At 72.3% G+C, this 57,671-nt stretch carries 46 protein-coding genes and 1 pseudogene (2 of these 47 cut by a window edge); 29 read left to right on the top strand and 18 right to left on the bottom strand.

Going from position 1 to position 57,671, the window contains the following annotated elements; translation table 11 throughout:
- The 3 genes from ACZ7JA_RS05610 to ACZ7JA_RS05600 all read left to right on the top strand — a co-directional run.
- Window positions 1-617, top strand: partial view of a PrsW family intramembrane metalloprotease gene (locus ACZ7JA_RS05610; RefSeq protein ID WP_450751581.1) — the 3' portion only. 331 nt of this gene lie to the left of the window's left edge; 617 of the gene's 948 nt are visible here — the last part of the coding sequence; the start codon falls outside the window, past its left edge; its stop codon occupies window positions 615-617.
- 75 nt (window positions 618-692) lie between these two features.
- Window positions 693-932, top strand: a complete 240-nt coding sequence (locus tag ACZ7JA_RS05605) for a heavy-metal-associated domain-containing protein (protein WP_351658962.1) — start codon at window positions 693-695, stop codon at window positions 930-932.
- Window positions 933-1,017: 85 nt separating this feature from the next.
- Window positions 1,018-3,318, top strand: a complete 2,301-nt coding sequence (locus ACZ7JA_RS05600) for a heavy metal translocating P-type ATPase (protein ID WP_351658959.1) — start codon at window positions 1,018-1,020, stop codon at window positions 3,316-3,318.
- Window positions 3,319-3,947: 629 nt separating this feature from the next.
- Here ACZ7JA_RS05600 and ACZ7JA_RS05595 read toward each other — a convergent pair.
- From ACZ7JA_RS05595 to ACZ7JA_RS05585, 3 genes are all read right to left on the bottom strand, one after another.
- On the bottom strand, window positions 3,948-5,237 hold the full coding sequence (locus ACZ7JA_RS05595) for a citrate synthase (protein ID WP_351658956.1): 1,290 nt from the start codon (window positions 5,235-5,237) through the stop codon (window positions 3,948-3,950).
- A 229-nt stretch (window positions 5,238-5,466) separates the two neighbouring features.
- Window positions 5,467-7,731 carry an SF1B family DNA helicase RecD2 gene (gene recD2 / locus ACZ7JA_RS05590; protein ID WP_450744954.1) on the bottom strand — a complete coding sequence of 755 codons (2,265 nt, stop codon included), beginning with the start codon at window positions 7,729-7,731 and terminating at the stop codon, window positions 5,467-5,469.
- A gap of 190 nt (window positions 7,732-7,921) precedes the next feature.
- Window positions 7,922-8,497: a TetR/AcrR family transcriptional regulator gene (locus ACZ7JA_RS05585; RefSeq protein ID WP_389299225.1), complete on the bottom strand. Its 576-nt coding sequence runs from the start codon at window positions 8,495-8,497 to the stop codon at window positions 7,922-7,924.
- Between the two features lie 114 nt (window positions 8,498-8,611).
- Between ACZ7JA_RS05585 and ACZ7JA_RS05580 the strand changes: the two genes are divergently transcribed.
- From ACZ7JA_RS05580 to rbsD, 6 genes are all read left to right on the top strand, one after another.
- Complete coding sequence (locus ACZ7JA_RS05580) at window positions 8,612-9,178, top strand: hypothetical protein (protein WP_470807293.1); 567 nt, start codon at window positions 8,612-8,614, stop codon at window positions 9,176-9,178.
- A gap of 181 nt (window positions 9,179-9,359) precedes the next feature.
- A complete protein-coding gene (locus ACZ7JA_RS05575; RefSeq protein ID WP_351658944.1) occupies window positions 9,360-10,388 on the top strand; it encodes a LacI family DNA-binding transcriptional regulator in 1,029 nt (342 codons plus the stop codon).
- Entirely contained in the window at window positions 10,385-11,905 is a 1,521-nt protein-coding gene (locus tag ACZ7JA_RS05570) for a sugar ABC transporter ATP-binding protein (protein ID WP_470807291.1), read from the top strand. Before ACZ7JA_RS05575 ends, ACZ7JA_RS05570 begins: the two co-directional genes overlap by 4 nt.
- Window positions 11,895-13,844: an ABC transporter permease/substrate-binding protein gene (locus ACZ7JA_RS05565; RefSeq protein WP_470807289.1), complete on the top strand. Its 1,950-nt coding sequence runs from the start codon at window positions 11,895-11,897 to the stop codon at window positions 13,842-13,844. Before ACZ7JA_RS05570 ends, ACZ7JA_RS05565 begins: the two co-directional genes overlap by 11 nt.
- Before the next feature lie 68 nt (window positions 13,845-13,912).
- Window positions 13,913-14,836 carry a ribokinase gene (locus ACZ7JA_RS05560; protein ID WP_470807288.1) on the top strand — a complete coding sequence of 308 codons (924 nt, stop codon included), beginning with the start codon at window positions 13,913-13,915 and terminating at the stop codon, window positions 14,834-14,836.
- Window positions 14,833-15,222 carry a D-ribose pyranase gene (gene rbsD / locus ACZ7JA_RS05555; RefSeq protein ID WP_351658933.1) on the top strand — a complete coding sequence of 130 codons (390 nt, stop codon included), beginning with the start codon at window positions 14,833-14,835 and terminating at the stop codon, window positions 15,220-15,222. The genes ACZ7JA_RS05560 and rbsD overlap by 4 nt, the downstream gene beginning before the upstream one ends.
- Before the next feature lie 187 nt (window positions 15,223-15,409).
- On the opposite strand, the gene ACZ7JA_RS05550 is transcribed toward rbsD, so the two are convergent.
- The 3 genes from ACZ7JA_RS05550 to ACZ7JA_RS05540 are packed head-to-tail and all read right to left on the bottom strand — an operon-like array spanning window position 15,410 to window position 18,557.
- Window positions 15,410-16,210, bottom strand: a complete 801-nt coding sequence (locus tag ACZ7JA_RS05550; RefSeq protein ID WP_470807708.1) for a sugar phosphate isomerase/epimerase family protein — start codon at window positions 16,208-16,210, stop codon at window positions 15,410-15,412.
- A gap of 47 nt (window positions 16,211-16,257) precedes the next feature.
- A complete protein-coding gene (locus tag ACZ7JA_RS05545; protein ID WP_470807286.1) occupies window positions 16,258-17,409 on the bottom strand; it encodes a dihydrodipicolinate synthase family protein in 1,152 nt (383 codons plus the stop codon).
- Window positions 17,406-18,557: a Gfo/Idh/MocA family protein gene (locus tag ACZ7JA_RS05540; protein ID WP_403678921.1), complete on the bottom strand. Its 1,152-nt coding sequence runs from the start codon at window positions 18,555-18,557 to the stop codon at window positions 17,406-17,408. The genes ACZ7JA_RS05545 and ACZ7JA_RS05540 overlap by 4 nt, the downstream gene beginning before the upstream one ends.
- 277 nt (window positions 18,558-18,834) lie before the next feature.
- Here ACZ7JA_RS05540 and ACZ7JA_RS05535 point away from each other — a divergent pair, with 277 nt between their 5' ends.
- The 4 genes and pseudogenes from ACZ7JA_RS05535 (at window position 18,835) to ACZ7JA_RS05520 (ending at window position 23,161) form a co-directional block, all read left to right on the top strand.
- The gene (locus ACZ7JA_RS05535) at window positions 18,835-19,884 is read left to right on the top strand and encodes a LacI family DNA-binding transcriptional regulator (RefSeq protein ID WP_351658924.1); all 1,050 of its coding nucleotides are present in this window, start codon (window positions 18,835-18,837) and stop codon (window positions 19,882-19,884) included.
- Between the two features lie 303 nt (window positions 19,885-20,187).
- Window positions 20,188-20,676: pseudogene (locus tag ACZ7JA_RS05530) on the top strand (GNAT family N-acetyltransferase); the annotation flags it as partial.
- A gap of 16 nt (window positions 20,677-20,692) precedes the next feature.
- The gene (locus ACZ7JA_RS05525) at window positions 20,693-21,493 is read left to right on the top strand and encodes a sugar phosphate isomerase/epimerase family protein (RefSeq protein ID WP_351658921.1); all 801 of its coding nucleotides are present in this window, start codon (window positions 20,693-20,695) and stop codon (window positions 21,491-21,493) included.
- Window positions 21,494-21,913: 420 nt separating this feature from the next.
- On the top strand, window positions 21,914-23,161 hold the full coding sequence (locus ACZ7JA_RS05520; RefSeq protein WP_470807283.1) for an MFS transporter: 1,248 nt from the start codon (window positions 21,914-21,916) through the stop codon (window positions 23,159-23,161).
- An 87-nt stretch (window positions 23,162-23,248) separates the two neighbouring features.
- Here the strand turns inward: ACZ7JA_RS05520 and ACZ7JA_RS05515 are convergent, their stop codons facing one another.
- Window positions 23,249-25,084 carry a glycoside hydrolase family 3 protein gene (locus ACZ7JA_RS05515; protein WP_389299203.1) on the bottom strand — a complete coding sequence of 612 codons (1,836 nt, stop codon included), beginning with the start codon at window positions 25,082-25,084 and terminating at the stop codon, window positions 23,249-23,251.
- 388 nt (window positions 25,085-25,472) lie between these two features.
- Here ACZ7JA_RS05515 and ACZ7JA_RS05510 point away from each other — a divergent pair, with 388 nt between their 5' ends.
- Entirely contained in the window at window positions 25,473-26,117 is a 645-nt protein-coding gene (locus tag ACZ7JA_RS05510) for a dihydrofolate reductase family protein (RefSeq protein ID WP_450744963.1), read from the top strand.
- A 77-nt stretch (window positions 26,118-26,194) separates the two neighbouring features.
- Here the strand turns inward: ACZ7JA_RS05510 and ACZ7JA_RS05505 are convergent, their stop codons facing one another.
- The 4 genes from ACZ7JA_RS05505 to ACZ7JA_RS05490 form a co-directional block, all read right to left on the bottom strand.
- The gene (locus ACZ7JA_RS05505) at window positions 26,195-27,616 is read right to left on the bottom strand and encodes a S28 family serine protease (RefSeq protein WP_389299198.1); all 1,422 of its coding nucleotides are present in this window, start codon (window positions 27,614-27,616) and stop codon (window positions 26,195-26,197) included.
- A gap of 151 nt (window positions 27,617-27,767) precedes the next feature.
- Entirely contained in the window at window positions 27,768-28,160 is a 393-nt protein-coding gene (locus ACZ7JA_RS05500; protein WP_351665073.1) for a hypothetical protein, read from the bottom strand.
- Window positions 28,161-28,286: 126 nt separating this feature from the next.
- Window positions 28,287-32,018 (bottom strand): ABC transporter ATP-binding protein, encoded by a 3,732-nt coding sequence (locus ACZ7JA_RS05495; RefSeq protein WP_470807280.1) that lies wholly within the window; start codon window positions 32,016-32,018, stop codon window positions 28,287-28,289.
- 123 nt (window positions 32,019-32,141) lie between these two features.
- Complete coding sequence (locus ACZ7JA_RS05490; protein WP_351665077.1) at window positions 32,142-33,065, bottom strand: serine hydrolase; 924 nt, start codon at window positions 33,063-33,065, stop codon at window positions 32,142-32,144.
- A 72-nt stretch (window positions 33,066-33,137) separates the two neighbouring features.
- Between ACZ7JA_RS05490 and ACZ7JA_RS05485 the strand changes: the two genes are divergently transcribed.
- The gene (locus ACZ7JA_RS05485) at window positions 33,138-33,515 is read left to right on the top strand and encodes a hypothetical protein (protein ID WP_351665079.1); all 378 of its coding nucleotides are present in this window, start codon (window positions 33,138-33,140) and stop codon (window positions 33,513-33,515) included.
- Window positions 33,516-33,666: 151 nt separating this feature from the next.
- Window positions 33,667-34,470, top strand: coding sequence for an endonuclease I family protein (locus ACZ7JA_RS05480; protein WP_351665081.1), 804 nt, complete (start codon window positions 33,667-33,669; stop codon window positions 34,468-34,470).
- Window positions 34,471-34,540: 70 nt separating this feature from the next.
- On the opposite strand, the gene ACZ7JA_RS05475 is transcribed toward ACZ7JA_RS05480, so the two are convergent.
- From ACZ7JA_RS05475 to ACZ7JA_RS05465, 3 genes are read right to left on the bottom strand one after another with little or no spacing between them, the layout of a single operon-like run.
- On the bottom strand, window positions 34,541-36,226 hold the full coding sequence (locus ACZ7JA_RS05475; RefSeq protein WP_404030071.1) for a thiamine pyrophosphate-binding protein: 1,686 nt from the start codon (window positions 36,224-36,226) through the stop codon (window positions 34,541-34,543).
- A gap of 5 nt (window positions 36,227-36,231) precedes the next feature.
- The gene (gene speB, locus ACZ7JA_RS05470) at window positions 36,232-37,203 is read right to left on the bottom strand and encodes an agmatinase (protein ID WP_143639230.1); all 972 of its coding nucleotides are present in this window, start codon (window positions 37,201-37,203) and stop codon (window positions 36,232-36,234) included.
- A 56-nt stretch (window positions 37,204-37,259) separates the two neighbouring features.
- Window positions 37,260-38,720 (bottom strand): sodium:solute symporter family protein, encoded by a 1,461-nt coding sequence (locus tag ACZ7JA_RS05465; protein ID WP_351665086.1) that lies wholly within the window; start codon window positions 38,718-38,720, stop codon window positions 37,260-37,262.
- A gap of 192 nt (window positions 38,721-38,912) precedes the next feature.
- Between ACZ7JA_RS05465 and ACZ7JA_RS05460 the strand changes: the two genes are divergently transcribed.
- Window positions 38,913-40,703 (top strand): PucR family transcriptional regulator ligand-binding domain-containing protein, encoded by a 1,791-nt coding sequence (locus tag ACZ7JA_RS05460; RefSeq protein ID WP_470807276.1) that lies wholly within the window; start codon window positions 38,913-38,915, stop codon window positions 40,701-40,703.
- A gap of 103 nt (window positions 40,704-40,806) precedes the next feature.
- Window positions 40,807-41,595, top strand: a complete 789-nt coding sequence (locus ACZ7JA_RS05455) for a phosphatase (RefSeq protein WP_351665090.1) — start codon at window positions 40,807-40,809, stop codon at window positions 41,593-41,595.
- A gap of 70 nt (window positions 41,596-41,665) precedes the next feature.
- Here ACZ7JA_RS05455 and ACZ7JA_RS05450 read toward each other — a convergent pair whose 3' ends face one another.
- The gene (locus ACZ7JA_RS05450) at window positions 41,666-41,992 is read right to left on the bottom strand and encodes a hypothetical protein (protein ID WP_450746805.1); all 327 of its coding nucleotides are present in this window, start codon (window positions 41,990-41,992) and stop codon (window positions 41,666-41,668) included.
- 636 nt (window positions 41,993-42,628) lie between these two features.
- Here ACZ7JA_RS05450 and ACZ7JA_RS05445 point away from each other — a divergent pair.
- Window positions 42,629-42,862 (top strand): hypothetical protein, encoded by a 234-nt coding sequence (locus tag ACZ7JA_RS05445; protein ID WP_470807274.1) that lies wholly within the window; start codon window positions 42,629-42,631, stop codon window positions 42,860-42,862.
- A gap of 68 nt (window positions 42,863-42,930) precedes the next feature.
- Here the strand turns inward: ACZ7JA_RS05445 and tesB are convergent, their stop codons facing one another.
- The 3 genes from tesB to ACZ7JA_RS05430 all read right to left on the bottom strand — a co-directional run bounded on the left by tesB (window position 42,931) and on the right by ACZ7JA_RS05430 (window position 45,730).
- On the bottom strand, window positions 42,931-43,797 hold the full coding sequence (tesB, locus tag ACZ7JA_RS05440) for an acyl-CoA thioesterase II (RefSeq protein WP_351665095.1): 867 nt from the start codon (window positions 43,795-43,797) through the stop codon (window positions 42,931-42,933).
- Window positions 43,798-43,831: 34 nt separating this feature from the next.
- A complete protein-coding gene (locus ACZ7JA_RS05435) occupies window positions 43,832-44,989 on the bottom strand; it encodes an acyl-CoA dehydrogenase family protein (protein WP_351665097.1) in 1,158 nt (385 codons plus the stop codon).
- Between the two features lie 135 nt (window positions 44,990-45,124).
- The gene (locus ACZ7JA_RS05430) at window positions 45,125-45,730 is read right to left on the bottom strand and encodes an SACE_7040 family transcriptional regulator (protein ID WP_351665099.1); all 606 of its coding nucleotides are present in this window, start codon (window positions 45,728-45,730) and stop codon (window positions 45,125-45,127) included.
- Window positions 45,731-45,825: 95 nt separating this feature from the next.
- Between ACZ7JA_RS05430 and ACZ7JA_RS05425 the strand changes: the two genes are divergently transcribed.
- The 10 genes from ACZ7JA_RS05425 to ACZ7JA_RS05380 form a co-directional block, all read left to right on the top strand.
- Window positions 45,826-47,442 carry a carboxyl transferase domain-containing protein gene (locus tag ACZ7JA_RS05425; protein ID WP_389299167.1) on the top strand — a complete coding sequence of 539 codons (1,617 nt, stop codon included), beginning with the start codon at window positions 45,826-45,828 and terminating at the stop codon, window positions 47,440-47,442.
- Window positions 47,443-47,453: 11 nt separating this feature from the next.
- Window positions 47,454-49,379: an acetyl-CoA carboxylase biotin carboxylase subunit gene (locus ACZ7JA_RS05420; protein ID WP_389299164.1), complete on the top strand. Its 1,926-nt coding sequence runs from the start codon at window positions 47,454-47,456 to the stop codon at window positions 49,377-49,379.
- Window positions 49,380-50,321, top strand: coding sequence for a hydroxymethylglutaryl-CoA lyase (locus ACZ7JA_RS05415; protein WP_351665105.1), 942 nt, complete (start codon window positions 49,380-49,382; stop codon window positions 50,319-50,321). It begins immediately after the preceding gene.
- A 5-nt stretch (window positions 50,322-50,326) separates the two neighbouring features.
- A complete protein-coding gene (locus tag ACZ7JA_RS05410; RefSeq protein WP_351665107.1) occupies window positions 50,327-51,487 on the top strand; it encodes an acyl-CoA dehydrogenase family protein in 1,161 nt (386 codons plus the stop codon).
- Window positions 51,488-51,670: 183 nt separating this feature from the next.
- A complete protein-coding gene (locus tag ACZ7JA_RS05405; RefSeq protein ID WP_470807271.1) occupies window positions 51,671-52,717 on the top strand; it encodes an ABC transporter substrate-binding protein in 1,047 nt (348 codons plus the stop codon).
- Between the two features lie 41 nt (window positions 52,718-52,758).
- Entirely contained in the window at window positions 52,759-53,580 is an 822-nt protein-coding gene (locus ACZ7JA_RS05400) for a siderophore-interacting protein (protein WP_470807270.1), read from the top strand.
- Window positions 53,581-53,708: 128 nt separating this feature from the next.
- Window positions 53,709-55,151 carry a lysine decarboxylase DesA gene (desA, locus tag ACZ7JA_RS05395; RefSeq protein WP_470807269.1) on the top strand — a complete coding sequence of 481 codons (1,443 nt, stop codon included), beginning with the start codon at window positions 53,709-53,711 and terminating at the stop codon, window positions 55,149-55,151.
- Window positions 55,135-56,421, top strand: coding sequence for a lysine N(6)-hydroxylase/L-ornithine N(5)-oxygenase family protein (locus ACZ7JA_RS05390; protein ID WP_470807268.1), 1,287 nt, complete (start codon window positions 55,135-55,137; stop codon window positions 56,419-56,421). Before desA ends, ACZ7JA_RS05390 begins: the two co-directional genes overlap by 17 nt.
- On the top strand, window positions 56,418-56,957 hold the full coding sequence (locus ACZ7JA_RS05385) for a GNAT family N-acetyltransferase (RefSeq protein ID WP_389299151.1): 540 nt from the start codon (window positions 56,418-56,420) through the stop codon (window positions 56,955-56,957). The genes ACZ7JA_RS05390 and ACZ7JA_RS05385 overlap by 4 nt, the downstream gene beginning before the upstream one ends.
- On the top strand, window positions 56,954-57,671 hold the start of the coding sequence (locus ACZ7JA_RS05380; protein ID WP_470807266.1) for an IucA/IucC family protein. It continues 1,052 nt past the right edge of the window; 718 of the gene's 1,770 nt are visible here — the first part of the coding sequence; it begins with the start codon at window positions 56,954-56,956; its stop codon lies beyond the right edge, outside the window. The genes ACZ7JA_RS05385 and ACZ7JA_RS05380 overlap by 4 nt, the downstream gene beginning before the upstream one ends.

Genomic DNA, 57,671 nt, shown 5'->3' with positions numbered 1-57,671 from the left:
CGCACCTGCTCCACCCCTCCCTCGGGCGGTTCACCGGTGTCGCCCTGGCGGAGGAGGCGGCGAAGCTCGGCGCCCTGGTGTTCGCGCTGCGCCGCCAGCCGGGCCTTCGCGGCGCGCGGGCCGGGCTGGTGCTCGGCGCGGCCGTCGGACTCGGCTTCGCCGCGGTGGAGAGCTGCGCCTACGCCTTCGACGCGCTGCTCCTCTCCGACGCCGCCGATCTGCGGGTGGTGCTGGAGACGGAGTTCCCGCGCGAGCTGCTCGCCCCGCTCGGGCACGGGCTGTGGACGGCGATCGCGGGGGCCGCGCTGCTGTCCCAGCGCCGTCCGAACGGGCACTTCCGCCTCGCCGCGCCGGTGGTGGGCACCTGGCTCGGCGTCTGCGTGCTGCACGCTGCGTGGGACGCCACGCGCGGGGTCGCCGGCCGGCTGGTGACGCGGGTGTACGGCGTCCAGGGCGCCCCGGGACCGTTCGGGCAGCCGTACCTGCCGCGGACCGGCGCCGGACAGGAGCACCTGTTCACGTTGCTCTCGGCGGGAGGCCTGGTACTCGTGGCCCTGCTCGGCCTCGCCTGGGTGTGGTCACTGACCCCGGCGGACGCTTGGAGAAATACCCCCTAGGGGTATAGTGTGGTGAACGTGGGGATCCCATCGTGAGCCCCACTGGCCCCACCTGCCTCGACGAGGAGTAACGACATGACCGCCCAGACCGACACTTCGGGCTCCGTCACCACCGTCTACAAGGTGACCGGCATGAGCTGCGGCCACTGCGAGGGATCCGTCTCCGGCGAGATCTCCGGGATCCCCGGCGTCAGCTCGGTGAAGGCCGTCGCGTCCACCGGCGAGGTGACCGTCGTCTCCGCGGCCCCGCTCGACGACGAGGCCGTCCGCGCCGCCGTGGACGAGGCCGGGTTCGAGCTCGCCGGCCGGGCCTGAGAAAAACCCTCCCTTCCCCGACCGGGCCGTTCCGACCAGCTGATACTGGATCCGTACGGCCCGGTCCGATGTCTGGAGTCCGGACATGACCAGCACCACCGCCGCCAAGCCGGCGAGCGCGATAGGCGACACCTCCGAGGTCGAGCTGCTCATCGGCGGGATGACCTGCGCCTCCTGCGCCGCACGGGTGGAGAAGAAGCTCAACCGCATCGACGGCGTGAGCGCCACCGTGAACTTCGCGACCGAGAAGGCCAAGGTCAGCTACGCCGGGAGCGTCCAGGTCGCCGACCTGATCGCGACCGTGGTGAAGACCGGCTACACCGCCGAGGAGCCGCCGCCCCCGGAGCCCGAACCCCCGGCCGCCGGGACCGCCGGGGCCGCCGCCCAGGACCCGGAACTCGGCGCCCTGCGCCACCGCCTGCTGGTCTCCGTACTGCTCGCCGCCCCGGTCGTGCTGCTCGCGATGGTCCCCGCCCTGCAGTTCGACAACTGGCAGTGGCTCTCTCTCACCCTCGCCGCGCCCGTCGTCGTCTGGGGCGGCGCGCCCTTCCACCGGGCCGCCTGGACCAACCTCCGGCACGGCGCCGCGACCATGGACACGCTCGTCTCCGTCGGCACCCTGGCCGCCTTCGGGTGGTCCCTGTGGGCCCTGTTCTTCGGCGACGCGGGCATGCCCGGCATGCACGACGAGTTCCGGTTCACCGTCTCGCGCATGGACGGCGCCTCCACCATCTACCTCGAGGTCGCCTCCGGAGTCGTGGCGCTGATCCTGCTCGGCCGCTACCTGGAGGCCCGCTCCAAGCGGCGCGCCGGGGCCGCCCTGAAGGCGCTGATGGAGCTGGGCGCCAAGGACGTGGCGGTGCTGCGCGAGGGCCGCGAGGTGCGGGTCCCGGTGGCCTCGCTGGCCGTCGGCGACCGGTTCGTCGTCCGGCCCGGAGAGAAGATCGCCACCGACGGCACGGTCGCCGAGGGCGTCTCCGCGGTGGACGCGTCCATGCTGACCGGCGAGTCCGTGCCGGTGGACGTCGGACCCGGCGACCTGGTCACCGGCGCGACCGTGAACGCGGGCGGCCGGCTGGTCGTCGAGGCGACCCGGGTCGGCGCCGACACCCAGCTCGCCCGGATGGCGAAGCTGGTGGAAGACGCGCAGAACGGCAAGGCCGAGGTGCAGCGCCTCGCCGACCGGATCTCCGCCGTGTTCGTCCCGGTGGTCATCCTCATCGCGCTCGGCACCTTCGGCGTCTGGCTGGGCGTCACCGGGGACACCGTCGCCGCGTTCACCGCCGCCGTCGCCGTCCTGATCATCGCCTGCCCCTGCGCGCTGGGCCTCGCGACCCCGACCGCCCTGATGGTCGGCACCGGACGGGGCGCCCAGCTCGGCATCCTGATCAAGGGCCCCGAGGTGCTGGAGTCCACGCGCCGCGTCGACACGGTCGTCCTGGACAAGACCGGCACGGTGACCACCGGACGGATGACCCTCCAGGAGGTGTACGCCGCCGAGGGCGAGGACGCCGGGGAGCTGCTGCGGCTCGCGGGCGCCCTGGAGCACGCCTCCGAGCACCCCGTCGCCCGGGCGATCGCCGCGGGCGCCGAGGAACGCCTGCGGGGGACGAGCGCTCAGCACGCTCCGGCGGTGGCGGGCGACGGGTGGGGCCTGCCCGCCGTCGAGTCCTTCGAGAACGTCCCCGGGCGGGGCGTGCGCGGGCGCGTGGCGGGTCGCGAGGTGGCCGTGGGGCGGCTCTTCGACGAGCTGCCCGAGGAGCTGGCACGCGCCCGGGAGGCGGCCGAGCGGGACGGGCGTACGGCCGTCACCGTCGGCTGGGACGGCCGGGCCCGCGGAGTGCTCGCCGTTGCCGACGCGGTGAAGGAGACCAGCGCCGAGGCGGTGCGCGAGCTGCGCGCGCTCGGACTCACGCCGGTGCTGCTCACCGGGGACAACCGGACCGTCGCCGAGTCGGTCGCCCGGGCGGTCGGCATCGACGAGGTGATCGCCGAGGTCCTCCCCGAGGACAAGGTGGACGTCGTACGGCGGCTGCGGGACGAGGGCCGGACCGTGGCCATGGTCGGCGACGGCGTCAACGACGCGGCCGCGCTCGCCACCGCCGACCTCGGGCTGGCGATGGGCACCGGCACGGACGCGGCGATCGAGGCCGGCGACCTGACCCTGGTCCGCGGCGACCTGCGGGTGGCCGCGGACGCGATCCGGCTCTCCCGGCGCACCCTCAGCACCATCAAGGGCAACCTGGTGTGGGCCTTCGGGTACAACGTGGCCGCGCTGCCGCTGGCCGCCGCCGGTCTGCTGAACCCGATGATCGCGGGCGCCGCGATGGCCTTCTCCTCGGTGTTCGTGGTGACCAACAGCCTGCGGCTGCGCGGCTTCCACTGAACTCGCCCAGGGTTACCGGCGGTTATCTGTAGTTGAAACCGCAACCCCCCTGGAGTCGGGCGCGAGCCTCACATAAGCTCTTCACAAGGCTCGCGCATCATCCTTACGCTTGGGTCCCGATCGCCGTATCGGGGCTCTTGCGCACCTAAAGGACAAATGCAAGAGACGCAGATCACAGTGACGCGAACGTAACCATCGAAGGGGTTCGAAGGTCTAAGTTGGCGATGTCAGACCAGCGTCTTGGGGGGCGCTGACTGGCATCTGGGGATGTCTTGGGGGACTTCCTCAGAGATGCGTTGCCGGGGCACGTACACCGGGAAGCTTTGAGCGGCCCTCCCAGCGTGCGTTGTCCCGGCAGATCGCACCGCGTCACTGGAGCACGACGGGTTCTGCCCGTGGTGCTCAGACAGCGATTTCAGGCGCTGTCCTCTCCGAGCGCCCGGCCGGATCCCGTGGGGGGAATCCGCACCGGGACATGGGAAGGCGCCCTGGTCGTCGGCCCGTGGGGGGACCGGCGTCAGGGCGCCTTCCGTTTTTCGTTCTTCACCGTCGATCCAGGGCCCGCCCGTGGCGGCAGGCCCTGTGCGGCGGGCGGGGCGCCGGATGGGCGCCCCTGGACCGGCAGATCCTCAGCGCTCCTCGACCGGCACGAAGTCGCGCTCGACGACGCCCGTGTAGATCTGGCGCGGGCGGCCGATGCGGGAGCCCGGCTCCTTGATCATCTCGTGCCACTGGGCGATCCAGCCCGGCAGCCGGCCGAGTGCGAACAGGACCGTGAACATCTCGGTCGGGAAGCCCATGGCCCGGTAGATCAGACCGGTGTAGAAGTCGACGTTCGGGTAGAGGTTGCGCGAGACGAAGTAGTCGTCGGAGAGCGCGTGCTCCTCCAGCTTGAGAGCGATGTCCAGCAGCTCGTCGGACTTGCCGAGGGCGGACAGCACGTCGTGCGCGGCAGCCTTGATGATCTTCGCGCGCGGGTCGAAGGACTTGTAGACCCGGTGGCCGAAGCCCATCAGGCGGACGCCGTCCTCCTTGTTCTTCACCTTGCGGATGAAGGAGTCGACGTCGCCGCCGTTGGCCTGGATGCCCTCGAGCATCTCCAGGACCGACTGGTTGGCGCCGCCGTGCAGCGGGCCCCACAGGGCGTTGATGCCGGCCGAGATCGACGCGAACATGTTCGCCTGCGACGAGCCCACCAGGCGGACCGTGGACGTCGAGCAGTTCTGCTCGTGGTCCGCGTGCAGGATCAGCAGCTTGTCGAGCGCCGAGACGACGACCGGGTCGAGCTCGTACTCCTGCGCGGGGACCGAGAAGGTCATGCGGAGGAAGTTCTCCACGTAGCCGAGGTCGTTGCGCGGGTAGACGAACGGGTGACCGATCGACTTCTTGTACGCGTAGGCCGCGATGGTGGGGAGCTTCGCGAGCAGGCGGATCGTCGAGAGGTTGCGCTGCTTCTCGTCGAACGGGTTGTGGCTGTCCTGGTAGAAGGTGGACAGCGCCGAGACGACCGAGGAGAGCATGGCCATCGGGTGGGCGTCGCGCGGGAAGCCCTTGTAGAAGTTCTTGACGTCCTCGTGCAGCAGGGTGTGCCGCGTGATCTCGTCCTTGAACGTCGTCAGCTCGTCGACGGTCGGCAGCTCGCCGTTGATCAGCAGGTAGGCCACCTCAAGGAAGGTGGAGCGCTCGGCCAGCTGCTCGATGGGGTAGCCGCGGTAGCGGAGGATGCCCGCCTCACCGTCGAGGTAGGTGATGGCGGATTTATAGGCGGCCGTGTTGCCGTAACCGCTGTCCAGAGTCACCAGACCGGTCTGGGCGCGGAGCTTCCCGATGTCGAAGCCCTTGTCACCGACGGTGCTGTCGACCACCGGGTAGGTGTACTCGCCGTCGCCGTACCGCAGTACTACAGAGTTGTCGCTCACGTCTTCCCTCACCGACGTAGTGCCTCATCTTCGAGGTGCCCTGACTGTCTCTACCATCCCCCATTTGGCTCAGGAGAGTGCACTCGGGGTCGACCATTGGGCCTATCGGCGGCACTCAGTGCCGCCAACCTGCTCATCCTGCCCGCTTCGACGGGTAACCGGAAGTGCTCTGTGACCTTCACGACTCATTTGATCGATCATTTTTTGGGACGCCTGCCGGAGCCGCTGGTCAGAGGTGTCCGGCGCCCGCGAGCCGGAAGTCCAGCGCCGTGCAGCGCCGCCCCGCCGACACCGTGCGCACCGCCTGCGCGATCGCCTTGCGTGAACCGACGAGCACCACCAGCCGTTTCGCCCGTGTCACCGCGGTGTACAGCAGGTTCCGCTGGAGCATCATCCATGCGCCGGTGGTGACGGGGATCACCACGGCGGGATACTCGCTGCCCTGCGAGCGGTGGATGGTCACCGCGTACGCGTGGGCCAGTTCGTCCAGTTCGTCGAAGTCGTACGGCACCTCCTCGTCCTCGTCCGTCAGCACCGTCAGACGCTGGTCGACCGGGTCGAGCGAGGTGACGACGCCCACGGTGCCGTTGAAGACACCGTTCTCCCCCTTCTCGTAATTGTTGCGGATCTGGGTGACCTTGTCGCCGACACGGAAGACCCGGCCGCCGAACCGCTTCTCCGGCAGGTCGGGCCGGCCCGGCGTGACGGCCTGCTGGAGCAGCCCGTTGAGGGTGCCCGCGCCGGCCGGTCCCCGGTGCATGGGCGCGAGCACCTGCACGTCCCGGCGCGGGTCCAGGCCGAACCGGGCCGGGATCCGGCGGGCGGCCACGTCCACGGTGAGCCGGCCGGCCTCCTCGGTGTCGTCCTCGACGAAGAGGAAGAAGTCCTTCAGCCCGTCGGTGAGCGGGTGCTGCCCGGCGTTGATGCGGTGCGCGTTGGTGACGACGCCGGACTGCTGGGCCTGCCGGAAGACCCGGGTGAGCCGCACGGCCGGCACCGGGCTCCCCTCGGCGAGCAGATCGCGCAGCACCTCCCCGGCGCCGACGCTCGGCAACTGGTCGACGTCGCCGACGAAGAGCAGGTGGGCACCCGGCGGCACGGCCTTGACCAGCTTGTTGGCGAGCAGCAGGTCCAGCATCGAGGCCTCGTCCACGACCACCAGGTCGGCGTCCAGCGGGCGGTCCCGGTCGTAGGCCGCGTCGCCGCCGGGCTTGAGCTCCAGCAGCCGGTGGACCGTGGAGGCCTCGGCGCCGGTCAGCTCGGCCAGCCGCTTGGCGGCCCGGCCGGTGGGCGCGGCGAGCAGCACCTTGGCGCGCTTGGCGCGGGCCAGCTCCACGATCGAGCGGACCGTGAAGGACTTGCCGCAGCCGGGGCCGCCGGTGAGCACGGCCACCTTCTCGGTCAGCGCGAGCCGTACGGCGGCCTCCTGCTCGGGGGCGAGGTCGACGCCGGTACGGCTTCCGAGCCAGCCCAGCGCCTTGTCCCAGGCCACGTCCCGGAAGGCGGGCATCCGGTCCTCCGGGGTGCGCAGCAGCCTCAGCAGCTGGGCGGAGAGGGAGAGTTCGGCCCGGTGGAAGGGCACCAGGTAGACGGCGGTCACGGGCTCCGCGCCGCCGTCGGGCCCGGGCACCTTCTCCCGTACGACCCCCGGGTCCTCGCCCTCCCCGGGCGGCTCGGCCAGCTCGGCGAGGCACTCGATGACCAGGCCGGTGTCGACCTGGAGCAGCTTCACCGCGTCCGCGATCAGCCGTTCCTCCGGCAGGAAGCAGTTGCCCTGGTCGGCGGATTGGGACAGCGCGTACTGCAGGCCCGCCTTCACGCGCTCCGGGCTGTCGTGCGGGATGCCGACGGACCGGGCGATCCGGTCGGCGGTGAGGAAGCCGATCCCCCAGACGTCGGCGGCCAGCCGGTAGGGCTGGTCGCGCACGACCGAGATGGACGCGTCGCCGAACTTCTTGTAGATGCGCACGGCGATGGACGTCGACACCTCGACGGTCTGGAGGAAGAGCATGACCTCCTTGATCGCCTTCTGCTCCTCCCAGGCGTCGGCGATCTTCCTGGTCCGCTTGGGGCCGAGGCCGGGGACCTCGATCAGCCGCTTCGGCTCCTCCTCGATGATCCGCAGCGTGTCCGTGCCGAAGTGCTGGGTGATGCGGTCGGCGAAGACCGGGCCGATGCCCTTGACCAGGCCGGAGCCCAGGTAGCGGCGGATGCCCTGGACGGTGGCGGGCAGCACGGTCGTGAAGTTCTCGCAGACGAACTGCTTGCCGTACTGCGGGTGCGACCCCCAGCGGCCCTCCATCCGCAGCGACTCCCCGACCTGGGCGCCGAGCAGCGCGCCGACCACCGTCAGGAGGTCGCCGCCGCCCCGGCCGGTGTCGACGCGGGCGACGGTGTAGCCGTTCTCCTCATTGGCGTACGTGATGCGCTCCAGCACGCCTTCGAGCGTGGCGAGCCGGCGCTCGCCGGGGGCCGCGGATGGCTGGTTGGGCATGATCCGACGTTACCGGTGGGGTGTGACAGGAGGCGCCCCGTCCGGGGATGCCGGAGTCTTCTCGGCGTCCGTCGGCCCCGGGACCCCGGCGCGGTCGGCCGCGTAGTCGCGGCGCCCCCGACCGGCGCCTCAACAGCGCGCGCGGAGTTCGTCGTTCGGGTCGGCCCGGACTCCCGAGACCCGGGGGGCCTCATGCCTGGAGGATGCCCTCGACGCCGCGCAGAAAGGTCTCGGTGACGAGCTGCGGGTCGAAGAGGCAGCCGGCCGCCATCGCGCCGTCCCGCAGCATGACGAGGTGCCGGCCGGTCTCGTCCGCGGGCTCGCGGCCGGCCCGTGCCAGCAGGTCCGTGACGGTCTCCAGGAACCACTGGCGGTGTGCCAGTACGGCCTGGTGGACGGGGTGGGCCGGGTCGGGGTATTCGGCCACCGCGTTGAGGAAGGCGCAGCCTCGGAACCCCGGGGATCCGATGCCCTCCGCGATGGACCGGGCGACGGCCCTGACCTTGTCCGCCGCCGACTCGGCGCCCTGCTCCGCGGCGGCCACCTGCCCCCGGATCCCCTGGTCGGCCAGGTCGAGGTAGGCGAGGACGAGTTCCTCCTTGCCCGAGAAGTGCCGGTAGAGCGTCGCCCGCGTGACCTGCGCCTCCGCGATGATCCGGTCGACGCCGACGGAGTGGATCCCCTCGGCGTAGAAGACCCTCGTCGCCGTCGCGAGCAGCCGCGCTCGCGCCTCGGACGTGCTGCCTGTCGCTGTGCCCCGGCTCATGGGGGCGAGGTTACCAAAACCGTGAGGGAGAACGTTCGGTCTTGACAGGCACCACGGCACCCACTTCCATGAGAGGTAGACCGAACGTTCTCCCTCATCCTGGGAAGGCATCCCGTGGACACCGTCGCCGCCACCGCCACCACCCGCTCCACCGTCCCCGCGACCCTGCGGAAGCTGTACCTCCTGCGCTTCGCCTTCGCCGCCGTGTGGGCCGCCCTGCTGTTCGCGACCGCCGGCGCGCTCAACCCGGCGAGCGCGGCGCTCCTGGTGATCTATCCCCTGTTCGACGTCGCGTGCGCCGTCTTCGACGTCCGGTCCGCCAGGGCCGACGGCGGCCCGGTGCGCCACCTGTACGCGAACATCGCGCTCAGCGCCCTCACCGGCGCCGGTCTCGCCGTGGCCGCCGCGTCCGGGATTCCGGCGGTGCTGCGCGTCTGGGGCGCCTGGGCCGTCGCCGCGGGCGTGGTCCAGCTCCTCGTCGGCGCAGCAAGGCGCCGGCTGGGAGGACAGTGGGCGATGATCGCGAGCGGCGCCCTCTCCACCCTCGCCGGCGCGTCGTTCTTCGCCCAGGCGGGCTCGTCCGGCGCCTCCCTGGGCAGCCTGGCCGGTTACGCCCTCCTCGGCGGGATCTTCTTCCTCGTGTCCGCCCTCCGGCTGGGGCGCGCCCGCGCGGAGGCGTGACTCCGCGCCTCCCGGCGCCGCACGCCACCGGGTGGTCCGGCAGCGCCCGGGCCACCCGGTGGTCACGATTGAGTTTCAGCCACCCTTACCCCCCTTGTCTTGGCTCGTGTAATCGATTCCAATCCTTCGTGCACGTCGATGTAATCGATTCCATGAGTTCCACAAGGAGGTGGAGCCCGCGATGGCGAGCATCAAGGACGTCGCCGCCGCGGCGGGCGTCTCGGTCGCCACGGTGTCGCGCGTCCTGAACGAGCACCCGTCGGTCAGCGCGGACGCACGCACACGCGTGCTGGCCGCCGTCGAGGCGCTGGGCTACCGTCCCAACGCCGTCGCCCGTTCCCTGCGCACCGACCAGACCCGCACCCTCGGCCTGGTCATCAGCGACGTACTGAACCCGTACTTCACCGAGCTGGCCCGCTCCGTCGAGGAGGAGGCCCGCGCGCTCGGCTACAGCGTGATCATCGGCAACGCGGACGAGCGGCCGGACCTCCAGGACCACCATGTGCGGACCCTGCTGGACCGCCGCATAGACGGCCTGCTGGTCTCCCCCACCGACGGCGGCTCCCCGCTGATGCTGGACGCCGTGCGCGCGGGGACGCCGATGGTGTTCGTCGACCGGTGGATCCCGGGCGTCGAGGTGCCCGTGGTGCGGGCGGACGGACAGCGCGCCGTCCGGGACCTGGTCGCGCACCTGCACGGGCTCGGGCACCGGCGGCTCGCGATCATCTCCGGACCCGCGGCCACCACCACCGGCAGCGAGCGCGTCGAGGCGTTCCGGGCCGCGCTGGCCGAGTACGGGCTGGACCTGCCGGACGCCTACACCGGCCAGGGCGACTTCCAGGCCGAGAGCGGCCGGCGGGTCACCGAGGGCTTCCTCGACCTGCCGGAGCCGCCCGAGGCGGTCTTCGCCGCGGACAACCTGATGGCGCTCGGCGCCCTGGACGCGATCCGCGCGCGCGGGCTGCGCGTCCCGGACGACATCGCGCTCGCCGCCTTCGACGACATCCGCTGGTTCGTGCACACCGATCCGCCGGTCACCGCGATCGCCCAGCCCACGGGCGAACTGGGCCGGGCCGCCGTACGGGCCCTGGTGGACCGCATCGGGGGACTGCCCGGCGAGTCCGTCACCCTCCCCGCCCGTCTCGTCGTGCGCCGCTCGTGCGGCGCGCCCTCCGGCGGGACCCCCGTAACGAACAGGAGCGAGTCGTGAGCGACAGGGACGAGTTGCTGCGCATCGAGGGCATCCGGAAGACCTTCCCCGGCGTGGTGGCGCTGGACGGCGTCGACTTCGACCTGCGCCGGGGCGAGGTGCACGTGCTGCTCGGCGAGAACGGCGCGGGCAAGAGCACGCTCATCAAGATGCTCTCCGGCGCCTACACGCCCGACGGCGGGCGGATCCTCGTCGGCGGCGAGGAGGTGCGCATCCATGGTGCGCAGGACTCCGAACGCCTCGGGATCGCCACCATCTACCAGGAGTTCAACCTCGTTCCCGACCTCACGGTCGCCGAGAACATCTTCCTCGGCCGGCAGCCGCGCCGGTTCGGGATGATCGACCGGAAGCGGATGGAGGCCGACGCCGAGGTCCTGCTGCAGCGGGTCGGCGTGAACGTGTCGCCCCGCGCGCGGGTGCGTGAACTCGGCATCGCGCGCCTGCAGATGGTCGAGATCGCCAAGGCGCTCAGCCTGGACGCGCGCGTGCTGATCATGGACGAGCCGACCGCCGTGCTCACCTCCGAGGAGGTCGACAAGCTGTTCCGGATCGTGCGCCGGCTGCGCGAGGACGGCGTCGGCGTCGTCTTCATCACCCACCACCTGGAGGAGATCGCCGCCCTGGGCGACCGGGTCACCGTCATCCGGGACGGCAGGAGCGTCGGGCAGGTCCCGGCCGCCACCCCGGAGGCCGAGCTGGTCCGGCTCATGGTGGGCCGCGCCATCGAGCAGCAGTACCCCCGCGAGCGGGCCGACCGGGGCGGTGCGCTGCTCAGCGTCGAGGGCCTGACCCGCGACGGCGTCTTCCACGACGTCAGCTTCGAGGTGCACGCCGGTGAGGTGGTCGGCATCGCCGGCCTGGTCGGCGCCGGCCGGACCGAGGTGGTCCGCGCGGTCTTCGGGGCCGACCGGTACGACAAGGGGGCCGTGAAGGTCGCCGGGACGGCCCTGAAGGGCCACGACGTCAACGCCGCCATGGCGGCCGGCGTCGGACTGATCCCCGAGGACCGCAAGGGCCAGGGGCTCGTGCTCGACCAGTCGGTCGAGGAGAACCTCGGCCTGGTCACCATGCGCGCCGCCACGCGCGCCGGGCTCGTCGACCTCAAGGGCCAGCGCGAGGCCGCCGCACGGATCGCGGGGCAGCTCGGCGTGCGGATGGCCGGGCTCGGCCAGCACGTGCGGACCCTGTCCGGCGGCAACCAGCAGAAGGTCGTCATCGGCAAGTGGCTGCTGGCCAACACCAAGGTGCTGATCCTCGACGAGCCGACGCGCGGCATCGACGTCGGCGCCAAGGTCGAGATCTACCAGCTCATCAACGAGCTGACCGCGGCCGGCGCCGCCGTACTCATGATCTCCAGCGATCTGCCCGAGGTGCTCGGCATGAGCGACCGGGTGCTGGTGATGGCCCAGGGCCGGATCGCGGGCGAACTGTCCGCCGACGAGGCCACCCAGGACTCCGTGATGGCACTCGCCGTCAGCAACCCCACGACCGACAAGGAGGCCGCTCGTGGCCACTGACACGCTCGAGAGCAGGACGGGCGCCGGTGGCGCCACGGCGGTACGCCGGCTGCTCCTGGAGAACGGCGCGCTGACCGCGCTGATCGTCCTCGTCATCGCCATGTCGGCGCTGTCGGGCGACTTCCTGACCACCGACAACCTGCTCAACGTCGGCGTCCAGGCGGCCGTGACCGCCGTCCTGGCCTTCGGCGTCACCTTCGTCATCGTCTCGGCGGGCATCGACCTGTCGGTCGGCTCGGTGGCGGCCCTGTCGGCCACCGTCCTCGCCTGGACGGCCACCTCGCACGGCGTGCCGGTCGTCGTGGCGGTGCTGCTGGCCCTCGTGACCGGCGTCGCGGCCGGGCTCGTCAACGGCTTCCTGATCGCGTACGGCAAGCTCCCGCCGTTCATCGCGACGCTGGCCATGCTCTCGGTGGCCCGCGGTCTGTCGCTGGTGATCTCCGGCGGCTCCCCGATCCCCTTCCCCGACTCCGTCTCGCACCTCGGGGACACGCTCGGCGGCTGGCTGCCGGTGCCGGTCCTCGTGATGATCGTGATGGGGCTGATCGCCGCCCTCGTGCTCGGCCGGACCTACATCGGCCGCTCGATGTACGCGATCGGCGGCAACGAGGAGGCCGCGCGTCTGTCCGGCCTGCGGGTGAAGAAGCAGAAGCTCGCCATCTACGCCCTGTCCGGCGTGTTCGCCGCCGTCGCGGGTGTCGTGCTCGCCTCCCGGCTGTCCTCCGCGCAGCCCCAGGCGGCCGACGGCTACGAGCTGGACGCGATCGCCGCGGTCGTGATCGGCGGCGCCTCGCTCGCGGGCGGCACCGGCAAGGCGTCCGGCACGCTGATCGGCGCGCTGATCCTCGCGGTGCTGCGCAACGGCCTGAACCTGCTGAACGTCTCCGCCTTCTGGCAGCAGGTCGTCATCGGCGTCGTGATCGCGCTGGCCGTCCTCTTCGACACGCTGCGCCGCAAGGCGGGGGCGGCCCCGGCGGCGGCCGGCGCCTCTCCCGGCGGCAAGGGCAGGCAGGCGGGGACGTACGCGCTCGCGGCGGTCGTCACCGTTGCGATCGTCGGCGCGACCTCCTTCCTGCACAACGGCTCCTCCTCGTCGGCGAACCCGAAGATGGGCCTGTCCCTGTCCACCCTCAACAACCCCTTCTTCGTGCAGATCCGGGCGGGCGCCCAGGCCGAGGCGGAGAAGCTGGGCGTGGACCTCACGGTCACGGACGCCCAGAACGACGCCTCCCAGCAGGCCAACCAGCTCCAGAACTTCACCAGCTCGAACGCCGGCGCGATCATCGTCAACCCGGTGGACTCGGACGCGGCGAGCAACTCCGTGAAGGCCGCCGACAAGGCCGGGATCCCGGTCGTCGCCGTCGACCGCGGGGTCAACAACGCGAAGACGAGCACCCTGGTGGCCTCGGACAACGTGGCCGGCGGCGAGCTGGCCGCGAAGACGGTCGCCGAGAAGCTCGGCGGCAAGGGCAGGATCGTCATCCTGCAGGGCCAGGCGGGCACCTCCGCCGCCCGTGAGCGGGCGGCGGGCTTCGCCAAGGGGCTGAAGGCCTACCCGGGCATCCAGGTCCTGGCCCAGCAGCCGGCCGACTTCGACCGCACCAAGGGGCTCGACGTGATGTCGAACCTGCTGCAGGCCCACCCCGACGTGCAGGGCGTCATCGCCGCCAACGACGAGATGGCCCTCGGCGCGATCAAGGCGCTGGGCGCCAAGGCCGGCCGGTCGGTCCAGGTGGTCGGCTTCGACGGCACCCCGGACGGACTGAAGGCGGTCGAGGGCGGCACGCTGTACGCGTCCGTGGCGCAGCAGCCCAGCCAGCTCGGCCGGATCGCGGTCGACAACGCGCTGAAGGCGGTCCAGGGCGAGAAGGTCGGATCTGCCGTCAAGGTGCCGGTCAAGGTGGTCACGAAGGACAACGTGGCCGGGTTCACCGGCTGACATCGGCGAGCGGGCGGGCGGTCCTCGGGGACCGCCCGCCCCGGTCATCTCTCAGGGGAGTCAATTTCATGTACGACTACGACCTCCTGGTCGTGGGTTCGGCCAACGCCGACCTGGTGATCGGGGTCGAGCGGCGGCCGGCCGCCGGCGAGACGGTGCTGGGCGGCGACCTGGCCGTCCACCCGGGCGGCAAGGGCGGCAATCAGGCGGTCGCGGCCGCCCGGCTCGGCGCGCGCACGGCCCTGCTGGCCCGGGTCGGCGACGACGCCCACGGCCGGTTGCTGCTGGACGGGCAGCGGGCGGCCGGGGTGGACACGGCGGGCGTGCTGGTGGGCGGGGCGCCGACCGGTGTCGCGCTGATCACCGTCGACCCCTCCGGCGACAACAGCATCGTGGTGTCGCCCGGCGCCAACGCCCGGCTCACCCCGGCGGACGTGCGGGCGGCCGCGGATCTGCTGCGCGCCTCGCGGGTGGTGTCGGCGCAGCTGGAGATTCCGCTGGAGACGGTCGTGGAGGTCGTGCGGAACCTGCCGGACGGCGGCCGGTTCGTGCTGAACCCGTCCCCGCCGCGCGAGCTGCCCGCGGAGGTGCTGGCGGCCTGCGATCCGCTGATCGTCAACGAGCACGAGGCCCGGGTGCTCCTCGGCGGGGAGGACGTGAGCGGTGAACCGGCGGACTGGGCGCCCCTGCTGCTGGCCCGGGGCCCGCGCTCGGTGGTGGTGACGCTCGGCGCCGCCGGCGCCCTGGTGTGCGACTCCTCCGGTGTGACCCCGGTGCCGTCGGTGCGGGTGGACGCGGTGGACACCACCGGCGCGGGCGACGCGTTCACCGCGGCCCTGGCCTGGAAGCTGGGGTCGGGCGCCGCGCTGCCGGACGCGGCGGCCTACGCGGCCTTGGTGGGCGCGGCCGCGGTGACGCGGCCCGGTGCCCAGGAGTCGTACCCGACGGCGGCGGAGGCCGAGGCGCTCGGCGAGCGGGGCGGTGACCGGTGAAGCGGGCGGGCATTCTCAATCGTCATCTGGCCGGTGCGCTGGCCGCGCTGGGGCACGGCGACGGGGTGCTGGTGTGCGACGCGGGCATGCCGATACCGGACGGGCCGCGTGTGGTGGACCTCGCCTTCCGCGCGGGCGTGCCCTCGTTCGCGGAGGTCCTGGACGGGCTGCTGGACGAGCTGGTGGTGGAGGGGGCCACGGCCGCCGAGGAGGTGCGGGACGCCAATCCCGCGGCGAGCGCGCTGCTCGACGGCCACTTCCCGGAGCTGGCGCTGGTGCCGCACGAGCGGCTGAAGGAGCTGTCCGCGGGGGCCCGGCTGGTGGTGCGCACCGGGGAGGCACGGCCGTACGCGAACGTGCTGCTGCGGTGCGGGGTGTTCTTCTGACGCTCGGGCGGCGGCGCCCGGACGTTTCGAGGGGGTGCGCCCGGTCCGTCGACCGGGCGCACCCCCTCGGCTTTTCCCCTCCGTGCCGGAACCCCTCAGATCCCCCCCGGGTCCCTCCCCAGGAGTTCCAGACGACGGGTTCGACCCGGGAGGCGGGGCGAGGGTTGTACGGGGTCCGGAATTTTTCTCACCGGATCACATGCGCGACGAACCGCTGCGCCGTCTCGGCCAGCACCTCGCGGCCGTCCCGGGCCCACAGCCCCTCGTTGAACAGCTCGACCTCGATGGGCCCCGTGTAGCCGGCCGCCTCCACGTACCCCTTCCACTCCCGCATGTCGACCGAGCCGTCGCCGATCTGCCCGCGGCCGTTGAGGACCCCCTCGGGAAGCGGTGTGGTCCAGTCGGCGAGCTGGAAGGTGTGGATGCGGCCGGCCGCGCCCGCGCGGGCGATCTGCTCGGGCGCCCGGTCGTCCCACCACAGGTGGTAGGTGTCCACGGTCACGCCCACCTGGTGCGCGGGGAAGCGCTCGGCGAGGTCCAGGGCCTGGGCGAGGGTGGAGACCACGCAGCGGTCGGACGCGAACATGGGGTGCAGCGGTTCGACGGCGAGGCGTACGCCGTGCTCCTCTGCGTACGGCCCGAGTTCGGCGAGGACGTCCGCGATGCGCTCGCGGGCCGCCCGCAGGTCCTTGGAGCCGGGCGGCAGCCCGCCGGAGACGAGGACCAGGGTGTCGGTGCCGAGGGCGGCGGCCTCGTCGATCGCGCGGCGGTTGTCGGCCAGGGCCGCCGCGCGCTCCCCGGGACCGGCCGCCGTGAGGAAGCCGCCGCGGCACAGCGTGGTGACCGTCAGACCAGCGTCCCGGACCAGCTTGGCGGTCGCCTCCACGCCGTAGGACTGGACGGGCTCGCGCCACAGGCCGACGCCCGGAACGCCCAACCGGACGCAGGCGTCGGCCAGTTCCGGCAGGGAGAGCTGCCTGACCGTCATCTGGTTGATGGAGAAGCGGGCGAGATCGGTGCGTGCGGGACCGGTGCTCACTGGTTCACCCCGTACATCGACAGCAGGTTCCGCATGCGCTCCTCGGCCTGCTTCGGGTCGGGGAACAGGCCCAGACCGTCGGCGAGTTCGTAGGCGCGGGCGAGGTGCGGCAGCGAGCGGGCCGACTGCAGGCCGCCGACCATCGTGAAGTGGCTCTGGTGGCCGGCCAGCCAGGCCAGGAACACGACTCCGGTCTTGTAGAAGCGGGTCGGCGCCTGGAAGAGGTGGCGGGACAGGGCCACGGTCGGATCGAGCAGGGCGCGGAAGCCGGCCGTGTCGCCCGTGTCCAGGACCCGTACCGCCTCGGCGGCCGGCGGGCCGAGCGGGTCGAAGACGCCGAGCAGGGCGTGGCTGAAGCCCTGGTCGTCGCCCGCGATCAGCTCGGGGTAGTGGAAGTCGTCGCCGGTGTAGCAGCGCACGCCGCGCGGGAGCCGGCGGCGCAGGTCGACCTCGCGCCGGGCGTCCAGCAGGGAGACCTTGATGCCGTCGACCTTGTCGGGGTGGGCGGCGACGACGTCGAGGAAGGTCTCGGTGGCCGCGTCGAGGTCGGACGAGCCCCAGTAGCCCTCGAGCGCCGGGTCGAACATCGGGCCGAGCCAGTGCAGGATCACCGGTTCGGCGGCCTGGCGCAGGAGGTGGCCGTACGTCTCCAGGTAGTCCTCGGGGCCGCGCGCGGCGGACGCGAGCGCCCTGGACGCCATGACGATGGCCTGCGCGCCCGCCTCCTCGACGACCGCGAGCTGCTCCTCGTAGGCCGCGCGGATGCCGGCCAGGGTGCCGCCGGCGATCTGGTCGGTGCCGACGCCGCAGGCGATACGGCCGCCCACCGCCCGGGCCTCCGCGGCCGAGCGGCGGATGAGCTCGGCCGCGCCCGCCCAGTCCAGGCCCATGCCGCGCTGGGCGGTGTCCATGGCCTCGGCGACGCCGAGCCCGTGGGACCACAGATGGCGGCGGAAGGCGAGGGTGGCGTCCCAGTCGACAGCGGCGGGCGAGTCGGGGCTGGTGTCGGCGAACGGGTCGGCCACGACGTGCGCCGCCGAGAAGACGATGCGGGAGGTGAGGGGGGTGCCGGGGGGGACGGCGAGCGGTTCGGTCCGCGGCTCGTAGGTCCGCAGTCGCCCGCCGGCGTCCGGGAGTCGGATGGTCACAGCGTGATCTCCGGGACCTCGAGGCGGCGGCCCTCGGCCGAGGACCGCAGGCCCAGCTCGGCGAGCTGGACGCCGCGGGCGCCGGCCAGCAGGTCCCAGTGGTAGGGGGTGCCGGCGTGCACGTGCTTGAGGAACAGCTCCCACTGGGCCTTGAAGCCGTTGTCGAACTCCTGGTTGTCCGGGACCTCCTGCCACTGGTCGCGGAAGACCTCGGTGGCGGGGATGTCCGGGTTCCAGACCGGCTTGGGGGTGGCCGAGCGGTGCTGGACGCGGCACCTGCGCAGGCCCGCGACCGCGGAGCCCTCGGTGCCGTCCACCTGGAACTCGACCAGTTCGTCGCGGTTGACGCGCACCGCCCAGGAGGAGTTGATCTGGGCGATCGCGCCGCCCTCGAGCTCGAAGACGCCGTACGCGGCGTCGTCCGCGGTCGCGTCGTAGGGCTTGCCGTTCTCGTCCCAGCGCTGCGGGACGTGGGTGGTGGCCAGGGCCTGGACGGAGGTCACCCGGCCGAACAGCTCGTGCAGGACGTACTCCCAGTGCGGGAACATGTCGACGACGATGCCGCCGCCGTCCTCGGCGCGGTAGTTCCAGGACGGGCGCTGGGCGTCCTGCCAGTCGCCCTCGAAGACCCAGTAGCCGAACTCGCCCCGCACGGACAGGATGCGGCCGAAGAAGCCGCCGTCGACGAGCCGCTTCAGCTTGAGCAGCCCCGGCAGGAAGATCTTGTCCTGGACCACGCCGTGCCTGACGCCCTTCTCGCGGGCGAGCCGGGCGAGTTCGAGGGCGCCGTCGAGTCCGGTGGCGGTGGGCTTCTCGGTGTAGACGTGCTTGCCCGCCGCGATCGCCTTCCGGAGGGCGTCCTCGCGGGCGGAGGTGACCTGGGAGTCGAAGTAGACGTCGACGTCCGGGTCGGCGAGCACCGCGTCCAGGTCGGTGGAGACGTGCTCCAGGCCGTGCCGGTCGGCGATCTCCCGCAGGGCGTGCTCGCGGCGGCCGAGCAGGATCGGCTCGGGCCACAGCACGGTGCCGTCGCCGAGGTCGAGGCCGCCCTGCTCGCGCAGGGCGAGGATGGACCGGACGAGGTGCTGGCGGTAGCCCATGCGTCCGGTCACGCCGTTCATGGCGATACGCACCGTCTTGCGTGTCACGTGAGTCCCTTCGTAACGCCGGTGCGGCCTTGGTCGGCGGGGCCGGCGTCGTCATCGTCAGCAAGTGCAGCAAGCGCTTTCTACGACGAGAAGCTAGCCTCTGCACAGCGCTCCGGACAAGACCGTGTCCTCTTCGAGTTGTTCGAGGGGGCGAACGAACCGCCTGGTTGGCCTTATGGTCTGCTCGGCACGGACGGAACCGTGACCGTGCCCGGCCTGTCTACGAGGACGTACGAGCACCAATGCGCGACCCCCCGCGCGACCGGAGGACGACGAGATGACGGTGACCCTGGCGGACGTGGCGGCCCGCGCACAGGTCTCCCCCGCGACGGTTTCGCGCGTGCTGAACGGCAACTACCCGGTGGCCGCGTCCACCCGGGAGCGCGTGCTGCGGGCGGTCGACGAGCTGGACTACGTGCTCAACGGCCCGGCCAGCTCGCTCGCGGCGGCCACCTCGGACCTCGTGGGCATCCTCGTCAACGACATCGCGGACCCGTTCTTCGGAATCATGGCGAGTGCGATACAGGCCGAGATCGGGGGGCCGGGCGGCCGGGCGGGCGGCGAGCGGCTGGCGGTCGTGTGCAACACCGGCGGCTCGCCGGAGCGGGAGCTGACGTACCTGACCCTGCTGCAGCGGCAGCGGGCCGCGGCGGTGGTGCTGACCGGCGGGGCCGTGGAGAACGAGCCGCACGCGGCGGCGGTCTCGGCCAAGCTGCGCAAGCTGGCGGAGGCCGGGACCCGGGTGGTGCTGTGCGGGCGGCCGCCCGCGCCGGACACCGAGGCGATCGCGCTGACCTTCGACAACCGCGGGGGCGCCCGCGCCCTGACGGACCACCTCATCGGCCTCGGCCACCGGCGGCTCGGCTACATCGCGGGCCCCGAGGAGCGCACCACCACCCGGCACCGGCTGGAGGGTCACCGCGCGGCGCTGGAGGCGGCCGGTGTCGAGGAGGACCCGCGGTGGACGGTGTACGGCCGCTACGACCGCCGGTCCGGTCACGAGGCCACGCTGGAACTGCTGCGCCGGGACCCGTCCCTGACGGCGGTCGTCGCCGCGAACGACTCCGTCGCGCTGGGCGCGTGTGCCGCGCTGCGGGAGTCCGGGCTGCGCATCCCCGAGGACGTCTCGGTGGCCGGCTTCGACGACCTGCCGTTCAGCGTCGACGCGGTGCCGTCGCTGACGACGGTGCGGTTGCCGCTGTCCGAGGCGGGTGCGCGGGCGGGGCGGATCGCCATGGGCCGTGAGGAGGCTCCGCCGGGTGGGATCGCGTCGGTGCGGGGGGAGTTGATGGTGCGGGGGTCCTCCGGGGTTCCGCGGGGGGCCTAGCTCGGGGTGCTTGGGGGGTCCGTGGGGCGCCTACTGGCTCGTGGTGCTTGGGGGGCGTGGGGCGCCTACTGGCTCGGGGTGCTGGGGGTGGCTTGGACGGGTGCGCGTTGGTGGGGGCTGGTCGCGCAGTTCCCCGCGCCCCTCATTTGCTGGGCGGCGTTGGTTGGGTTCCGGGGTTTCGGGGGCCGTCGCGCAGTTCCCCGCGCCCCCCGTTCGGTGGGCGGCGTTGCTTTGGTGCTGGGGGTTCTTGGCGGGCCTAGGGTCAGGGTTGTGGGAATGGGTGCTTCTGATGACGGCGAGGGCGTGCTGCGGGCGCCGATGGCCGGTGATCTCGGCTGGATCGTGCAGCGCAACGGCGCTCTGTACGCGGCCGAGTACGGCTGGAACGCCGAGTACGAGGGGCTGGTCGCGAGGATCGTCGCCGACTTCGCCGAGGACCACGACCCGCGCCTGGAGCGGGTGTGGATCGCCGAGCTGGACGGCCGGGCGGTGGGCTGCGTGATGTGTGTGCGGGACTCGGCCCCGCACACCGCGCGACTGCGGCTGCTGCTCGTCGAGCCCTCCGCGCGCGGGCACGGGATCGGCGACCGGCTGGTGCGCGCCGTCGTCGGCTTCGCCCGCGAGGCCGGCTACCGGGAACTGGTGCTGTGGACCAACGACGTCCTCAGCGGGGCCCGGCGTCTCTACCGGCGGCACGGCTTCGTGCTCGTCGCCGAGAAGCCGCACCACTCCTTCGGCAAGGATCTGGTCGGCCAGGACTGGCGGTTGGATCTCCGCGGAACGGCCCCCTGACGAGTAGGGTCCGAGCATGAAGCTGGCGTTCTCCACTCTCGGTGTCCCCGGCCTGGCCGTCCCCGATGTCCTGGCGCTCGCGACCGCGCACGGTTACCACGGTGTGGAACTGCGCGCCCATCCCGAGGAGCCCGTGCACCCGGGCCTGTCCCCCGCCGAGCGCGCGGAGACGGCCGCGCTGTTCAAAGCGTCCGGAATCGAACTGCTCGGCCTGGCCGGATACACGCGCGTCGCCGCGCCCGGCGACGACGCACCCGTCCTCGACGACATCCGGCTGCTCCTGCAACTCGCCCACGACCTGGGCGCCCCCTTCGTCCGGGTCTTCCCCGGCGCCGATCCCGACCGGCCCCGCGAGGAGTCCGAGGCCCTCGCCGCCCGGCGGCTCGGTGCCGCCGCCGAGGACGCCGCCGCGCTCGGCGTCCGGATCCTGGTGGAGACCCACGACTCGCACCGCACCGGCGCCGACGTGATCCGTGTGCTGGGCCCGGTCGGGCACCGTCAGGTGGGTGCGCTGTGGGACGTGATGCACACCTGGCTGGGCGGCGAACAGCCCGCCGACAGCTACGCGGCGCTCTCCCCGCACCTCGGCTACGTCCAGGTCAAGGACATCGCCTCGGCCGACGACCGCGCGCCGCTGCCGCTCGGCGCGGGCGTCCTGCCGCTCACCGAGTGCGTGGACGTCCTGTGCCGCAACGGCTGGGACGGCTGGCTGTGCTGGGAGTACGAGAAGCGCTGGTACGAGCACGCCACGCCGCTCCCCGAGCTGTTGTCCGCTGGCCGCGACCACCTCGTACGCCTGCTCGGCGAGGCGGCCTAGCCGACCCGCCCACCGGCCGCCCGGCCCAGACGTGCCACCGCCCGGCCCCGGGCGAGCACCCGGCGCCGGGCGGCCGACCATGGGCCACAACAACCCCGGCGAGCCTGCTCGCCCTCCCACGTAGGGCCCGCTGAGGTCGCCCGGTCCGACCGGTCGCGTCCACGGTCGCCCAGGGCAGACGTCGAACCGCCCAGTCTCGGGCGAGCACTCCGCGCCCGGCGGCCGGCCATGCGCCACGACAACCCCCAGCAAGCCGGCTCGCTCTCCTGCGCAGGCCCGGGGAGGCGGCCCGGACGGCGCTCCTTGCTCATCGCGTGCGTGGGCGGCCCGTCAGTGGCGGGGAAAATCGGTGGCCGGGGAGGTGGGGGGCGGCTAGCCTCCCCCGGTGATTGTGCAGCCCTCGCGTTTTCGTTCGCTCTCATGAGACTCCGCCGCTCGCTCATCGATGTGACGCCGCTGCGCACCTCCCCCGTCTTCCGGCGGCTGCTGATCGGCCGGACCGTGTCCGTGCTGGGCGGGTTCATGACCATGGTGACGGTCATGTACCAGGTGTGGGACATGACCCGCAGCACGGCCTGGACCGGTGCGGTCGGGCTGGCGCAGGCGTTGCCGCTGGTGGTGTTCGGGCTGTTCGCGGGCGCCTGGGTGGACCGGGCGGACCGGCGCCGGGTCTACCTCGCGGCCACCGTGGGCCAGGCCGCCTGCTCGCTGCTGCTGGCCGTTCAGGGCTTCACCGGGCACGTGCCGGTGGTGGTGGTCCTCGCGCTGGTCGCCGTGCAGTCGTCGTTCGGTGCGCTCGGCGCCCCGGCCGCCGGAGTGTTCGTCCCCCGGCTGCTGCCCCCGGGGCAGGTGCCCGCCGGGCTCGCCCTGAACGCCGTCACCGGCCAGACGATGATGCTGCTCGGCCCCGCCCTGGCCGGTGTGCTGCTGGGCCGGCTGGGCATCGGCGCCTGCTATCTGCTGGACGCGCTCAGCTTCGGGCCGGCCTTCTACGGCGCCTTCGGGCTGCCCGCGCTGCCGCCGGAGGGCGAGCCGTCGCGGGCGGGGGTGCGCGGGGTGCTGGACGGGCTGCGGTTCCTGGCCGGGCACCGGGTGGTGCGGGGCGCGCTGATCACGGATCTGGCCGCCACCGTGCTGTCCTTCCCGGCCAGCCTGTTCCCGCTGGTCAACGCCGAGCGGTTCGGCGACGACCCGCGCACGCTCGGCCTGTTCCTGTCGGCCCTTGCGGTGGGCGGCGTCACGGCGTCGGCCCTGTCCGGCTCGCTGACCCGGCTCGGCAGGCCGGGCGCGGTGATGCTGTGCGCCTCCGGGACCTGGGGCGCGGCGCTGGTCCTGTTCGGGCTGGCGACCGACCCGTGGGCCGGCCTCGCCCTGCTCGTCCTCGCGGGGGCGGCGGACGCCACCGCGGTCGTCTCCCGCTCCACGATCGTGCAGACCCGCACCCCGGACGCGCTGCTCGGCCGGGTCACGGCGGCCGAGCAGATCGTCGGCCAGGCGGGCCCCAGCCTCGGCAACGCGCGGGGCGGTCTGGTCGCGGGCTTCAGCTCCGGCGCGACGGCCCTGGTCAGCGGCGGCCTGATGTGCGTCCTCGCGGTGGCGGCGGTCGCGACGGCGACCCCCGAACTGCGGGAGAGGGCCGAGGGACTCGCCGTTCCGGAGACGCCCTGAGCGCGGTGCGGCGGCCGGCCCCGGACGCCCCCGTCCGGCGTGGACCGGGAAGCGGGCCACGCCGGACGGGAGGGACGCGGCGTACGTCTAGTACGTCAGCCCGTAGCCCAGGGGGTACAGCTCCCGCGCCGGGTCGTCCGCCCGCTGCACCGGCACCGGCAGCCTGCCGTGCGGCGCCACCCGGCCGGCGATCACCCGTGCGGCGGCGCGCAGCTCGACGTCGGTCCAGGAGTAGGTCGCCAGGAAACCCTTGACGGCGGGGAGCTGGGCGACGTCGTAGGGGTTGCGGACGGCGACGGCCACCACCGGTTTCCCGGTGGCCAGCAACCGCTCCACCAGCGTCCGCTGGCTGCTGCCCGCCGTCACGTTGTACGTGGCCACGACCACCGCGTCGGCGTCCGCCGCGGCGGCCACCGCCTTGCCGATGACCGTGGCGGAGGGCGCGGTGCCGGTGGACAGGGCGGTGGCGGTGAAGCCGAGCTCGGTGAGGGCGGCCGCCAGCACGGTGGTGGGCGGGCCGGTGGTGCCGGACGGGGAGGCCGGGTCCGCGCCGACGACGAGGACCCGGCGCCGGCTGCGGCGGTCGAGCGGCAGCGTGTGCTCCTCGTTGACGAGCAGGGTCGTGGTGCGCTCGGCGATCCGGTCGGCGGCGGCCAGATGGGCCTTGGTGCCGACCGTGCGGTCGACGCCGGCCCCGGTGACGTAGGGCGGCCGGTCCAGGAGTCCCAGCCTGTCCTTCAGCCGCAGGATACGCAGGATCGATTCGTCCAGCCGGGCCTCGGTCAGCTCGCCCTCCTGGACGGCCTTGAGGACCGCGTGCCACGCCACGTCGAGCGACGGCGGGTTGAGGAGCTGGTCGACACCGGCCTTCAGGGCGAGCACCGGCACCCGGTCGTCGCCGTACTTGGTGCGCACGCCCTCCATGCCGAGCGAGTCGGTCACCACGACGCCGTCGTAGCCGAGTTCGCCGCGCAGGATGCCGGTGAGGATGGGGTGGGACAGGGTGGCCGGGTCACCGGCGTCGTCGAGGGCCGGGAACTGCAGGTGCGCGGTCATGATCGAGTCGATGCCCGCCGCGATCGCCGCCCGGAAGGGCACCGCGTCCAGTTTCTCCCACAGCTCCCTGCTGTGCGTGATGACCGGGAAGCCGGTGTGGCTGTCGACGGCGGTGTCCCCGTGGCCGGGGAAGTGCTTGGCGGTCGCCGCGACCCGGGACGCCTGGTAGCCCTTCACCTCGGCGGCCACCAGCCGGGCCACCGCCTCCGGGTCGGCCCCGAAGGACCGTACGCCGATGACCGGGTTGGCCGGGTTGACGTTCACGTCGGCGTCGGGGCTGTAGTCCTGGTTGATGCCCAGGGCGCGCAGTTCGGCGCCGGAGACGCGGCCGAGGGTGTGTGCGTCGGCGGGACGGCCGCCCGCGCCGACCGCCATCGCGCCCGGGAACAGCGTGGCCGGCGCGCCCACCCGGCAGACGATGCCGTGCTCCTGGTCGGTGGCGATGAGCACCGGCAGGCCGCGGGGCTGCTCCAGGGAGGCCTTCTGGATGCCGTTGGACAGGTCGGCGATCTGGTGCGGATCCCGGGTGTTGTGGGCCCAGGTGAAGTAGATGATGCCGCCGACCCGGTACTTCGCGATCAGCTCGGCGGCCGTGCGGACCCCGATCTCCGCGAGGTTGGCGTCGACGTCGGCCTGGTCGGGGGCGGTGGCGGAGTGGCCGTAGACCCGCATCACGAAGAGCTGGCCGACCTTCTCCTCCAGCGACATGCGGGAGATGAGGGCGCGCAGCCTGGTGTCGCCGGACGCGGCGGCGTGGGCGGTGGCCGGTACGGTCAGCGCGGCCGTGATGCCCGCGGTGGCGGCGAGAACGGTCCGTCTGGACGGCCGCGGGGTGTTTCCCGTGCTTCCCGTGCTGCTGTCGTGCACGCGTGCTCCTTCCGGAGGACAACCGCTGAAGGAAACTTCCAAGGAGCCACCAATATCCGGGAAGTTTCTTTCCGTCAAGGGAACGCACAGGAAGCCGGGGTGGTGCCGCCGCCGGCGCTCGGGAGGGGGGCGCGCCGGCGGCGGCGGCCGCCAGGCCCGGTGCGGCGGAGAGGGTGCGCCGGTCTCGCGTCCGGGACCGGCACCGCACCGCGGACTCGTCCGGCGGCCTGGGCGTTGGACGGCCGCGGGCGGAGACCGGTTCCGTGCGGCGAGCCGGAGGGCCCGGACGGGCGGAGGGCCGGACGGGTGAGTTCCGCGCTCACCGCACCGGTGAGTTTCCCGGCCCCGGGGAGTCTGCAGCACAGTTGCCGATGACGCGGGAGGAACCATGGCTCAACTGCTGAGGGTGCAGAACTTCAATGTGTCCAGTGACGGGATCGCCGCCGGCGAGGCCCAGAGCTTCGAGCAGCCGTTCGGCCTCGCCGGCGCCGAGAGGCTCTTCGGCTGGGCCGGCGCGACGGCGAGCTGGCCCAATCGCACCGACCCCGGGGGCAGCCGGGGGCTCGACGACTACTTCACGCGGGACTTCGCCCACGGCATCGGGGCGGAGATCATGGGCCGCAACAAGTTCGGACCGCAGCGCGGGCCCTGGCACGACCACGAGTGGCAGGGCTGGTGGGGTGACGAACCGCCGTTCCGCACACCGGTGTTCGTGATGACCCACCACCCGCGTCCCTCGTTCACGCTCTCGGACACCACGTTCCACTTCGTCGACGGCGATCCGGCGGCGGTCCTGGAGCAGGCGCGCGAGGCGGCGGGGGGCGGGGACGTCCGGCTGGGCGGCGGGGTCACCACCGTCCGGGAGTTCCTGGACGCCGACCTGGTGGACACCATGCACGTGGCGGTCTCACCGGTGAAGTTCGGCTCCGGGCTCCGGCTCTGGGAGTCGCCGGACGAACTGCTCGACCGCTTCCACCTCGAGGTCGTGCCCAGCCCGAGCGGCGTGACGCACCACCTGTTCTGGCGGAGGTGACACCGGTGTGCCGGACGCGGTCGTCCGGCACACCGGCGGCGCCGGCCCCTCGGCTTCGAGGGACCGGCGCCGGCGGGTCAGGGACGCAGCGCGGGCTCGCGCTCCACGTCCCGCACGTCGAGCTTCGCGTCGTGGCGGGCCAGCGGCCTGGCCGCGGACGGGTCCGCCTGGACGGCGGCGGGCGCGACGCCCGCCCACTCCAGGATGCGGGCCGTGGCCAGCGCCTTCTGGTCGGGCACCAGGCCCGCCACATTGGCCCCGTGGTTCATGCCGGGGGCGGTGAAGACGTACGAGTCACGCGCGCCCGCGCCGAGGCGGAACCGCTCCGAACCCCACGGGTCGTTCTCGCCGTAGACGAAGAGCATGTGCCGGGCGTGCTGCCGGACCCAGGTGTCCACGTCCCGCATGGCGTCCGGCTGGAAGCGCATCGGGATGGAGCGGGGCACGAAGTTGCGCGGCGGCTGGTAGCCGTAGCGGATCAGCTTCTTCTCGATGTACGGGAAGTGGATGGTGGGCGCGCCGAGCTGGGTGCCCGCCTGGTAGTAGTACGGCGTGTACGTCTCCAGGCCCTGGTCGGTGTAGGCGGAGAAGCCGGAGATGCTGTCGACGGAGTCCCAGATCGCGTCGTCGGTCGCGGTCGCCGCGCCGGCGGGGATGGTGTCGCAGTCCTTCAGCAGGCTGTACTGCCAGAAGCCCCAGACGTAGTCGAGGACGACCGCCTCGTAGGCCTTGTCCAGGCCGCCGATGGTGTCGAAGGTGTAGCCGTTGTCGGCGGCGTACTGCGCGTACCGCTTCTCCAGCGGCTCCCGGCGCACCAGCGCCTCCCGCTGGACCGCGTTCAGCCGGTCGCGGCACTCCTTGGTGCCGACGCCCGCGAAGAACCGGTCGTACGCCGAGTCCTCCTTGTTCACCACGTCGTTGGGGGCGACGTAGGCGACCACGCCGTCCATGTCACGCGGGTAGAAGCGCTCGAAGTAGGTGGCCGTCATGCCGCCCTTGGAGCCGCCGGTGGCCAGCCAGTTGGCGGAGTAGACGGGCTTCAGCGCCTGGTAGACCCGGTGCTGGTCGCTGGCCGCCTGCCAGATGTCCAGCTTGGACCAGTCGGCCGGCGCGGGCCGGGACGGCGTGAAGAAGCGGTACTCCAGGGAGACCTGGTTGCCGTCCACGATCTGGGTGGGTTCCCGGCGCGACGGGGTCGTGGAGACGTTGTAGCCGCCGGTGTAGAAGACCGTCGGGCGGCTGGTGTCCTTGTGCAGCACGGTGATCCGCTGCTGGAAGGTGCCCTTGGACGGGTGCCGGTGGTCGACCGGCTGCGTGTAGTTCAGTACGAAGAACCGGTAGCCGGGGTACGGCTTCTCCTGGACCAAGCTCATGCCGGGTATCGCCAGGAGCCGGTCCTTGATGTCGGGCTCGGACTGGGCGGCGGTGGCCGCGCCCGCTGTGCTCAGCGTGCCTATGAAGACCGTGAGCGCCAGCAGCCATCTGAGCGCCTTGCGCATGCGCACTCTCCCCTGTGAGACAGATGTGCGCCGGAAGCTAGCGGAGCAACTGCCGTGACACCAGAGGGGGTTGTACGGTTTGGGGCGGTCTGCGGCTACATGGCCGTACGGATCAGGGGCGCAGAGACGGGAATCGGGCGTGTCCGGTGGTTCAGCACATGAACCAGCCGGAGCTGACCGCGGCGCGGCCCACCGAGCCCCGCACCCACACGCAGCGCTGCCCGGCGTGCACGGTGACCGGGCCGGCGTGGTGCTTGAACCGGCCCGCGTCCACGACCGGCCGGTTGCCGCGGGCCTGGACGCTGACCGACATCAGGCGTCTGGCGCCCGGGTGCTTGGCGACCGTGACGGCGCAGACGTAGCCGTTGCGCTTGTAGACGTGCACGACGCCGGCGCTGAAGGGCAGGGTGCGCACCTCGCGTCCGGCGCAGGAGCCGGCCGGGGCCGCGTGCGCGGTGCCGGGCACCGCGAGCGCCAGCGCGCCGGAGGCGGCCAGCGCGGCCGCGCCGAGCGCCAGACGCCGGCGTATCGCACCACAGTCCATCGTCGTCCTCCCCGTACCGCGGTCATACGTCCCCGGCATACGTCACCGACGACCGTACTGACGTACGGACGCAGGACATGTGTCGGATGGTTGCACGGCGGTCGGAGAGCCGGCCCTCCGGGGTGCTCAGCGGGTGGCGCCGACCGGCTCCTCCGGTTCGGACTGCCCGACGAAGGTCCGCCACAGTTCGGCGTACCGGCCGCCGAGGGCGAGGAGTTCGTCGTGGGTGCCGTCCTCCACCACCCGGCCGTGGTCCATGACCACCACCCGGTCGGCGCGCGCGGCCGTGGTCAGCCGGTGCGCGACCACCAGCGTGGTACGGCGGCCCGCCAGCCGGTCGGTGGCCTGGCTCACCTGGGCCTCGGTGGCCAGGTCCAGGGCTGCGGTGGCCTCGTCGAGGAGCAGGACGTCGGGGTCGACCAGTTCGGCCCGGGCCAACGCGATGAGCTGGCGCTGGCCGGCCGAGAGGTTGCGGCCGCGCTCGGCGACCTCGTGCAGGTAGCCGCCGTCGAGCGTGGCGATCATCTCGTGCGCGCCGACCGCCCGCGCCGCCGCCTCCACCTCGGCGTCGGTGGCCTCGGGCCTGCCGTAGGCGATGGCGTCCCGGACGGTGCCCGGGAAGAGGTACGCCTCCTGCGGGACCACCCCGAGGCGGTGCCGGTACGAGGTCAGGTCGAGGGCGCGCAGATCGGTGCCGTCGGCCGTGACCCGGCCCGAGGTGGGGTCGTAGAACCGGGCCACCAGCTTCACCAGCGTGGACTTGCCGGCTCCGGTCTCGCCGACGAAGGCGACCGTCTGGCCCGCCGGGATCGTCAGGTCGATGCCGGTCAGCGCCTCCTCCTCGGCGCCGTAGGCGAAGTGCACGTCCTCGAACGCGATGTCGCCGCGCAGGGAGCCGACCTCGCGGGGCTTCTCGGCGGCGCCGGTGGAGGTCGGCTCGCGCAGCAGCTCCTGGATGCGGCCGAGGGAGACGGTGGCCTGCTGGTAGCCGTCGAAGACCTGGGAGAGCTGCTGGACCGGGGCGAAGAACAGGTCGATGTAGAGCAGGTACGCCACCAGCGCGCCCGTGGTGAGCGTGGCCGCCTCCACGCGGCCGGCGCCGGTGACGAGCACGGCGGCCGCCGCGACCGAGGACAGCAGCTGGACGAAGGGGAAGTAGACCGAGATCAGCCACTGGCCGCGGATGCGGGCGGAGCGGTAGCTGTCGCTGCGCTCGGCGAACCGCCGGGCGCCGTCCGGCTCGCGGCGGAAGGCCTGCACGATCCTGAGCCCGGCCACCGACTCCTGCAGGTCCGCGTTGACCACCGACACCCGCTCACGGGCGAGTTCGTAGGCCTTCACGCTGGCCCGGCGGAAGAAGAACGTGGCGACGATCAGCGGGGGCAGGGTGGCGAAGACGACCAGGGCGAGCTGTACGTCGAGCACCAGCAGGGCGGCCATGATGCCGAAGAAGGTGACGACCGAGACGAAGGCGGTGACCAGGCCGGTCTGCAGGAACGTGGAGAGGGCGTCGACGTCCGTGGTCATCCGGGTCATGATCCGGCCGGTCAGCTCGCGCTCGTAGTAGTCGAGGCCGAGCCGCTGGAGCTGGGCGAAGATCTTCAGCCGCAGCGCGTACAGCACACGCTCGCCGGTGCGGCCGGTCATCCGGGTCTCGCCGATCTGCGCGGCCCACTGCGCCAGCACGGTGAGCAGGCCCAGCAGCGAGGCCGCCCACACCGCGCCGAGGGCCGCCCTGCTGACGCCCTGGTCGATGCCGTGCCGGATCAGCACCGGCAGCAGCAGGCCCGCGCCCGCGTCCACGGCGACCAGCCCCAGGCTGACCAGCAGCGGCAGGCCGAAGCCGTGCAGCAGCCGGCGCAGGCCGTACGACTCCTCGGCGCGCACCGCGCGGGCCTCGTCGACGTCAGGGGTGTCGGTGGCCGGGGGCAGCGCCTCGACCTGGGCCAGGAGTTCCGGGGTGGCGGGGGTGCCCGCCATGGCCGCGTCCCGGGGCCGGCGCTCGCCCGTCCACAGCCGGGGGGTGATGCCGGCCTCGGCGTCGAACTCGGCGTCCAGCTCCTCGCGCAGGCTGGTGTCCTCCTGCGGCTCGGCGGGACCGGTGTGGCCCGGGGAGACGCCGCCCAGCTCGTCGGGGTCGGTCAGCAGCCGGCGGTACAGGGCGCAGCGCTCCTGCAGTTCCTCGTGGGTGCCGAGGTCGGCGAGCCGGCCGCCGTCCAGGACGGCGATGCGGTCGGCGAGGTTCAGGGTGGAGCGGCGGTGCGCGATGAGCAGGGTGGTGCGCCCCTCCATCACGTGCTTCAGCGCCTCGTGGATCTCGTGCTCCACGCGGGCGTCGACGGCGGAGGTGGCGTCGTCCAGGACCAGCAGGCGGGGGTCGGTGAGCAGGGCGCGGGCGAGCGCGACGCGCTGGCGCTGGCCGCCGGAGAGGGTCAGGCCGTGCTCGCCGACCTTGGTGTCGTAGCCCTCGGGCAGCTCGCTGATGAACCGGTCCGCCTGGGCGGCGCGGGCGGCGGCCTCGATCTCGTCCTGGGTGGCGTCCGGGCGGCCGTAGGCGATGTTGGCGCGGACGGTGTCGGAGAAGAGGAACGAGTCCTCGGGGACCAGGCCGATCGCCGACCTGAGCGAGTCCATGGTCAGCTCGCGCACGTCGTGCCCGCCGATCAGCACGGCGCCGCCGGTGACGTCGTAGAAGCGCGGCAGGAGCAGGGAGACGGTGGACTTGCCGGAGCCGGAGGAGCCGACGACGGCCAGGGTCTCGCCGGACCGGATCTCGAAGCTGAGCCCGTCCAGGACGGGGCTGGTCCGGCCGGGGCCGACGTCGTAGCCGAAGGACACGTCGTCGAACTCGACGGTCGCCGGCGCGTCGGCCGGGAGGGTCTTCGTGCCGTCCTTCATGGTCGGCTGGGTGTCGATCAGCTCCAGCACGCGCTCGGTGCCGGCCCGGGCCTGCTGCCCGACGGTGAGCACCACGGCGAGCATGCGGACCGGGCCGACGAGCTGGGCGAGGTAGGTGGAGAAGGCGACGAAGGTGCCGAGCGTGATGTGGCCGCGCACGGCCAGCCAGCCGCCGAGGGCGAGCATGGCGACCTGGCCGAGGGCGGGCACGGCCTGCAGGGCCGGGGTGAACCTGCTGTTCAGCCGGATGGTGCGCAGCCGCCCCGCGAAGAGCCGGCGGCCGACCTCGCGGAGCTTGCCGGTCTCCTGCTCCTCCTGCCCGAACCCCTTCACCACGCGGACGCCGCTCACCGCGCCGTCCACCACGCCGGCCACGGCGGCGGCCTGGGCCTGGGCGTACCAGGTGGCGGGGTGGAGCTTGCTGCGGCTGCGCTTGGCGATCGCGTACAGGGCCGGGGCCACGGCCAGGGCGACCAGGGTCAGCGGCAGCGAGAGCCAGGCCATGATCACCAGGGAGATCAGGAAGAGCAGGACGTTCCCGATGGTCATCGGGAGCATGAAGAGCAGGCCCTGGATGAGCTGGAGGTCGCTGGTGGCCCGGCCGACCACCTGCCCGGTGGACAGCTCGTCCTGGCGGCGGCCGTCGAGGCGGGTGATCGTGCCGTACATCTCGGTCCGCAGGTCGTGCTGGACGTCGAGGGCGAGCCGCCCGCCGTAGTAGCGGCGGATGTAGGTGAAGACGTAGACCAGGACGGCGGCGCCGAGCAGGGCCCCCGCCCACACGGCCATGGAGCGGGTGCGGGCGCCGATCACGTCGTCGATGATCACCTTGGTGAACAGCGGGACGACGGCCATGACGGCCATGCCGCCGAGGGAGGAGCCGAGGGCGAGGACCACGTCCTTCGGATAACGCCAGGCGTAGCCCGCCAGCCGCCGTGCCCATCCCCGTTGCGCTGCCACGCCGGTGCCTTCCTGTCGTCCTGCTCTACCGGAAGGCACCAACGCCGGGGCGTGCGGATTTCATCCCCCTGAAACAAAACGGGCCGGGCGCCGAGGACGCCGCCCGCGGGCGGCGCGGCCGGCTCAGCCCTGCGGCGGCACCGCCACGTGCGCCTCGCTCGGGGTGCTGGTCGGGGTGTAGCGGGCGACGCCGGACGTCGTCGGCACCAGGTCCTTGTGGATCGCCTTGGCGACGTTCTGGATGGTGGTGACGCCGTAGCTCATGGTGCTGTTGCCGTGCGTCAGCACGGACATCATGTAGTCGTGGCCGCCGCCGTTGAAGGTGCCGAGGCTGTGCACCCGCCAGCCGTGCGTGGACCGCTGCAGCCAGCCGTTCTTGACGTGCACGGTGACCGTGGACGGCGCCCCGGCCGGGGTGCCCCAGCGCTGCGAGGAGACGACCTGGTTCATCAGCTTCAGGATGTAGGCGCGCGAGTTGTCGCTCAGCACGCTGTTCCTGGCCGTGACGAGCTTGAGCAGCTTCTGCTCGTCGGTGACGTTCTCCTGGGTCAGCCCCCAGTAGCCGTTCGCGCCGGGAACCGTCTTCGTCATCCCGGCGGCGGACAGGAAGCCCTTGATCTTGGTCATGCCGAGCTGCTTCCAGAGCGTGCTGGTCGCGTTGTTGTCCGACTTGGTGATCATGGCCTTGGCGAGCGAGGCCTCGCGGTCGGTGAGGTACCGGTCGTGCTTCTTGGCGTCCCACAGCAGCGTGGCGAGCACGGTCACCTTGACGGTGCTGGCCGAGTCGTAGGCGGTGGTGGCGCGCAGGGTGCAGGTGGTCTTGGTGGACCGGTCGTAGAGGCCGATCGCGACGGTGCCCTTGCGGTTCGCGAGCGCCGCGGTGATGTCCTTCTTCAGCTTCGCGGCCAGGCCCGCGTTGGCGGACGTGCAGCTGACGGTGGGCGTGGTCGCCGCCGCGGCCGGGGCGGCGGCGACCGCCGGTATGAGCACCACGGCGCCGAGGGCGGCCGCCAGCGCGCCGGCGCGTACGGATGTGCGGGGAGTCATGCATGCGTTGACTCACCGGGACGGGTGACGGTTGTACGTGTGGTCGGTCACGGGTTTGGCAATGCTTCCCCCATGCCGGAGGAGAACGAGAGCGGGTTCAAGCGATCGGGGCGCCTGTTCGCCGCACTGGCGGTACTGCGCCACCTCGCCTCCGCCGACGCCGAGTTGCTCGGCCCGGACGACTGCGGACCGAAGGACAACGTCCTGGACCGCATCAGACGAACGAAGTACTACGAGCACTACTCGTACGGGGAACTCGTGAGGCTGCGCGGCAAGGGAGGGCAGACGTGGGAGGCCGCGAAGGAGGTCTTCCGCCTCGTACCGGACCTGCTCCACCCCGGAGTTCTGCCGCCCGGCACCTTCAGCGACCGTGATCTGGCGCAGCACCGGGCGGGTTACGACGCCCAGATCGCCGAGTACAGGAAGAAGTGGCCGAAGCTCTTCGGCTGACGGCGTCCGCGGTCTCCCGCGGCGCCGCGCCGGCCGTGGTGGCCTGCCGGGTCCCGACACACAACGGTCACCTCCGCTTCACCTCTTGATACGCATGTCCATGTCACGCTCCGGTTGTCCGCTCAATCAACCCGCGTAGATCGGCCCCCACATGACCGTGACGCACATGCACCGCTGGAAGGCTCCGGCACTGGCCGTCTCGGCGCTGCTCGTCGGCCTCACCCTGCCGACCGCGATCGCCTCCCCGGCAAGCGCGACGACGACCTCGTACGACAGCACGTACTACAGGAACGCCGTCGGCAAGACGGGCACGAGCCTCAAGTCCTCGCTGCACACCATCATCAGCAGCCAGAGCAAGATCTCGTACTCGGCGGTCTGGGACGCGCTGAAGGTCACCGACCAGGATCCGAACAACAGCAACAACGTGATCCTGCTCTACAGCGGCGTCTCCCGCGCCAAGTCCCTCAACGGCGGCAGCACCGGCGACTGGAACCGCGAGCACGTGTGGGCCAAGTCGCACGGCGACTTCGGCGAGGTGACCGGCCCCGGCACCGACCTGCACCACCTGCGCCCCGCGGACGTCCAGGTCAACAGCGTCCGCGGCAACAAGGACTTCGACGACGGCGGCAGCGCGGTCAGCGGCGGGGGCGGCAGCCTCACCGACTCCGACTCCTTCGAGCCGCGCGACGCGGACAAGGGCGACGTGGCCCGGATGATCCTCTACATGGCGGTCCGCTACGACGGGGGCGACGGCTTCGCCGACCTGGAGCCCAACGACAAGGTCGGCAACGGCAGCAACCCGTACATCGGCAGACTGTCCGTCCTCAAGCAGTGGAACGACGAGGACCCGCCGAGCGCCTTCGAGGAGAAGCGCAACCAGGTCATATACGACACCTACCAGCACAACCGCAACCCGTTCATCGACCACCCGGAGTGGGTCGACGCGATCTGGTAGACGCATGACGGCGGTGAACTCCACCCCGTGCGGGAGGAGTTCACCGCCGGCCGGCGTCCGGCGCGGCCGGTCAGCCCAGGTGGGTCGGCGCGAACATCCGGAGCACCGCGGGGAGTACGACCACCGAAGGGCCGGGCGCCGCCAGCGCCTTCGCCAGATCCTCCTCCAGGGTCTCCGGGCTCGTGCGCACGCCCGGCACCCCGAAGGACTCCGCCAGGGCCACGTAGTCCGGGCGGGTCAGTTCGGTGGCCGTGGCCTGGCCGAAGGCGTCGGTCATGTACTCCCGGAGGATGCCGTAGCCGCCGTCGTCGACGATCAGCCAGGTGACCGGCAGGTCGTACTGGCGGGCCGTGGCCAGTTCGGCGATCGAGTAGAGGGCGCCGCCGTCGCCGGAGACCGCGAGGACCGGGCGGGTGGGGTCGGCGGCCGCCGCGCCCAGGGCCGCCGGGAAGCCGTAGCCGAGACCGCCGGCGCCCTGGGCGGAGTGCATGCTGTTCGTGCCCCGGGGGTCGAAGGCCGACCAGGCCCAGTACGCCAGGATGGTCATGTCCCAGAACGACGGCGAGCCGGCCGGCAGGGCGCGGCGGACGGCGGCCAGTACGTCCTGTTCCAGGGTGAGTTCCTGGCCCGCGATGCGGTCCGCGACCTTCGCCAGCAGGTCCCGTACGCGCTCGGGCGCCGACTCGTCGGCCCGCTCCTCCACCGTCTCCAGCAGGGCCTGGAGGGCGAGGCGGGCGTCCGCGTGGATGCCGAGGGCCGGGTGGTTGGACTCCAGTTTGCCGAGGTCGGCCTCGATCTGGATCACCCGGCCGCGCGGTGTGAACGTGTGGTAGTTCGAGGACAGTTCGCCGAGTCCGGACCCGACCACGAGGAGGACGTCGGCGTCCTCCAGGAAGTCCGTGGTGTGGCGGTCCTCCAGCCAGGACTGGAGGGAGAGGGGGTGCTCCCAGGGGAAGGCGCCCTTGCCGCCGAAGGTGGTCACCACCGGAGCGGCCAGCCTCTCCGCCAGCGCCCTCAGCTTCCCGGACGCGTCGGCCCGTACGACCCCGCCGCCCGCGATGATCGCCGGGCGCGCCGCGCGGGACAGCAGGTCGGCCGCCACCGCGGTCAGCTCGGGGCGCGGGAGGAGGTCGTCCGGCGTGGCGTCCATCGCCGTCACCACCGGGAGCGCGGTCGCGGACAGCAGCACGTCCTGGGGGATCTCCACCCACACCGGGCCGTGCGGAGCGGAGAGCGCCGACTTCCACGCCGCGGCGATCGCGGACGGGATCTGGGACTGGGTGCGGACGGTGTGGACCGACTTGACCACGCCCCGGAACGAGGCGGCCTGGTCGGGGAGTTCGTGGAGGTAGCCGTGCCGGCCGCCGCCCAGGCCGGCGGTCGGGATCTGGCTGCTGATCGCCAGCACCGGGGCGGAGGCCGCGGCCGCCTCCTGGAGCGCGGCCAGCGAGGTCAGCGCGCCCGGGCCGGTGGAGAGCAGCAGCGGGGCCGCCTCACCGGTGATCCGGCCGTACGCGTCGGCGGCGAAGCCGGCGTTGTTCTCCACCCGCAGGCCGACGTAGCGCAGCGACGAGCGGCGCAGGGCGTCGAACATGCCGAGGGCGTGCTGGCCGGGCAGGCCGAAGACGGTGGTCGCGCCCAGCCCGGCCAGGGTTTCCACGACCAGGTCTCCGCCGTTGCGCCCGGGCGGAGGGTTCAGCGCGGTCGAGATCTGTGCCTCGGTCGGGCGGAGCACCAGGTCGTGGTCGTGAGTCACTTCGCTTACGCGTCCTTCCGGGCCGCCGCGATCTGGCGGCTCATGATGGTGGTCAGTTCGTAGGCGGTGTGGGAGGCCGCCACCGAGGTGATCTCCGCGTGGTCGTACGCGGGGGCGACCTCCACGACGTCCGCCGACACCAGGTTGCAGGATGCCAGCCCGCGCAGGATCTCCAGCAGCTCGCGGGAGGTCATGCCGCCCGCCTCCGGGGTGCCGGTGCCGGGCGCGTGGGCCGGGTCGAGGCAGTCGATGTCGATGGAGATGTACAGCGGGCGGTCGCCGATGCGCTGGCGGAGCTGGTCGGCGACCTCGTCGGCGCCGCGGCGGTAGACGTCCGCCGAGGTGACGATGCCGAAGCCCATCTTCTCGTCGTCGGTGAGGTCCTGCTTGCCGTACAGCGGGCCGCGGGTGCCGACGTGGGAGAGCGCCTCGGTGTCGAGGATGCCCTCCTCCACCGCACGGCGGAACGGGGTGCCGTGGGTGTACTCGGCGCCGAAGTAGGTGTCCCAGGTGTCCAGGTGGGCGTCGAAGTGGAGCAGGGCCACCGGGCCGTGCTTCTTCGCCACCGAGCGCAGCAGCGGCAGCGCGATGGTGTGGTCGCCGCCGAGGGTCATCAGCCGGGCGCCGGTGCCGAGCAGGTCGTCGGCGGCCGCCTCGATGGTCTCCACGGCCTCGTTGATGTTGAACGGGTTCACGGCGATGTCGCCGCCGTCCGCGACCTGCGCGAGGGCGAAGGGGGAGGCGTCCTGCGCCGGGTTGTAGGGGCGCAGCAGCCGGGACGCCTCGCGGATCGCGTTGCCGCCGAAGCGGGCGCCCGGCCGGTACGAGACGCCGGAGTCGAACGGCACGCCCACCACGGCGACGTCGGCGGCGCCGACCTCGTCGAGGCGGGGCAGCCGGGCGAAGGTCGCGGGTCCGGCGTACCGCGGGACGCGGGAGGAGTCGACGGGGCCGCGGGGCGTCTCGTTGCTGCTCATGGTCAATTGCCTTCTTTCCAGCGCTTCGTCACGCTTGTACTGCTTTCCGTACGACTCTACTGGTGAGCCGCTACCGGTTCGGACGCGAGTTCGGGGGAGCGTCCCGCGAGGCGTTCCCGCCAGGCGGCGAGGACGGCCTCGTCGGTGGGCCGGGTCGCCAGGGAGACGGCGACGTAGACGACGAGGGAGGCGAGCAGGCCGTAGTAGACGGGTTCGTTGGCGAGGATGCCGTAGCCCGCCATCAGGCCGATCACGGCGAGGCCGCCGACGACCACGGAGGCCAGCGCGCCCTGCGCGGTGCCGCGCTTCCACAGCAGGCCGCCGAGGATGGGCACGAGCAGGCCGCCGACGAGGAGGTTGTAGGCGACCGTCAGGGCCTCGACCACGTTGTTCAGCGCGATCGCGGTGCCGATCACCCCGAGGCCCATGATCAGGATGAAGACCCGGTTGCCCCGGACCTCGTCGTGCTCCTCGCCGGAGGGCCTGACCACGCCCCGCAGCCGCGACCAGATGTCGTTGTTGGCGACGGTGGCGCAGGCGATCAGGGCGCCGGAGGACGTCGACATCACGGCGGCGAGGGCGGCGGCCAGCACCAGGCCGCGCACACCGACGGGCAGTTCGTCCTTGACGATGGTGGCGAACGCGTCGTCCGGGCTGCCCAGCTTGGGGTAGAGCACCTTGGCCGCCGTGCCGATCACGGCGCCGGCGAGGGCGTAGGCCAGACAGTAGGTGCCGGCGACCGTGCCGCCCCACTTCGCCGTCCTGTCGCTGCGGGCGGTGAACACGCGCTGCCAGATGTCCTGGCCGATCAGCATGCCGAAGGTGTAGATCAGCACGTAGGTGAAGATCGTCTCGCCGCCGATGCCCAGCGGGTCGAAGTACGAGGTCGGCAGCTTGGCCTTCATCTCGGAGAAGCCGCCCGCCTTGACCACCGCGATGGGCAGGAGCAGCAGGAGCACGCCGATCGTCTTGACCACGAACTGCACCATGTCGGTGAGGGTGATCGACCACATGCCGCCCAGCGTCGAGTACGCGACGACGATCGAGCCGCCGAGGATGATCGCGACGGTGCGGTTCATGTCGAAGAGGACGTCGAAGATGGTGGCGTACGCGATGGTGGACGTCACCGCGAGCATGAGGGTGTAGGCCCACATGACCAGGCCCGAGATCACACCCGCGCGGCCGCCGTACCTGAGGTCCAGCATCTCGGAGACCGTGTAGACCTTCAGCCGGGCGATGCGCGCCGAGAAGAAGACGGACAGGGCCAGCAGGCCGAGGCCGATGGTGAAGACCATCCACGCGCCGGAGAGGCCGTACTGGTAGCCGAGCCCGACGCCGCCGATGGTGGACGCGCCGCCGAGGACGATCGCCGCCATGGTGCCGGAGTACATGGCGGGCCCGAGGCGACGGCCGGCCACCAGGAACTCGCTCTTGGACTTGGCGCGGCGCATGCCCCACCAGCCCATGGCCAGCATGCCGGCGAGATAGACGACGATCACTGTGTAGTCGACGGCCATGTGGGGCCCTCCTTCGCGCACATCCGGTGGCGTGTCGTGCGGGTTGCAACGGGGACGTGACGGCAGCGGATCGCGGGGACATCCGCCCGTACCCGCGGCTGCCGGACTGACTTGACACTAGGTGGCCGGAAAGCGACTGCGAAGTGTACGTTTCATCCATACGGACGGGGGTGTATGGAGGGAACGCACACCATGCCGGAACCGGTCGCCCCAGCCGTCCCACCGACCCCACCGGTCGCGCTCTCCGCCCTGCTGTCCCGGGAGGACCTCGCCCTGCGCCAGATCGCGGGCCCGTCCGGTCCGTCCCTGGTGATCCACGGGGCGCACACCTCGGAGATGGCCGACCCCTACCCCTATCTGCTGGGCGGCGAGCTGCTGCTGACCGCCGGGGTGCACATCCCGCAGGCGGCGGACGCGGACACGTACTTCGACGACTACGTCTCCCGGATCGTGGCCGCGGGCGGTGCGGCCCTCGGCTTCGGCCTCGCCCCGGTGCACGACACCGTGCCGCCGGCGCTGATCGCCGCCTGCGACGCGCGGCGCCTGCCGCTGCTCGAGGTGCCGCCCCGGACGACGTTCTCGGGCGTGGCCCGGGCGGTCTGGCAGCTCATGGCGCAGGCCCGCCTGGCCGAGCTGCGCCGCGTGACCGACGCCCAGCAGAGTCTCGCGGCCGCGGCCTCCCGCCCGGACCCGGCGCCCTCGGTGTTGCGCCAGCTCGCCCAGCGCCTGGGCGGCCACGCGATCCTCTACGGCCCGGACGGCACCGGCATCGCGGAGGCGGGCCGGGCGGTGTCCGGCGAGGTGCGGGCGGCCCTGGCGAAGCTGACGGAAGTGGTCCGGCCGAGCGGCCCGCGGCCCCCGGAGCCGGACCGCGGCCCGGAGGGCGGCGGCGGTGTCGGGCCGTCCGGCGCCGACGGCCCCGGGGCGGCGGGCGCCGGTTCCGCACGGACCGGCGCCGTCCGGCCGCCGGCCGACGGAGCGGGCGGCGGCGTCCGCGGCGGGCAGGCGGGCGCGGCCCGGTCGGCGGAGCGGGCCTCCGCTCCCCCGCCGGCCGGGACGGCCACGCCCGCGGGACCCGGCCGCTCCGCCGCCGCATCCGCCCCGGCCGAGCCCCGGCGTCCCGCAGGTGCCGGACCGGCCGCCGGCGCACCCGCCGGACCGGCCCCCCGGCCGGTGCCCTCCTCGGCCACCGACACCTTCGGCGACACCCACCTCGCCGCCTACGCCCTCGGGGCCGGCGAGGGGTTCGTGCTCGGGGTGGCCTCCGGGCAGCGCGGGCCTGGCGACCACACCATCGCCTCCGTCGCCGCCGTACTGCTGTCCCTGCTGACCGGCGAGCACCAGAGCGGGTCCGGGGCGGCCCGGTCGGCCGCGCTCGTGCGGCTGCTGCTCGGGGCGTCCCCCGCGGAGGTGGCTCCGCTGCTCGGGGACGGCCGCTGGATCGTCGTGCACGCCCGGCCGGAGGCCCAGGAGCCGGACGCCGTGGCGGCGTCCGCGCTGGGCGCCGCCCTCGGCTCGCCGCTGGTGGACGTGGCCCGTGACGTCGTACGGGTGCTGGTGCCGGCCGAGCGCGAGCCCGTGCCGCAGCCGGGCTGGACCCTCGGGACCAGCGCGGCGGCCGGCCCCGGCGAGTGGCCGGCCGCCGACGGCCAGGCGGCCCGCGCGCTGGCCCGGGCCCGCGCCACCCGCGTCCCGCTGGTCCGGCACGGCGCCCGGCCGGGCCTCGCGGACCTGGTGTCCCACTCCGACGCCCGGGCCCACGCCGACGCGCTGCTCGCACCGCTCGGCGGCCGGCCCGCGCTCGCCGAGACGCTGCGCACCTGGCTTTCGCTGCACGGCAGTTGGGACCGCACGGCGGTGGCGCTGGACGTGCACCGCAACACCGTGCGGCAGCGGATCGCCCGGTGCGCCACGCTGTTGGACGCCGACCTGGACGACGCGGACGTGCGGATGGAGCTGTGGTTCGCGCTGCGGCAGGGCTGAGCGGGTCGCCGGGGCCGGCCGTCACGGGCAAGCCCAGTGATCCCGGTCCCAGCGTGCGGTATGCCGAGGACGCGCCCGCCCGGGTGCCCTCACAATGGGTGGCATGCCGATACCCGGGACACCCAGCCGCGCCCAGCTCGTCGACCACCTGGTGAGGACCCGTATCGCGGGGGACGTCGCCACGCCCCGCGAGAACAACCTTTCCCACTACCGCAGGCTGGCCAACGGCGAGCGCAACTTCTGGCTGGGGCTCGAACTGGGCGACCGCTGGGCGGACGAGCAGGACGTGCTCGCGGTGATGGCCGAGCGGGTGGGCGTCGACGACGACCCCGAGTACCGGTACGGGCAGGACACCATCGACCCCGAGCTGACCGTGGGCGCGCTGGACCGGCTGGCCGCCCGGCTGCGCAAGGCGGCCGAGGGACGCCAGCGGGTGCTGTTCGCCACCGGCCACCCGGGCGGTCTGCTGGACGTGCACCGGGCCACGGCCGGGGCGCTGCGCGCGGCCGGCTGCGAGATCGTGGTCATCCCGGACGGGCTGCAGACGGACGAGGGTTACGTCATGCAGTTCGCGGACGTGGCGGTCCTGGAGCACGGCGCGACGCTGTGGCACACGCACTCCGGCGAGCCGATGCGCGCCGTTCTGACCGGACTTGAGCGGGAGGGGCGCCCGCTGCCGGACCTGGTGGTGGCCGACCACGGCTGGGCCGGCTATGCGGGACAGCACGGCGTCGACTCGGTCGGGTACGCCGACTGCAACGACCCGGCGCTGTTCCTCGCCGAGGCCGAGGGCACCGTGCAGGTGGTGGTCCCGCTCGACGACCACGTCGTCAGCCCGCGCCACTACGACCCCATGACGGCGTATCTGCTGACGGCGGCGGGCCTCGACTGACGCCGCGGGCACAGCGGATGTGCGGCTCCGGGTACGGGACCGCACATCCTTATCTCAGGTGGTGGTCGGTTCAGCGCCCGCCGTGGCCGCCGCCGCCGTGGCCGCCGCCGCCGTGGCCGCCGCCGTAGCCGCCGCCATGACCGCCGTGGCCGCCATAGCCACCGTGATCACCGCCGTAGCCGCCGTGGTCGCCATGGCCGTAACCGCCATAGTCGCCGTAGCCGTAGTCGTCGTCATCGTCGTCCCACCACGAGTTGTGGTGGTTGTAGTGGTCGTTGTCTCCCCAGTCCCGGCTGTGGCTGTAGGAGCCGCGGTCGCTGTGGTGGTCCGAGGCCGAGGCGGTGCCCGCCGTGCCGATCGCTGCACCGCCGGCCAGCAGCAGGCCTGTGGCGGACATGGCGACAAGGCGCCTCGCGCGCTGTGCTCGCATGGGAAATACCTTCCATCCCTGGGTGGATGGCCGCCGCCGCGAATAAGGGGGAAGAGCGGGGCGGTCGGAGGTGTCACCGCACTGTGTGATGAGGCACGACGTGCGTCACCTTGCCGGCGCCTGCGGCCCACCCCGTACGCGATCGCGCCCTCGGGTGCCGCGGCTGAGGTCCGGGCTCATCCGAATCCTCGCCGGCTGGGCATGCCGTGCACTGCGGCTTTCACTCCGAGAGCCTAGTCCCCCACGCGCCTCACGTCATTTTGAGCAGGCAACTATTTTCCGCCCACCCAGAAAAACTTCGGAAGATCACATTCCGCTCAGGTCCGGGCAAGGTGACGGCAAAGTATGCCCGGAACCAACGTCCCAAACACCTCCATACCCCACGCATATTCGCCCCGCGCCGATGAACCCTGCGGCTACGTTCTAGGAATTCCTGGCCTGACCACCAGGAATCCACAAGCGGCCGCGGCCGGAACGCCGGCGCGTAATTCCGGGCCTGGCGCCGGTCTGGGCCCTTCCGCCGTCACCGACCGGGCCGTCGAACGCCGGTCGCAGGTCACCGCCATCACGCTGATCGGGGCCAGGAGCCGTACGCTGCGCGCGGTGCAGAGCGTCCAGGTCGTGCTGCCGCTCGCCATCGGCCTCGCGCTCGCGCTGGTCGCCGGCAAGCTCGCCGAGTCCAGCTATCTGATCACCGGCGGCGGCGAGGTCTTCTGGGACTTCGCCGGGATCCCCGTGCTGGTGTGCGCGGCCCTGGGCGTGGTCGTCGTCGCGACGCTGGGCACGCTGCCGCTGGTCGGGCGGCGCATCGACCCGGAGCTGATCCGGAGGGACTGACCGACGCGGCGAGGCCCGCCCGCGCCCGCTCGGAAGGGGGCGTGGGCGGGCCTCGCCGCGTGACGGGGTCAGCGGGGGACGCGGACCACGCCCTCCTGGATGACCGAGATGGCCAGCCGTCCGTCCTGGGTGTAGATACGGGCCTGGCCGAGGCCCCGGCCGCCGTGCGCGGAGGGCGACTCCTGGTCGTACAGCAGCCACTCGTCGGCGCGGAACGGCCGGTGGAACCACATCGCGTGGTCCAGCGACGCCCCGACGACGTCCCCGACCGCCCAGCCGCCGCGGCCGTGCGCGAGCAGCACGGAGTCGAGGAGGGTCATGTCGGAGACGTAGGTGGCGAGCACGACGTGCAGCAGCGGGTCGTCGTCCAGCTTGCCGTTGGTGCGGAACCACACCTGGGAGTGCGGTTCGCGCGGCTCGCCGAACCTGCCGTACGGCGGCTCGTCCACGTAGCGCAGGTCGATCGCCTCGCGGGCCTCGAGGAAGCGCTCCACGACCTCGGGCGCGAGATGGGCGTAACCGCGCATCCGCTCCTGGGAGGTGGGCAGCGCGGCCGGGTCGGGCGCGGCCGGCATGGCGGTCTGGTGGTCGAGCCCGTCCTCGTACGTCTGGAAGGACGCCGAGAGGTGGAAGATCGGTTTGCCGTGCTGCACGGCGACCACGCGGCGGGTGGTGAAGGACCGGCCGTCGCGGATGCGGTCGACGCTGTAGACGATCGGCGCGCCGGGGTCGCCCGGGCGCAGGAAGTACGCGTGCAGGGAGTGGGCCTGCCGGTCGCCGGGGACCGTGCGCCCGGCGGCGACCAGCGCCTGCGCCGCGACCTGCCCGCCGAAGACGCGGGGTACGACGGCGGAGCGGGACCGGCCGCGGAAGATGTCCTCCTCGATCTGCTCGAGGTCGAGCAGATCGAGGAGGTCCTGAAGTGCCTGGCTCATGAGGTGGTTGTACCCGCCAGTGATTGCGGAGACCTTACAGGCCCATGTCCTTGGCGATGATCGTCTTCATGATCTCGCTGGTGCCGCCGTAGATGCGGTTGACGCGGTTGTCCGCGTACAGGCGGGCGATCGGGTACTCGTTCATGTAGCCGTAGCCGCCGTGGAGCTGGAGGCAGCGGTCGATGACGCGGTGCGCGACCTCGGTGCAGAAGAGCTTGGCGGAGGCGGCCTCGGCGGGGGTCAGCTCACCGGCGTCGAGGGCCTCGGTGGCGCGATCGGCGACGGCCTCGGCGGCGTCCACCTCGGCCTGGCAGGCGGCCAGCTCGAACTTGGTGTTCTGGAAGTGGGCGACCGGCTTGCCGAAGACGGTGCGCTCCTGCACGTACTGCTTGGCGAAGCGCACGGCGGCCTTGGCCTGGGCGTAGGCGCCGAAGGCGATGCCCCAGCGCTCGGAGGCCAGGTTGTGGCCGAGGTAGTAGAAGCCCTTGTTCTCCTCGCCGAGGAGGTCCTCGACGGGCACCTTGACGTCGACGAAGGCCAGTTCGGCGGTGTCGGAGGTGCGCAGGCCCAGCTTGTCCAGCTTGCGGCCGATGGAGTAGCCCTCGGACTTGGTGTCCACGGCGAACAGCGAGATGCCGTGGCGGCGGTCCTCGGCGGTCGGCGCGGAGGTCCGGGCGCAGACGATGACCTTGTCGGCGTGCACACCGCCGGTGATGAAGGTCTTGGCGCCGTTGAGGACGTAGTGCGTGCCGTCCTCGGAGAGCTTGGCGGTGGTCTTCATGCCCGCGAGGTCGGAGCCGGTGCCCGGCTCGGTCATCGCGATGGCCCACATCTCCTCGCCGGTGACGAACTTCGGCAGGAAGCGCTTCTTCTGCTCGTCCGTGGCCAGCATCTTGATGTACGGCAGGGCGAGCAGCACGTGCACGCCGGAGCCGCCGAACTGCACGCCGGCGCGGGCGGTCTCCTCGTAGAGGACGGCCTCGAACTTGTGGCTGTCCATGCCGGCGCCGCCGAACTCCTCGGGCACGTTGATCCCGAAGATGCCCAGCTCGCCGAGCTTGTAGTAGAAGTCGCGCGGCGCCTGGCCGGCGGCGAACCACTCGTCGTAGACGGGGACGACCTCGGCCTCGATGAAGGCGCGAAGGGTCTCCCGGAACGCCTCGTGATCCTCGTTGAACACCGTACGGCGCACGCCGCCACCTCCACGTACCTCGGCATGACATTCGGGCATGTCTAAGCGCTTGCTCAGACCCCAAGATACTGGCGGGTACGTTCAGTCGTCCAGGGTGACCTTGACCACCCGGCGGCCAGGGGGCGCGGCCGCGCCTCAGCCCTCGGCCGTCCCGGCCGCCCCGAAGGCCCCCCGGGCCATGCGGTGCAGCAGGGCCGCGGTGGCGGCGCGGCCGGGCAGCGTGCCGGCGCGGCCGAGGTGCGGGGTGGAGTTGAGCAGGCCGAAGACCGAGTGGACCGCCGAGCGGGCGCTGGGCTCGGTCAGCCCGGGGTAGACCTCCCGGACCACCTCCACCCACAGCTCCACGTACTGCCGCTGGAGCTGCCGGACCAGCTTGCGGTCGCTGTCGCGCAGGCGGTCCAGCTCGCGGTCGTGCAGGGTGATCAGGGGGCGGTCGTCGAGCGCGAAGTCGATGTGGCCCTCGATGAGCGAGTCCAGGACCTCCGGCGCCCCGGTCCCGCCGTCGGCCTCGGCGAGCCGGCGCTTGGCCCCGGTCAGCAGCCGGCCGCTGATGCCGACCAGCAGCTCGGCGAGCATCGCGTCCTTGCCGGGGAAGTGCCGGTACAGGCCGGGGCCGCTGATGCCGACCGCGGCGCCTATCTCGTCCACCCCGACGCCGTGGAAGCCGCGCTCGGCGAAGAGCCGGGCGGCCTCCTTGAGGATCTGCTCGCGGCGGGTGGGGGCGTCGGTTCTGGTGACCATGCCAGTAATTCTAGACAGCGAGGTTAGCGGTCGTTAACCTGGAGGAAATGGTTAACGCTCATTAACAGTCACCACTGGGTGAGGGGACCGCAAGGATGCAAGAGGCACCGGAGCTTCACAGCGCGGCCGATCCCGCGTCGGAGGCCTGGCGGGCCAACGAACAGGCTCATCTCGCACTCGTCGGGGAACTGCGCGGCAAACTGGCCGCCGCCGCTCTCGGCGGCGGCGAGAAGGCGCGGGCCCGGCACACCGCGCGCGGCAAGCTGCTGCCCCGGGACCGGGTGGACACGCTGCTCGACCCGGGATCGCCCTTCCTGGAGCTGGCTCCCCTCGCCGCCGACGGGATGTACGACGGGCAGGCGCCGGCCGCCGGCGTGATCGCCGGGATCGGCCGGGTCAGCGGCCGCGAGTGCGTGATCGTCGCGAACGACGCCACCGTCAAGGGCGGCACGTACTACCCGATGACGGTGAAGAAGCATCTGCGGGCGCAGGAGGTGGCCCTCGACAACCGGCTGCCCTGCGTCTACCTGGTCGACTCCGGCGGCGCGTTCCTGCCGATGCAGGACGAGGTGTTCCCGGACCGCGAGCACTTCGGGCGGATCTTCTACAACCAGGCGCGGATGTCCGGCGCCGGCATCCCGCAGATCGCGGCCGTCCTCGGCTCGTGCACGGCCGGCGGGGCGTACGTGCCGGCGATGAGCGACGAGGCCGTGATCGTCCGCAACCAGGGCACGATCTTCCTGGGCGGCCCGCCGCTGGTGAAGGCGGCCACCGGCGAGGTCGTGACCGCCGAGGAGCTCGGCGGCGGCGAGGTGCACTCCCGCACCTCCGGCGTCACCGACCACCTCGCCGAGGACGACGCGCACGCGCTGCGGATCGTGCGGAACATCGTCGCCACGCTGCCCGCGCGGCGCTCCCTCCCCTGGGAGGTCGTCCCGGCCGTGGAGCCCAAGGTCGACCCGGCCGGGCTGTACGGCGCGGTCCCGGTCGACTCCCGCACCCCCTACGACGTGCGCGAGATCATCGCGCGCGTGGTCGACGGCTCGCGGTTCGCGGAGTTCAAGGCCGAGTTCGGCCAGACCCTCGTCACCGGCTTCGCCCGGATCCACGGCCACCCGGTCGGGATCGTCGCCAACAACGGCATCCTGTTCTCGGAGTCCGCCCAGAAGGGCGCCCACTTCATCGAGCTTTGCGACCAGCGCGGCATCCCGCTGGTGTTCCTGCAGAACATCTCCGGCTTCATGGTCGGCCGGGACTACGAGGCGGGTGGCATCGCCAAGCACGGCGCCAAGATGGTCACGGCGGTGGCCTGCACGCGCGTGCCGAAGCTGACCGTCGTGGTCGGCGGTTCGTACGGCGCCGGCAACTACTCGATGTGCGGCCGCGCCTACTCCCCCCGCTTCCTGTGGATGTGGCCCAACGCCAAGATCTCCGTCATGGGCGGCGAGCAGGCCGCCTCCGTGCTCGCCACGGTCAAGCGGGACCAGATGCAGGCGCGCGGCGAGGAGTGGCCCGTCGACGAGGAAGAGGCCTTCAAGGCCCCGATCCGCGCCCAGTACGAGAGCCAGGGCAACGCCTACTACGCCACCGCCCGCCTGTGGGACGACGGCGTGATCGACCCGATGGAGACCCGTCAGGTGCTGGGACTCGCCCTGACGGCCTGCGCCAACGCGCCGCTGGGAGACCCCCAGTTCGGCGTCTTCCGGATGTGAGGAGGGGAACCGTGTTCGACACAGTGCTGGTGGCCAACCGGGGCGAGATCGCCGTACGCGTCATCCGTACGCTGCGCTCGCTGGGCGTCCGCTCGGTGGCGGTCTTCTCCGACGCCGACGCCGACGCGCGGCACGTCCGGGAGGCCGACACGGCGGTCCGGATCGGCCCGCCGCCCGCGGGCGAGAGCTATCTGTCGGTGGAGCGGCTGCTCGAGGCCGCCGCCCGCACCGGCGCCCAGGCCGTCCACCCCGGCTACGGCTTCCTCGCCGAGAACGCCGGGTTCGCGCGTGCCTGCGAGGAGGCGGGGCTGGTCTTCATCGGCCCGCCCGCGGACGCGATCGCGCTCATGGGCGACAAGATCCGCGCCAAGGAGACGGTGAAGGCGGCCGGGGTGCCGGTCGTGCCGGGCTCCAGCGGCAGCGGCCTCACCGACGCCGAACTGGCCGCCGCCGCCCGCGAGATCGGCACGCCCGTGCTGCTCAAGCCCTCGGCGGGCGGCGGCGGCAAGGGCATGCGGCTGGTGCGGGACATCGCCGTGCTGGAGGAGGAGATCGCGGCCGCCCGCCGCGAGGCCCGCGCCTCCTTCGGCGACGACACCCTGCTGGTGGAGCGGTGGGTCGACCGCCCCCGGCACATCGAGATCCAGGTGCTGGCCGACGGGCACGGCAACGTCGTCCACCTCGGCGAGCGCGAGTGCTCGCTGCAGCGGCGGCACCAGAAGATCATCGAGGAGGCGCCCAGCGTGCTCCTCGACGAGGCCACCCGGGCCGCGATGGGCGAGGCGGCCGTGCAGGCGGCCCGCAGCTGCGGCTACCGGGGCGCGGGCACGGTGGAGTTCATCGTGCCGGGCGGCGACCCCTCGTCGTACTACTTCATGGAGATGAACACCCGTCTCCAGGTGGAGCACCCGGTCACCGAGCTGGTCACAGGCCTTGACCTGGTGGAATGGCAGCTGCGGGTGGCGGCCGGGGAGCGGCTCGGCTTCGCGCAGGAGGACGTCCGGCTGACCGGGCACGCGGTGGAGGCCCGGGTCTGCGCCGAGGACCCGGCGCGCGGCTTCCTGCCCTCCGGCGGCACGGTGCGGCTGCTGCACGAGCCGCAGGGCGACGGCGTGCGCACCGACTCGGGGCTCAGCGAGGGCACCGAGGTGGGCAGCCTCTACGACCCGATGCTGTCCAAGGTGATCGCCTACGGCCCCGACCGGGAGACCGCGCTGCGCAAGCTGCGCGCCGCACTCGCCGAGACGGTCACGCTGGGCGTGCAGACCAACGCTGGGTTCCTGCGGCGGCTGCTGGCGCACCCGGCGGTGGTGGCCGGCGAGCTGGACACCGGGCTGGTGGAGCGGGTGGTCGACGAGCTGGTCCCCGGCGACGTGCCGGAGGAGGTGTACGAGGCCGCGGCGGCGGTGCGGCTGGACGCGCTGCGGCCGGCCGGCGAGGGCTGGGTCGACCCGTTCTCGGTGCCGAGCGGCTGGCGTCTGGGCGGCACGCCCAGGCGGCCCGTCGTCCACCTGCGGGCCCAGGAAGCGGTCGCGTACACCCCGCGCGGCACCCACACCGTCACCGGCGACCGGGTGTCCGTCACCCTCGACGGCGTCCGGCACACCTTCCGCCGGGCCGGTGACTGGCTCGGCCGCGACGGCGACGCCTGGCAGGTGCGCGACCACGACCCGGTGGAGGCGTCCCTGAGCCGGTCGGCGCACGCCGGCGCCGACTCGCTCACCGCGCCCATGCCGGGCACGGTGACGGTGGTGAAGGTCGCCGTCGGCGACGAGGTCGCGGCCGGGCAGAGCCTGCTGGTGGTGGAGGCGATGAAGATGGAGCACGTCGTCTCCGCCCCGCACGCGGGCACGGTCGCCGAGCTGGACGTGACCCCGGGTTCGACGGTCGCCATGGACCAGGTGCTGGCCGTCATCACGCCCAAGGAGGAGGCGTAGGTGAACGCCGACGGACTGCCCATGGTCGTCACCGCCCAGGATCTGCCCGCGCGGGTGCGGATCCACGAGGTCGGCGCGCGCGACGGGCTGCAGAACGAGAAGACGTCAGTGCCGACGGAGGTCAAGGCGGAGTTCATCCGCCGCCTGGCCGGCGCCGGCCTGACGACGATCGAGGCGACCAGCTTCGTGCACCCCAAGTGGGTGCCCCAGCTCGCCGACGCAGAGCAGCTGTTCCCGCTCGTGTCGGACCTCGACGTCGAGCTGCCGGTGCTGGTGCCGAACCAGCGCGGCCTGGACCGGGCCCTGGCGCTCGGCGCAAGCAGGATCGCGGTGTTCGCCAGCGCCACGGAGTCCTTCGCGAAGGCCAACCTCAACCGCACCGTGGACGAGTCGCTGGCCGTGTTCGAACCGGTGGTGCGGCAGGCCAAGGACGCGGGCGCGCAGGTGCGCGGTTATGTGTCGATGTGCTTCGGCGACCCCTGGGAGGGCGCCGTCCCGCTCCACCAGGTGGCCCGCGTCTGCACGGCGCTGCGCGACATGGGCTGCGACGAGCTGAGCCTCGGCGACACCATCGGCGTCGCCACCCCGGGCCACGTCCTGGAGCTGCTCGCCCTGCTGAACGAGGAGGGCGTGCCGACGAACGTGCTCGGCGTGCACTTCCACGACACCTACGGCCAGGCGCTCGCGAACACCTACGCGGCCCTGGAGCACGGCGTGACGACGGTCGACGCGTCCGCCGGCGGCCTCGGCGGCTGCCCGTACGCGAAGTCCGCCACCGGCAACCTCGCCACCGAAGACCTCGTGTGGATGCTGCACGGCCTCGGCATCGAGACCGGGGTCGACCTCGGCCGTCTGACCGCCACCAGCGTGTGGATGGCCGAACAACTGGGCCGCCCGAGCCCCTCCCGAACCGTCCGCGCTCTCTCCCACAAGGACCAGTGATCAGCATGGACCACCGTCTCAGCCCCGAGCTCGAGGAACTCCGCCGCACGGTGGAGGAGTTCGCGCACGACGTGGTGGCGCCGAAGATCGGCGACTTCTACGAGCGGCACGAGTTCCCGTACGAGATCGTCCGCGAGATGGGCCGCATGGGCCTGTTCGGGCTGCCGTTCCCGGAGGAGCACGGCGGCATGGGCGGCGACTACCTGGCCCTCGGCATCGCCCTGGAGGAGCTGGCCCGGGTCGACTCCTCGGTGGCCATCACGCTGGAGGCGGGTGTGTCGCTGGGCGCCATGCCGATCCACCTCTTCGGCACCGAGGAGCAGAAGCGCGAGTGGCTGCCGCGGCTCTGCTCCGGCGAGATCCTGGGCGCCTTCGGGCTCACCGAGCCGGACGGCGGCAGCGACGCCGGCGCCACCCGCACCACGGCCCGCCTCGACCCGGACACGGACGAGTGGGTCATCAACGGCACGAAGTGCTTCATCACCAACTCGGGCACCGACATCACCGGCCTGGTGACGGTCACGGCCGTCACCGGCCGCAAGCCGGACGGCAGGCCGCTGATCTCGGCCATCATCGTCCCGTCGGGCACCCCCGGCTTCACGGTCGCCGCGCCCTACTCGAAGGTCGGCTGGAACGCCTCCGACACCCGTGAACTGTCCTTCCAGGACGTCCGGGTGCCCGCCGCCAACCTGCTCGGCGAGGAGGGCCGGGGCTACGCGCAGTTCCTGCGCATCCTCGACGAGGGCCGTATCGCCATCGCGGCGCTCGCCACCGGCCTGGCCCAGGGCTGTGTGGACGAGTCGGTGAAGTACGCGAAGGAGCGCCACGCCTTCGGCCGGCCGATCGGCGCCAACCAGGCCATCCAGTTCAAGATCGCCGACATGGAGATGAAGGCCCACACCGCCCGGCTGGCCTGGCGGGACGCCGCCTACCGGCTGGTGGCAGGCGAGCCCTTCAAGAAGGAGGCGGCGATGGCCAAGCTGTACTCCTCCACCGTCGCCGTGGACAACGCCCGCGACGCCACGCAGGTGCACGGCGGATACGGCTTCATGAACGAGTACCCGGTGGCCCGGATGTGGCGCGACTCCAAGATCCTGGAGATCGGCGAGGGCACGAGCGAGGTGCAGCGGATGCTGGTGGCCCGCGAGTTGGGCCTGACCGGCTGAGGCGTCCCCCACCGCCGAGCGCGCGGGGCGGCAGACGGATCCGTCCGTCCGCCGCCCCGCGTGCGCGTTGCTGACGGAGTGTCGGCGGCGGACCCCGCCCCCTGGACATTCACTGAGGTTAGGCTAACCTACCTTCGAACTGTCCGGCGGGCGGCCACGCCCCGGTCGAAAGCAGCCATACCCATGTCCCAAGCCCGTTCCACCCTCTTCTCCCGTCGCGGTCTGCTCGCCGCGGGCGGCGTCCTCGGACTCGGCGCCGCACTCGCGGCCTGCGGTGACGGCGAGGGCGAAGACGCGGGTTCCGGCGGGCGGGCCAAGGGGGGCGAGTCCGGCCCCTGGAGCTTCACGGACGACCGCGGCACCACGGTGAAGCTGGACCGGGTCCCCGCGAACATCGTCGCCTTCACCGGCGCCGCCGCCGCGCTGTACGACTACGGCGTGCAGGTCAAGGGGGTCTTCGGCCCGACGAAGACCACGGCGGGCAAGGCAGACGTCCAGGCCGGCGACATGGACGTCAGCAAGGTGACGGTTCTCGGCAACACCTGGGGCCAGTTCAACATCGAGAAGTACGCGGCCCTCGCGCCCGACGTGCTCATCAGCACCATGTTCGACGACGCCGGCACCCTCTGGTACGTCCCCGAGGAGTCGAAGAAGAAGATCGCCCAGCTCGCGCCCAGCGTCGGCGTCTCCGTCTACGACCGCCAGCTCACCCGGCCGCTGCAGCGCATGTGGAAGCTGGCCGAGTCGCTCGGCGCGGACATGAGGGCCGCCAGGGTGACGGACGCCAAGAAGCGCTTCGAGGACGCCTCGGCCCGGCTGCGCGCCGCCGCCAAGGCCAAGCCCGGCCTCAAGGTGATGGCGGGCTCGGCGAGCGACCAGCTCTTCTACGTCTCCGGCACCGACCTGTCCGTCGACCTGGAGTACTTCAAGGCCCTCGGGGTGAACTTCGTCGAGCCCCCGGAGAGCGCCAAGAAGCAGGGCGGCGGCTGGTACGAGTCGCTGAGCTGGGAGAACGTCGACAAGTACCGGGCCGACATCATCATGATGGACGACCGCACCTCGGCCATCCAGCCGGCCGACATCACCAAGGCGACCTGGAAGAAGCTGCCCGCGGTCAAGGCGGGGCAGGTCATCGCCCGCTCCCCCGAGCCGATCCTCTCCTACGACAAGTGCGTACCGCTGCTCACCGGCCTGGCCGAGGCGCTGGAGAAGGCCAAGAAGGTCGGCTAGCCCCCTCCCCCCCTTCCTGAACGGCAACCTCAGGAGCACCCATGACGACGGCCGTGGCCGCCCCGTTCCGTTTCTTCTCCCTCCAGGTCGTACGGACGAGGCGGCTCGGCCCGTCCCTGGTCCGGGTCAGCTTCGCCGGGGAGGATCTGCGCGCCTTCCACTCCGACGGGCACGACCAGTCCCTGTCGCTGTTCCTGCCGCACCCGGGGCAGAGCGAACCCGTGGTGCCGCTCGAGCTGGGCGACGGCTGGTGGCAGGGGTGGCGTGAACTGCCGGACGACGTACGGGCCGTGATGCGGTCGTACACGCTCCGGGCCCTGCGCCGCGATCCCGACGAGGTCGACATCGACTTCGCCCTGCACACCCCCGCGGGGCCCGCCTCCCGGTGGGCCTCCCGGGCCGCAGCCGGCGACCGTGTGCTGCTGCTCGGGCCGGCGCTCGCCGACAACCGGGCGATCCGCTTCCGGCCGCCGGCCGGCACCGACCTCGTCCTCCTCTGGGGTGACGAGACCGCCGTGCCCGCCGCCTGCGCCGTCCTCGAAGCCCTGCCTGCCGGCATCCGGGTCCGCGCCTGGCTGGAAGTGCCGCACGCCGGTGACATCCAGGACGTGGCGACCCGGGCGGACGCGGAGATCACCTGGCTCGTACGCCAGGACGGGTCCCCGGCCCCCTCCGACGCCGTCCGCGCCGCCGAACTGCCCGCCGCCGAGGCGCCGTACGTGTGGATCGCGGGCGAGTCCGGCCGGGTCAGGGAGCTGCGCCGGCACTTCACCGGCGAGCGCGGGATCGACCGGCGGCGCGTCACCTTCGTCGGCTACTGGCGGCAGGGCATGAGCGAGGAGCAGCTGCGCGCGGCCGAGTAGGCCCTCCCTGGAACAACTCCCCCTGAAGTCGGCCCGGTCATGGGAGAGGCGTACCTTGATCCGCATAACTTAGGTTAGGCTAACCTAAGTAAATCCCCGTTCGGACAGTCCCCTCGGAGGACCCCCACATGCGCTCGCACCTGCTCAATGGCCTCACAGCGGAGCACTACCGCCGCTCCGTGACCGAAGGAGTCGAGCGGGTGGCCGCCAAACTCGCCGCCACCGACCGTCCGTTCACCGGCGTCACCGTCGACGCCCTCGCCCCCCGCGTCGACGCGGTCGACCTCGACCGGCCGCTCGGCGACACCGCCGCGGTGCTGGACGAGTTGGAGGACCTCTACCTCCGCGACGCCGTCTACTTCCACCACCCCCGCTACCTCGCCCACCTCAACTGCCCGGTCGTCATCCCGGCGGTGCTCGGCGAGGCGGTGCTCTCCGCGGTCAACTCCTCCCTCGACACCTGGGACCAGTCGGCCGGCGGCACCCTCATCGAGCGCAGGCTCGTGGACTGGACGGCCGCCCGCATCGGCCTCGGCCCGAACGCAGACGGCGTGTTCACCTCCGGCGGCACCCAGTCCAATCTGCAGGCGCTGCTTTTGGCCCGGGAGGAGGCGAAGAGCGACGACCTCCGCCGACTGCGGATCTTCGCCTCCGAGGCCGGTCACTTCAGCGTCCGGAAGTCCGCGAAACTGCTCGGCCTCGGGCCGCAGGCCGTCGTCACCGTCCCCACCGGCCACGACAAGCGGATGCAGACCGTGGCCCTCGCCCGTGAACTGGAGCGCTGCGCCGAGGACGGCCTGGTGCCCATGGCCGTCGTCGCCACCGCCGGCACCACCGACTTCGGCTCCATCGACCCGCTGCCCGAGATCGCCGGGCTCTGCGCCCAGTACGGCGTCTGGATGCACGTGGACGCGGCCTACGGCTGCGGACTGCTCGCGTCGCTGAAGCACCGGGACCGCATCGACGGCATCGAGCGCGCCGACTCGGTGACCGTCGACTACCACAAGTCCTTCTTCCAGCCGGTGAGTTCCTCCGCCGTGCTGGTCCGGGACGCGGCCACCCTGCGGCACGCCACCTACCACGCCGAGTACCTCAACCCGCGCCGCATGGTGGACGAGCGCATCCCCAACCAGGTCGACAAGTCCCTGCAGACCACCCGCCGCTTCGACGCCCTCAAGCTGTGGCTGACACTGCGCACCATGGGCGCCGACGGCATCGGGCAGCTCTTCGACGAGGTATGCGAACTGGCCCGGCAGGGCTGGCGGCTGCTCGCCGCCGACCCCCGCTACGACGTGGTCGTCGAGCCCAGCCTGTCCACCCTCGTCTTCCGCTACGTCCCGGCGGCCGTCACCGACCCGGCCGAGACCGACCGCGCCAACCTGTACGCCCGCAAGGCGCTGTTCGCCTCCGGCGACGCCGTGGTCGCGGGCACCAAGGTCGGCGGCCGCCAGTACCTGAAGTTCACCCTGCTCAACCCCGAGACGACGACGGCCGACATCGCCGCCGTCCTGGACCTGATCGCCGGCCACGCCGAGCAGTACCTGGGAGAGTCCCTTGACCGCGCGTCCTGAAGCCCCGACCGCCCCGTACGACTTCGTGGGGATCGGCCTCGGCCCCTTCAACCTGGGCCTCGCCTGCCTGACCGAGCCGATCGCCGAACTGAACGGCGTCTTCCTGGACTCCAAGCCCGACTTCGAGTGGCACGCCGGCATGTTCCTGGACGGCGCCCATCTGCAGACCCCGTTCATGTCGGACCTGGTCACCCTGGCCGACCCCACCTCCCCGTACTCCTTCCTCAACTACCTGAAGGAGAAGGGCAGGCTCTACCCGTTCTACATCCGCGAGAACTTCTACCCGCTGCGCGTCGAGTACGACGACTACTGCCGCTGGGCGGCCGGCAAGCTCGGCAGCGTCCGCTTCGGCACCACGGTCACCGAGGTGCGGTACGAGGACGAGCTGTACGCCGTCCGCACCGCGGCCGGCGAGACGTTCCGCGCCCGGCACCTGGTCCTCGGCACCGGCACGGTCCCGTTCGTCCCCGAGGCCTGCCGGGACCTCGGCGACGACGTCGTCCACACCTCGCGGTACCTGCACCGCAAGGCCGACCTGCAGGCCCGGAAGTCGCTCACGATCGTCGGCAGCGGCCAGAGCGCCGCCGAGATCTACCACGAACTCCTGTCCGGGATCGACGTCCACGGCTACGAGCTGAACTGGGTCACCCGCTCCCCGCGGTTCTTCCCGCTGGAGTACACCAAGCTGACCCTGGAGATGACGTCCCCGGACTACGTCGACTACTTCCGCGCGCTGCCCGAGGAGACCCGCTACCGGCTGGAGAAGCAGCAGAAGGGCCTGTACAAGGGCATCAACTCGGAGCTGATCGACTCGATCTTCGACCTGCTCTACCAGAAGAACGTGGAGAGCGGCGACCGCCCGGTACCCACCCGGCTGCTCACCAACTCCACGCTGAACGCGGCCCGTCACGAGGGCGGCGCGTACACGCTCGGCTTCCGCCAGGACGAGCAGGGCAAGGACTTCGAGATCCGCTGCGAGGGCCTGGTGCTGGCCACCGGCTACCACTACCGGCCGCCGGCCTTCCTCGAGCCGCTGCGCGAGCGCCTGCGCTTCGACGGCCACGGCCGCTTCGACGTCGCCCGCAACTACACCGTCGACGTCACCGGACGCGGCGTCTTCCTGCAGAACGCCGGCGTCCACACGCACAGCGTCACCAGCCCCGACCTGGGCATGGGCGCGTACCGGAACGCGTACATCATCCGGGAACTGCTCGGCACGGAGTACTACCCGGTCGAGAAGACCATCGCCTTCCAGGAGTTCGCCGTATGACCAGCGACACCATGACGTTCACCCTCCGGCCGCTCGACCCGCCGGAGGACGCCGGGCTGCTGCACCGCTGGGTCACCCACCCCAAGGCGGCGTTCTGGATGATGCAGGACGCGAAGCCGGAGGACGTCGAGCGGGCCTATCTGGAGATCGCGGCCGACGAGCACCACCACGCGCTCCTCGGGCTGCGCGACGGGGAGCCCGTCTTCCTGATGGAGAAGTACGACCCGGCCCACCGCGAGCTGGTCGGGCTGTACGAGCCGCGGCCGGGCGACGTCGGCATGCACTTCCTCGTCGCCCCCACCGACACCCCCGTGCACGGCTTCACCCGGGCCGTCATCACCGCCGTGATGACGCACCTCTTCGAGGACCCGGCGACCGAGCGGGTCGTGGTCGAGCCCGATGTCCGCAACAAGGCGGTGCACGCCCTGAACGAAGCGGTCGGATTCGTGCCCGAGCGCGAGATCCGGAAGCCCGAGAAGCGGGCCCTGCTGAGCTTCTGCACGCGCGAGCGGTTCCTGAAGGCGGTGTCCGCGTGACCCCCGCCGACGCCGTCGCCCACCTCTCCCCCGAGCGCTGGGAGCGGGCCAACCGGCTGCTCGTGCGCAAGGCGCTCGCGGAGTTCGCCCACGAACGGCTGATCACCCCGCAGGAGGACGGCGCCCACTACGTCGTCCGCAGCGACGACGGGCTCACCCGGTACCGGTTCACCGCGGTCCGCCGCGCCCTGGACCACTGGCAGGTCGACGCCGAGTCCATCACCCGGCACCGCGAGGGCGCCGGACTCCCCCTCGATGCGCTGGACTTCTGCATCGAGCTGAGGGACTCCCTGGGGCTGAGCGACGAGATCCTGCCGGTCTACCTGGAGGAGATCTCGTCCACCCTCTCCGGCACCTGCTACAAGCTCGCCAAGCCCCGCGTCACCTCCGCGGAGCTGGCCCGCGGCTCCTTCCAGGACATCGAGACCGGGATGACCGAGGGCCACCCCTGCTTCGTCGCCAACAACGGGCGGCTCGGCTTCGGCGTCCACGAGTACCTGGCGTACGCCCCGGAGACCGCGAGCCCGGTCCGGCTGGTGTGGCTGGCCGCGCACCGGTCGCGGGCCGCGTTCACGGCGGGCGCCGGAATCGAGTACGAGTCCTTCCTGCGGGCCGAGCTGGGCGAGGAGACCCTGGAGCGGTTCCGCGCCACCCTGACCGGCCAGGGCCTCGACCTCGCCGAGTACCTGCTCATCCCGGTGCACCCCTGGCAGT

Source organism: Streptomyces sp. NPDC038135, from assembly GCF_055601245.1.
The sequence above is the reverse complement of the archived record's forward strand: the minus strand, read 5'-3'. Positions and strand labels throughout refer to the sequence as shown.

Coding starts and splice junctions, on each gene's coding strand:
- recD2 (WP_450744954.1), bottom strand. CDS start 7,731: ATGCCCAACCAGCCATCCGCGGCCCCCGGCGAGCGCCGGCTCGCCACG.
- ACZ7JA_RS05425 (WP_389299167.1), top strand. CDS start 45,826: ATGCAAGAGGCACCGGAGCTTCACAGCGCGGCCGATCCCGCGTCGGAG.
- ACZ7JA_RS05535 (WP_351658924.1), top strand. CDS start 18,835: ATGACGGTGACCCTGGCGGACGTGGCGGCCCGCGCACAGGTCTCCCCC.
- ACZ7JA_RS05500 (WP_351665073.1), bottom strand. CDS start 28,160: ATGGACTGTGGTGCGATACGCCGGCGTCTGGCGCTCGGCGCGGCCGCG.
- ACZ7JA_RS05525 (WP_351658921.1), top strand. CDS start 20,693: ATGAAGCTGGCGTTCTCCACTCTCGGTGTCCCCGGCCTGGCCGTCCCC.
- ACZ7JA_RS05550 (WP_470807708.1), bottom strand. CDS start 16,210: ATGACGGTCAGGCAGCTCTCCCTGCCGGAACTGGCCGACGCCTGCGTC.
- ACZ7JA_RS05505 (WP_389299198.1), bottom strand. CDS start 27,616: ATGCGCAAGGCGCTCAGATGGCTGCTGGCGCTCACGGTCTTCATAGGC.
- ACZ7JA_RS05510 (WP_450744963.1), top strand. CDS start 25,473: ATGGCTCAACTGCTGAGGGTGCAGAACTTCAATGTGTCCAGTGACGGG.
- ACZ7JA_RS05605 (WP_351658962.1), top strand. CDS start 693: ATGACCGCCCAGACCGACACTTCGGGCTCCGTCACCACCGTCTACAAG.
- ACZ7JA_RS05465 (WP_351665086.1), bottom strand. CDS start 38,720: ATGGCCGTCGACTACACAGTGATCGTCGTCTATCTCGCCGGCATGCTG.
- ACZ7JA_RS05485 (WP_351665079.1), top strand. CDS start 33,138: ATGCCGGAGGAGAACGAGAGCGGGTTCAAGCGATCGGGGCGCCTGTTC.
- ACZ7JA_RS05575 (WP_351658944.1), top strand. CDS start 9,360: ATGGCGAGCATCAAGGACGTCGCCGCCGCGGCGGGCGTCTCGGTCGCC.
- ACZ7JA_RS05585 (WP_389299225.1), bottom strand. CDS start 8,497: ATGAGCCGGGGCACAGCGACAGGCAGCACGTCCGAGGCGCGAGCGCGG.
- ACZ7JA_RS05385 (WP_389299151.1), top strand. CDS start 56,418: ATGACCAGCGACACCATGACGTTCACCCTCCGGCCGCTCGACCCGCCG.
- desA (WP_470807269.1), top strand. CDS start 53,709: ATGCGCTCGCACCTGCTCAATGGCCTCACAGCGGAGCACTACCGCCGC.
- ACZ7JA_RS05400 (WP_470807270.1), top strand. CDS start 52,759: ATGACGACGGCCGTGGCCGCCCCGTTCCGTTTCTTCTCCCTCCAGGTC.
- ACZ7JA_RS05460 (WP_470807276.1), top strand. CDS start 38,913: ATGCCGGAACCGGTCGCCCCAGCCGTCCCACCGACCCCACCGGTCGCG.
- ACZ7JA_RS05480 (WP_351665081.1), top strand. CDS start 33,667: ATGACCGTGACGCACATGCACCGCTGGAAGGCTCCGGCACTGGCCGTC.
- ACZ7JA_RS05520 (WP_470807283.1), top strand. CDS start 21,914: ATGAGACTCCGCCGCTCGCTCATCGATGTGACGCCGCTGCGCACCTCC.
- ACZ7JA_RS05430 (WP_351665099.1), bottom strand. CDS start 45,730: ATGGTCACCAGAACCGACGCCCCCACCCGCCGCGAGCAGATCCTCAAG.
- ACZ7JA_RS05405 (WP_470807271.1), top strand. CDS start 51,671: ATGTCCCAAGCCCGTTCCACCCTCTTCTCCCGTCGCGGTCTGCTCGCC.
- ACZ7JA_RS05450 (WP_450746805.1), bottom strand. CDS start 41,992: ATGTCCGCCACAGGCCTGCTGCTGGCCGGCGGTGCAGCGATCGGCACG.
- speB (WP_143639230.1), bottom strand. CDS start 37,203: ATGAGCAGCAACGAGACGCCCCGCGGCCCCGTCGACTCCTCCCGCGTC.
- ACZ7JA_RS05410 (WP_351665107.1), top strand. CDS start 50,327: ATGGACCACCGTCTCAGCCCCGAGCTCGAGGAACTCCGCCGCACGGTG.
- ACZ7JA_RS05560 (WP_470807288.1), top strand. CDS start 13,913: ATGTACGACTACGACCTCCTGGTCGTGGGTTCGGCCAACGCCGACCTG.
- ACZ7JA_RS05455 (WP_351665090.1), top strand. CDS start 40,807: ATGCCGATACCCGGGACACCCAGCCGCGCCCAGCTCGTCGACCACCTG.
- ACZ7JA_RS05490 (WP_351665077.1), bottom strand. CDS start 33,065: ATGACTCCCCGCACATCCGTACGCGCCGGCGCGCTGGCGGCCGCCCTC.
- tesB (WP_351665095.1), bottom strand. CDS start 43,797: ATGAGCCAGGCACTTCAGGACCTCCTCGATCTGCTCGACCTCGAGCAG.
- ACZ7JA_RS05600 (WP_351658959.1), top strand. CDS start 1,018: ATGACCAGCACCACCGCCGCCAAGCCGGCGAGCGCGATAGGCGACACC.